This window comes from Curtobacterium sp. UNCCL17 (assembly GCF_000686685.1).
Classification (GTDB): Bacteria; Actinomycetota; Actinomycetes; order Actinomycetales; family Microbacteriaceae; genus Curtobacterium; species Curtobacterium flaccumfaciens.
In genome coordinates, this window is record NZ_KK366002.1 from 281,457 (window position 1) to 338,095 (window position 56,639).

At 70.9% G+C, this 56,639-nt stretch carries 53 protein-coding genes (1 of these 53 only partly in view); 20 read left to right on the forward strand and 33 right to left on the reverse strand.

What is annotated here, in order from left to right; translation table 11 throughout:
* From BR70_RS0115165 to BR70_RS0115225, 13 genes are all read right to left on the reverse strand, one after another.
* Positions 1-117, reverse strand: the 5' portion of a protein-coding gene (locus BR70_RS0115165) for a DUF6121 family protein (protein ID WP_027466737.1). 396 nt of this gene lie to the left of the window's left edge; the window shows 117 of its 513 coding nt (coding positions 1-117); its start codon is at positions 115-117; the stop codon falls past the left edge of the window.
* 27 nt (positions 118-144) lie between these two features.
* Entirely contained in the window at positions 145-729 is a 585-nt protein-coding gene (locus tag BR70_RS22540; protein WP_442854650.1) for a CBU_0592 family membrane protein, read from the reverse strand.
* Positions 730-890: 161 nt separating this feature from the next.
* The gene (locus BR70_RS0115175) at positions 891-1,568 is read right to left on the reverse strand and encodes a type IV pilus inner membrane component PilO (RefSeq protein WP_027466738.1); all 678 of its coding nucleotides are present in this window, start codon (positions 1,566-1,568) and stop codon (positions 891-893) included.
* Entirely contained in the window at positions 1,565-2,290 is a 726-nt protein-coding gene (locus BR70_RS23655; protein WP_027466739.1) for a hypothetical protein, read from the reverse strand. Before BR70_RS23655 ends, BR70_RS0115175 begins: the two co-directional genes overlap by 4 nt.
* Complete coding sequence (pilM, locus tag BR70_RS0115185) at positions 2,287-3,339, reverse strand: type IV pilus assembly protein PilM (RefSeq protein WP_027466740.1); 1,053 nt, start codon at positions 3,337-3,339, stop codon at positions 2,287-2,289. Before pilM ends, BR70_RS23655 begins: the two co-directional genes overlap by 4 nt.
* Before the next feature lie 35 nt (positions 3,340-3,374).
* Positions 3,375-4,217, reverse strand: coding sequence for a prepilin peptidase (locus BR70_RS0115190; RefSeq protein WP_027466741.1), 843 nt, complete (start codon positions 4,215-4,217; stop codon positions 3,375-3,377).
* The gene (locus BR70_RS0115195) at positions 4,214-6,109 is read right to left on the reverse strand and encodes a hypothetical protein (protein ID WP_027466742.1); all 1,896 of its coding nucleotides are present in this window, start codon (positions 6,107-6,109) and stop codon (positions 4,214-4,216) included. The genes BR70_RS0115190 and BR70_RS0115195 overlap by 4 nt, the downstream gene beginning before the upstream one ends.
* Positions 6,106-6,810: a PilW family protein gene (locus BR70_RS0115200; protein WP_027466743.1), complete on the reverse strand. Its 705-nt coding sequence runs from the start codon at positions 6,808-6,810 to the stop codon at positions 6,106-6,108. Before BR70_RS0115200 ends, BR70_RS0115195 begins: the two co-directional genes overlap by 4 nt.
* Entirely contained in the window at positions 6,810-8,261 is a 1,452-nt protein-coding gene (locus BR70_RS0115205; RefSeq protein ID WP_197019657.1) for a prepilin-type N-terminal cleavage/methylation domain-containing protein, read from the reverse strand. The genes BR70_RS0115200 and BR70_RS0115205 overlap by 1 nt, the downstream gene beginning before the upstream one ends.
* Positions 8,262-8,337: 76 nt before the next feature.
* On the reverse strand, positions 8,338-8,760 hold the full coding sequence (locus BR70_RS23905) for a type II secretion system protein (protein WP_051596998.1): 423 nt from the start codon (positions 8,758-8,760) through the stop codon (positions 8,338-8,340).
* Positions 8,761-8,943: 183 nt separating this feature from the next.
* Complete coding sequence (locus BR70_RS0115215; RefSeq protein WP_027466745.1) at positions 8,944-10,167, reverse strand: type II secretion system F family protein; 1,224 nt, start codon at positions 10,165-10,167, stop codon at positions 8,944-8,946.
* Complete coding sequence (locus BR70_RS22920; protein WP_269319959.1) at positions 10,167-11,765, reverse strand: type IV pilus twitching motility protein PilT; 1,599 nt, start codon at positions 11,763-11,765, stop codon at positions 10,167-10,169. The genes BR70_RS0115215 and BR70_RS22920 overlap by 1 nt, the downstream gene beginning before the upstream one ends.
* A 20-nt stretch (positions 11,766-11,785) precedes the next feature.
* On the reverse strand, positions 11,786-13,453 hold the full coding sequence (locus BR70_RS0115225; protein WP_027466747.1) for a GspE/PulE family protein: 1,668 nt from the start codon (positions 13,451-13,453) through the stop codon (positions 11,786-11,788).
* Positions 13,454-13,854: 401 nt separating this feature from the next.
* On the opposite strand from BR70_RS0115225, the gene BR70_RS21260 reads away from it, so the two are divergent.
* Positions 13,855-14,250 (forward strand): VOC family protein, encoded by a 396-nt coding sequence (locus BR70_RS21260; protein ID WP_051596999.1) that lies wholly within the window; start codon positions 13,855-13,857, stop codon positions 14,248-14,250.
* 129 nt (positions 14,251-14,379) lie between these two features.
* On the opposite strand, the gene rpoC is transcribed toward BR70_RS21260, so the two are convergent.
* From rpoC to BR70_RS23380, 6 genes are all read right to left on the reverse strand, one after another.
* A complete protein-coding gene (gene rpoC, locus BR70_RS0115235; RefSeq protein WP_027466748.1) occupies positions 14,380-18,261 on the reverse strand; it encodes a DNA-directed RNA polymerase subunit beta' in 3,882 nt (1,293 codons plus the stop codon).
* A 44-nt stretch (positions 18,262-18,305) separates the two neighbouring features.
* Positions 18,306-21,794 carry a DNA-directed RNA polymerase subunit beta gene (gene rpoB, locus BR70_RS0115240; RefSeq protein ID WP_027466749.1) on the reverse strand — a complete coding sequence of 1,163 codons (3,489 nt, stop codon included), beginning with the start codon at positions 21,792-21,794 and terminating at the stop codon, positions 18,306-18,308.
* A gap of 401 nt (positions 21,795-22,195) precedes the next feature.
* Positions 22,196-22,840, reverse strand: coding sequence for a hypothetical protein (locus BR70_RS0115245; protein WP_027466750.1), 645 nt, complete (start codon positions 22,838-22,840; stop codon positions 22,196-22,198).
* A gap of 332 nt (positions 22,841-23,172) precedes the next feature.
* Complete coding sequence (locus BR70_RS0115250; RefSeq protein ID WP_027466751.1) at positions 23,173-23,856, reverse strand: response regulator transcription factor; 684 nt, start codon at positions 23,854-23,856, stop codon at positions 23,173-23,175.
* A complete protein-coding gene (locus BR70_RS21265) occupies positions 23,853-25,067 on the reverse strand; it encodes a sensor histidine kinase (RefSeq protein WP_051597000.1) in 1,215 nt (404 codons plus the stop codon). Before BR70_RS21265 ends, BR70_RS0115250 begins: the two co-directional genes overlap by 4 nt.
* Complete coding sequence (locus BR70_RS23380) at positions 25,064-25,585, reverse strand: hypothetical protein (RefSeq protein WP_051597001.1); 522 nt, start codon at positions 25,583-25,585, stop codon at positions 25,064-25,066. Before BR70_RS23380 ends, BR70_RS21265 begins: the two co-directional genes overlap by 4 nt.
* Positions 25,586-25,716: 131 nt before the next feature.
* Between BR70_RS23380 and BR70_RS0115265 the strand changes: the two genes are divergently transcribed.
* From BR70_RS0115265 to BR70_RS0115290, 6 genes are all read left to right on the forward strand, one after another.
* The gene (locus BR70_RS0115265; RefSeq protein ID WP_027466752.1) at positions 25,717-26,559 is read left to right on the forward strand and encodes a spermidine synthase; all 843 of its coding nucleotides are present in this window, start codon (positions 25,717-25,719) and stop codon (positions 26,557-26,559) included.
* A gap of 108 nt (positions 26,560-26,667) precedes the next feature.
* On the forward strand, positions 26,668-27,402 hold the full coding sequence (locus BR70_RS22545) for a DUF4064 domain-containing protein (RefSeq protein ID WP_155896900.1): 735 nt from the start codon (positions 26,668-26,670) through the stop codon (positions 27,400-27,402).
* A gap of 143 nt (positions 27,403-27,545) precedes the next feature.
* Positions 27,546-28,376, forward strand: a complete 831-nt coding sequence (locus tag BR70_RS22550) for a hypothetical protein (RefSeq protein WP_051597003.1) — start codon at positions 27,546-27,548, stop codon at positions 28,374-28,376.
* On the forward strand, positions 28,373-28,864 hold the full coding sequence (locus BR70_RS21290; RefSeq protein ID WP_051597004.1) for a SprT-like domain-containing protein: 492 nt from the start codon (positions 28,373-28,375) through the stop codon (positions 28,862-28,864). The genes BR70_RS22550 and BR70_RS21290 overlap by 4 nt, the downstream gene beginning before the upstream one ends.
* Positions 28,865-28,911: 47 nt before the next feature.
* Entirely contained in the window at positions 28,912-29,607 is a 696-nt protein-coding gene (locus tag BR70_RS0115285; RefSeq protein ID WP_027466753.1) for a CGNR zinc finger domain-containing protein, read from the forward strand.
* A 386-nt stretch (positions 29,608-29,993) separates the two neighbouring features.
* Positions 29,994-31,253, forward strand: a complete 1,260-nt coding sequence (locus tag BR70_RS0115290; protein WP_027466754.1) for an Nramp family divalent metal transporter — start codon at positions 29,994-29,996, stop codon at positions 31,251-31,253.
* A 30-nt stretch (positions 31,254-31,283) separates the two neighbouring features.
* On the opposite strand, the gene BR70_RS0115295 is transcribed toward BR70_RS0115290, so the two are convergent.
* The gene (locus BR70_RS0115295; RefSeq protein ID WP_027466755.1) at positions 31,284-31,586 is read right to left on the reverse strand and encodes a DUF427 domain-containing protein; all 303 of its coding nucleotides are present in this window, start codon (positions 31,584-31,586) and stop codon (positions 31,284-31,286) included.
* 42 nt (positions 31,587-31,628) lie between these two features.
* The gene (locus BR70_RS0115300; RefSeq protein ID WP_035809260.1) at positions 31,629-32,234 is read right to left on the reverse strand and encodes a 2-phosphosulfolactate phosphatase; all 606 of its coding nucleotides are present in this window, start codon (positions 32,232-32,234) and stop codon (positions 31,629-31,631) included.
* A 91-nt stretch (positions 32,235-32,325) separates the two neighbouring features.
* Here BR70_RS0115300 and BR70_RS0115305 point away from each other — a divergent pair, with 91 nt between their 5' ends.
* The 4 genes from BR70_RS0115305 to BR70_RS23875 all read left to right on the forward strand — a co-directional run bounded on the left by BR70_RS0115305 (position 32,326) and on the right by BR70_RS23875 (position 34,623).
* Positions 32,326-32,964, forward strand: a complete 639-nt coding sequence (locus BR70_RS0115305) for a GNAT family N-acetyltransferase (protein ID WP_027466757.1) — start codon at positions 32,326-32,328, stop codon at positions 32,962-32,964.
* A 101-nt stretch (positions 32,965-33,065) separates the two neighbouring features.
* Positions 33,066-33,548, forward strand: a complete 483-nt coding sequence (locus tag BR70_RS22555; RefSeq protein ID WP_051597005.1) for a hypothetical protein — start codon at positions 33,066-33,068, stop codon at positions 33,546-33,548.
* A gap of 132 nt (positions 33,549-33,680) precedes the next feature.
* Positions 33,681-34,253: a DUF1684 domain-containing protein gene (locus BR70_RS0115315; protein WP_051597091.1), complete on the forward strand. Its 573-nt coding sequence runs from the start codon at positions 33,681-33,683 to the stop codon at positions 34,251-34,253.
* Between the two features lie 10 nt (positions 34,254-34,263).
* Positions 34,264-34,623, forward strand: coding sequence for a GntR family transcriptional regulator (locus tag BR70_RS23875; RefSeq protein ID WP_035809483.1), 360 nt, complete (start codon positions 34,264-34,266; stop codon positions 34,621-34,623).
* A 99-nt stretch (positions 34,624-34,722) separates the two neighbouring features.
* Here the strand turns inward: BR70_RS23875 and BR70_RS0115325 are convergent, their stop codons facing one another.
* Entirely contained in the window at positions 34,723-35,556 is an 834-nt protein-coding gene (locus BR70_RS0115325) for an endo alpha-1,4 polygalactosaminidase (protein ID WP_027466760.1), read from the reverse strand.
* A gap of 288 nt (positions 35,557-35,844) precedes the next feature.
* Here BR70_RS0115325 and BR70_RS0115330 point away from each other — a divergent pair, with 288 nt between their 5' ends.
* Together BR70_RS0115330 and BR70_RS0115335 are read left to right on the forward strand one after the other, a co-directional pair.
* A complete protein-coding gene (locus tag BR70_RS0115330; protein WP_027466761.1) occupies positions 35,845-37,455 on the forward strand; it encodes a DEAD/DEAH box helicase in 1,611 nt (536 codons plus the stop codon).
* A 251-nt stretch (positions 37,456-37,706) separates the two neighbouring features.
* The gene (locus BR70_RS0115335) at positions 37,707-37,910 is read left to right on the forward strand and encodes a CsbD family protein (RefSeq protein WP_027466762.1); all 204 of its coding nucleotides are present in this window, start codon (positions 37,707-37,709) and stop codon (positions 37,908-37,910) included.
* A gap of 103 nt (positions 37,911-38,013) precedes the next feature.
* Here the strand turns inward: BR70_RS0115335 and BR70_RS0115340 are convergent, their stop codons facing one another.
* Entirely contained in the window at positions 38,014-38,556 is a 543-nt protein-coding gene (locus BR70_RS0115340; RefSeq protein ID WP_027466763.1) for an NUDIX hydrolase family protein, read from the reverse strand.
* Positions 38,557-38,629: 73 nt separating this feature from the next.
* Here BR70_RS0115340 and BR70_RS0115345 point away from each other — a divergent pair, with 73 nt between their 5' ends.
* A complete protein-coding gene (locus BR70_RS0115345) occupies positions 38,630-39,250 on the forward strand; it encodes an alpha/beta hydrolase (protein ID WP_051597006.1) in 621 nt (206 codons plus the stop codon).
* A gap of 71 nt (positions 39,251-39,321) precedes the next feature.
* Here BR70_RS0115345 and BR70_RS0115350 read toward each other — a convergent pair whose 3' ends face one another.
* A complete protein-coding gene (locus BR70_RS0115350; RefSeq protein WP_027466765.1) occupies positions 39,322-39,996 on the reverse strand; it encodes a PadR family transcriptional regulator in 675 nt (224 codons plus the stop codon).
* A gap of 160 nt (positions 39,997-40,156) precedes the next feature.
* Here BR70_RS0115350 and BR70_RS0115355 point away from each other — a divergent pair, with 160 nt between their 5' ends.
* The gene (locus BR70_RS0115355) at positions 40,157-44,914 is read left to right on the forward strand and encodes an Lhr family ATP-dependent helicase (RefSeq protein WP_027466766.1); all 4,758 of its coding nucleotides are present in this window, start codon (positions 40,157-40,159) and stop codon (positions 44,912-44,914) included.
* Positions 44,915-45,006: 92 nt separating this feature from the next.
* A complete protein-coding gene (locus BR70_RS0115360) occupies positions 45,007-45,786 on the forward strand; it encodes an Fpg/Nei family DNA glycosylase (protein WP_027466767.1) in 780 nt (259 codons plus the stop codon).
* Here BR70_RS0115360 and BR70_RS0115365 read toward each other — a convergent pair.
* A complete protein-coding gene (locus tag BR70_RS0115365; protein ID WP_027466768.1) occupies positions 45,777-46,691 on the reverse strand; it encodes a LysR family transcriptional regulator ArgP in 915 nt (304 codons plus the stop codon). The genes BR70_RS0115360 and BR70_RS0115365 overlap by 10 nt on opposite strands.
* A 69-nt stretch (positions 46,692-46,760) precedes the next feature.
* Here BR70_RS0115365 and BR70_RS0115370 point away from each other — a divergent pair, with 69 nt between their 5' ends.
* Complete coding sequence (locus tag BR70_RS0115370; protein ID WP_027466769.1) at positions 46,761-47,486, forward strand: LysE/ArgO family amino acid transporter; 726 nt, start codon at positions 46,761-46,763, stop codon at positions 47,484-47,486.
* Positions 47,487-47,636: 150 nt separating this feature from the next.
* Here BR70_RS0115370 and BR70_RS0115375 read toward each other — a convergent pair whose 3' ends face one another.
* The 3 genes from BR70_RS0115375 to BR70_RS21300 all read right to left on the reverse strand — a co-directional run bounded on the left by BR70_RS0115375 (position 47,637) and on the right by BR70_RS21300 (position 51,045).
* Complete coding sequence (locus tag BR70_RS0115375) at positions 47,637-49,112, reverse strand: APC family permease (protein WP_027466770.1); 1,476 nt, start codon at positions 49,110-49,112, stop codon at positions 47,637-47,639.
* Between the two features lie 220 nt (positions 49,113-49,332).
* On the reverse strand, positions 49,333-50,205 hold the full coding sequence (locus BR70_RS0115380; protein WP_081827414.1) for an HAD family hydrolase: 873 nt from the start codon (positions 50,203-50,205) through the stop codon (positions 49,333-49,335).
* An 18-nt stretch (positions 50,206-50,223) separates the two neighbouring features.
* Positions 50,224-51,045, reverse strand: coding sequence for an alpha/beta fold hydrolase (locus BR70_RS21300; RefSeq protein ID WP_051597007.1), 822 nt, complete (start codon positions 51,043-51,045; stop codon positions 50,224-50,226).
* Between the two features lie 211 nt (positions 51,046-51,256).
* On the opposite strand from BR70_RS21300, the gene BR70_RS0115390 reads away from it, so the two are divergent.
* Positions 51,257-51,823, forward strand: a complete 567-nt coding sequence (locus BR70_RS0115390; protein ID WP_027466772.1) for a hypothetical protein — start codon at positions 51,257-51,259, stop codon at positions 51,821-51,823.
* Positions 51,824-51,832: 9 nt separating this feature from the next.
* Positions 51,833-52,426 (forward strand): TetR/AcrR family transcriptional regulator, encoded by a 594-nt coding sequence (locus BR70_RS0115395; RefSeq protein WP_027466773.1) that lies wholly within the window; start codon positions 51,833-51,835, stop codon positions 52,424-52,426.
* A gap of 32 nt (positions 52,427-52,458) precedes the next feature.
* Here BR70_RS0115395 and BR70_RS0115400 read toward each other — a convergent pair whose 3' ends face one another.
* Genes BR70_RS0115400 through BR70_RS0115415 form a run of 4 tightly spaced genes read right to left on the reverse strand, consistent with a single transcriptional unit; the run spans position 52,459 to position 55,106 of the window.
* Positions 52,459-52,719 carry a type II toxin-antitoxin system RelE family toxin gene (locus BR70_RS0115400; protein ID WP_027466774.1) on the reverse strand — a complete coding sequence of 87 codons (261 nt, stop codon included), beginning with the start codon at positions 52,717-52,719 and terminating at the stop codon, positions 52,459-52,461.
* Positions 52,716-52,976, reverse strand: coding sequence for a type II toxin-antitoxin system Phd/YefM family antitoxin (locus BR70_RS0115405; RefSeq protein WP_027466775.1), 261 nt, complete (start codon positions 52,974-52,976; stop codon positions 52,716-52,718). Before BR70_RS0115405 ends, BR70_RS0115400 begins: the two co-directional genes overlap by 4 nt.
* Before the next feature lie 28 nt (positions 52,977-53,004).
* Positions 53,005-53,517, reverse strand: coding sequence for a methylated-DNA--[protein]-cysteine S-methyltransferase (locus BR70_RS0115410; RefSeq protein WP_017885832.1), 513 nt, complete (start codon positions 53,515-53,517; stop codon positions 53,005-53,007).
* Positions 53,514-55,106 carry an AlkA N-terminal domain-containing protein gene (locus BR70_RS0115415; protein WP_027466776.1) on the reverse strand — a complete coding sequence of 531 codons (1,593 nt, stop codon included), beginning with the start codon at positions 55,104-55,106 and terminating at the stop codon, positions 53,514-53,516. The genes BR70_RS0115410 and BR70_RS0115415 overlap by 4 nt, the downstream gene beginning before the upstream one ends.
* A 155-nt stretch (positions 55,107-55,261) precedes the next feature.
* Here BR70_RS0115415 and BR70_RS0115420 point away from each other — a divergent pair, with 155 nt between their 5' ends.
* Positions 55,262-55,780: a hypothetical protein gene (locus BR70_RS0115420; RefSeq protein WP_051597092.1), complete on the forward strand. Its 519-nt coding sequence runs from the start codon at positions 55,262-55,264 to the stop codon at positions 55,778-55,780.
* A gap of 39 nt (positions 55,781-55,819) precedes the next feature.
* On the opposite strand, the gene BR70_RS0115425 is transcribed toward BR70_RS0115420, so the two are convergent.
* On the reverse strand, positions 55,820-56,362 hold the full coding sequence (locus tag BR70_RS0115425) for a type 1 glutamine amidotransferase domain-containing protein (RefSeq protein WP_027466778.1): 543 nt from the start codon (positions 56,360-56,362) through the stop codon (positions 55,820-55,822).
* Between the last annotated feature and the right edge of the window lie 277 nt (positions 56,363-56,639).

The following is a 56,639-nucleotide window of genomic DNA, read 5'->3' on the forward strand; positions in this document are numbered from 1 at the left end:
GGCGTCGGGCTGCGAGATGACCTCGACGTCGGCGAGCAGGGCTTCGAAGCCCGTGACGGCGATCACGAGCGCGATGAAGAGGACGGACGTCATCGTCGCGATCAACCACCGGGACATGCGCCGATCGTATCGCCGTCCGGCTGGTCAGCGAGCGGGTTCGGCGTGGCCCGTGTCGACTGCGTGCTCGCGACGGTCCGCCCGGTCGGACTGCTCCTGCGCGGCGGCGACCAGGGCGAGCGCGATCGTCGCCGTGATGATCGGGACGGTCTCCGTCATGGGGGCGGGCGCCGTGTCCGGCTTCCTCTCGTCCGTCGCGTCCGTCGGGTCGTCGGACTGGAGGCCCGTGGCGGCGTCCGCCTCGACGGTGTCCTCCGGCTCGTGGTCACGCAGCGCCGGGCCGATGACCGGCAGGACCCCGGTGGTCGCGGCCGGTTCGGCGTGCAGGACCGGCGGCTCGGTGGACACGGATCCGTCGCGCTTCGCCGCGCGACGCGCTCGGCCCATCTTCACCAGGACGACGACGGCGACGATCGCCCAGATCCCGTTGACGATCGTCGAGGGCACGGCGTGGTGCGCGGCGACGTTGATCGCCACCGCGAGGCCACCGACCAGGTTGAACAGCTGGTAGAGCGGGCCGTTCGGGATCTTGCCAGTGGAGAACAAGATGTAACCGGCTAGAACGGTTACGGCACCGAACCAACCGAGGAATTCCACGATTCCGACCAACACGCGCGACTCCGGGCACGACGAGGAACGGCCGGTTCGAGCCGACCGTTCGAGAGGGGATGAACAGCCGCGATCACGGCGTCTGGTGCATCGTAATCACAACGACGGGTGTCGCGGAAGTGGGGTCGGCGTGGCGTGGTCGACCGCGGTCCGTGGGGGCGGGTTCAACCCTTCGCGGCGGTGTCCGACTCGGCGAGGACGTAGACCGATCCGGAGAGCGACCACGCCTGCGCGTCCATCGGGCTCGCTCCCGAGTCGGAACTCGTCGAGGCGATGCCGGTGACCAGGAACAGCCGCTGCCCGGACTGCACCGCCTTCGTGAAGGCGAGCGCCTGGTCGTACGAGCCCTGCACCGCCACGGTCACCGGGATGACGACGAAGTTCGATCCGTTGATCGCAGCGTCTGTCCGGGCAGTCGGCGCCGTCGGGGTCGGCTCGGCGCTCGGCGTGGCACTCGCCGAAGCCGCCGGCTCCTCGGAGGCCTGGTCGGCTACCGGCTCGTAGGCCTTCGCGTCTCCGACGGTGATCGAGGTCACCGTGACGCCAGCGGCGGTCGCAGCGCCGTTCAGCTCCCGGAGGAGGGCATCCGTCGACGGCGTCGACGGTACCGAGGCGCGGAGCGCGTCCAGCTTCGTCTTCGTCTCGGCGAGTGCGTCGCTCGCCTTCTGGAGCCGAGCGAGCTCGGCCTGGTTCCGGGCGTTCGTGGCGTCGATGTCCGTCTGCTGCGAGGAGTTGTCCGCAGCCTGGGCGAGCTGCGGCTGCACCCCGAGGAACCACGCCCCGGCGAGCACGGCTCCGATCGCGACGAGCGCGACGACGAGCGAGAGGCGGTTGCGGTTCACTTCGACTGCTCCTGGGTGTACTTGCCGTCGAACGCCCGTTCCCCGAGGTGGACCTGGACCGTCGCGGTGTACCCGCCGGAGTCCTCCTGCAGCGCGACGGACGTGATGGTCGAGTCCGCGTAGCCCTCGAGCTGCGACAGGCGAGCGGTCCAGTCGGGTACCGAGGGGATGGTCGGACTCGACACGGTCAGCTGCATCGATGCGACACGGGCCTTCTCGAGCGGGACCGCCGACTGTGCGAACGCCGTGGTGACGTCAGCGGAGTCGATGGTCATCGAGGTGATGGCGACGCCGGCCGGCAGCACGTTCTCGAGCTGCGACAGCGTGCCGTTCCAATCGATCTCCGTCGACCCTCCGACGGTTCGTGCCGCTTCCAGGAGCTGGCTGTCCTGTTCGACCTGCCGGACGTCGGAGAAGCGTTGCTGCTGCTGCAGCAACGACGCGGTCTCGGCCTGCGCCGCGGTCAGTGACGATGCGGTGTCCAGCTGGTGGACCGCCGCTGCGCCGACGCCGAGTGCCGCGACGGCCGCCGTGATGAGGACACCGAGCCACGCACGACGTGCGACGGCCCGCTCGCGACGGTCGACGTGGACCTCGGAGGGCAGGAGGTCGACGCGGGGTTCACGACCGGCGATCGAGACCTGCGCGCCGCGAGTCCGTCGGGGACGCTCCGGTCGTGCCGCACCGACCGCGTCGACGGGTCGCGCTTCTGTGACGGTCATGCTGCTCTGCTCCCTACTGCCAACCCGAAGGCGACCGTGATCGCATCGACGTGATCGGCGACGTCGCCGACCGGGATCGATCGTGCGAGTCCGACACCGTCGAACGCGGCGCCCATCGTGACGGGCAGGTGCGTCTGGTCCGCCAGCGCTTCCCGCATGCCGTGCAGTCGGGTCCCGCCACCGGTCAGCACCACCCGGGTCACGGGTTCCGACGGCCGGGTGTTGACGAAGTAGTTGATCGTGTTCCGCAAGCTCGACGTGAGTTCGTGGACCGAGGCCGTGATCACCGCGACGGCACGGGCATCGTCCGGAGTCCGCGCCGATCCGCCGAGCCCGAGGTGGCGCTTCACGGCCTCGGCCTCGTCGAAGGTGATGTCGAGGGTCCCGACCAGCGCGCGGGAGATGTCGTTGCCCCCCATCGGGATGATCCGGACGAACTGCGGGATCCCGTCGGTCGCGATGACCACGCTCGTGGTGTCCGCGCCGAGCTGCACCACCGCCGCGGTCCCCGGGACACCCTGGCGCCCGAGCAGGACACGGGTGAGGGCGAACGGGATCATGTCGACCCCGATCGGGTTGAGTCCGGCGAGCTGCACCGCCTTGACGTTCGCCAGCACGGCGTCCTTGATGGCTGCGATCAGGAGGCCGTGGACGACGGGGCCGTTCTCGCTCTCCCCCTCGGACACCGGGTAGAAGTCGAGGATCGCGTCGCCGACCGGCACCGGGAGCATCTCCTGCACCTGGAACGGGAGGCTCTCGCGGATCTGTGCCATCGGGGCGAGGGGCACCGTGAGGTCGCGGGAGAGCACACGTTGGTTCCCCATCCCCAGGACGACGTTCTTCGAGCGGAACCGCCCCGTCGACCACAGCTCGCGGAGGGTGGCCGCGACGGTGTTCGGTTCGAGGACCTCGCCTCGGCTCACCGCGTCCTGCGGAGTGGGGACCTCCGCGAAGCGCACCACCGTCGGTTGTGCCTTGTCGGCGTCGACGACCTCGACCGCGCGGATCGACGACCCCGCGATGTCGAGGCCCACGATGCTCTTGCCCATGATGCTGCTTTCGTTGGAGGTGGAGTGGTGGTCGCTCAAGCGACCCCGAGGACCTGGAGGTAACCGGTCCAGAGGAGGTCCCCGAAGACGATCCCGAGCCATGCCCCCACCAGCATCGACGGCCCGAACGGCAGCCCGCCGCGCCAACGTGCACGGCCGGCGAGGAGGAGCGCGATCGCGACGGTACCGCCCACCAGGAACGCACCGAAAGCACCCACTGCGAGGGGTCCCCATCCGAGGTACGCGAGGACGAGCCCGAGGACCACGGCCAGTTTGACGTCGCCGAGACCCATGCCGCCGGGGACCGCCAGCGCGAGACCGAGGTAGAGGGCACCGGAGCCGAGGGCCCCGATCGCCGCACGACCGAGAGCGGACCAGTCGCCGTCGGCAGCACTCGCGACGACGAGGAGCACCGCGAGGACGATGCCGGACGGGTAGACGATCGCGTTCGGGAGCGTGTGGGTGGCGATGTCGATCAGGGTGAGTGCGACGCTGATCGCCATCAGGTACAACAACGCGACGAGGACCACGACCTGCGCCACGGTGTCCTCGGTCGCCCCCGCAGGAGAGCGGCCCACGACCACGAAGGCAGTGAGCCCGAACAGGACCGCCGTGATGAGCTCGACGGTGGGGTACCGCGCGGAGATCGGCGTGGAACAGTCACGGCACCGCCCGCGCAGGACGAGCCAGGAGAGCACCGGGACGTTGTCGCGGCGTCGGATCGTGTGCCCGCACGTCGGACATGCGCTCGGTGGCGAGACCACGGACTGGCCCGCTGGCACGCGGTGCACCACGACGTTGAGGAACGAGCCGATGAGCAGTCCGAACACGGCGGCGAGTCCGGGGAGGACGGGGCCGAGCGCCTGGAGACCGGTCATCGGCACCCACCACCGGTCGTGGTCGCGCACGAGCCGCCGGCGGTGTACGCGGCCTGGACCTCGACCTGCGTCGTGACCCCGTACGAGGTCGACACCGGCTGCAGGAACTTCGGGGGCGCCGTCGTCAGCAGGCGCTGGTCGTAGACGTAGTTCTTCGAGAACCCGGTGTTGCCGGTCGTCGCGACCGCCCCTCGCCAGTTCTGCGCGATCGAACCGATGACCTTGAGGGTGCCGAGCTTCGAGCCGATGTCGTAGTTCTGGTTCCAGAACGTCCCCGCGTTGCTCGCGATCGCCGCCGACACGGTGATCGATTCGCCCGGAGACCGGCTCAGCAGGCCCACACCCGAACTGTTGCAGCGCGAGGTGTCCGTCACGTACCCGACACCCCACTGGTAGGTCGTCGGGTACGAGGTGCAACGGGCGGGGTTGGAGATCTCGACGGCGTTCTGGCCGACGAGCCCGAGCACGTCGTTCGTGGCGCTGAGGTAGGTGATGTCGTCGGTGACCCACACGGTCCCGGATGCCGCGATCGTCATCGCCCCGCTGAACGCCCCGCTGACGAAGACGTCGCCCGCCGTGCAGCTGTACGTGTCGGACGCCGAACCCGTCTGGTACGAGGAACCCGACGATCCCCCGTTGATCCACTCACCTGCGGCCGGGAACCCCTGTCCGTTGTTGAACGGCTGGTTGCTCGTGTTCGTCGCCGAACCATTCGACCGCACGGTGACCGTGGTGGTGCAGTACGTGTTCGTGTACTTCGACGGGAAGGCCGCACCCCACGCGTTCACGTTGTTCGACGCGGACGGGATGTCCTGCACGTACATCAGGTTCGAGGGGAGGGTCGGGATGGTGGCACCGGCGGAACCCTGCAGATCCGAGACCGCCCCGCAGAGCGCTGCGGCCTTCGCTGCGTCGTCCGCGGCGAGGACCGCCCCGCTCGAGCTGTTGACCTTGATCTGCGTGGCCCGGGACCACGGCGACCACACGGTCATCTTGCCGTTCCCGAGGAACTTCACGCGGGTCGGTCCGGTGTACATGCAGCCGGGCCGCGGAACCGTCGTGGGGAGGTCGGTCCGCGTCTCCTGCGACATGTTCGTGTTCAGCGCGGGCAGACCGAGGTACGGAACCGCGGTTGCAGCACCGCCGTTGAACGTCCCCGCGCAGGTGCCGCTCGACGGGCGCACGGTCGTGTCGTGCTGTTCGACCGACCCGTTGAACACCGTCGAGCACGCCGAGGTGAAGACGTCGTTGGTCCGGATCGGCCCGTTCAGGGTGTCAGTGCCGGCGAACTGCACCGCCGTGCACTTCCCGGCGACCGATTGCCACTGGTAGGCGGTCGTGCAACCGGTCCCGGTGAGCGCGGGGTTCGAGGACTCGTAGTTGGTGAAGTAGAGGTAGTTGATGAAGCCGTCGCCCTTGAGGTTGGCCACGAGCGACCGGACGCTTGCCCCGGCCTTGCCGGTGACACGGACCCGCAGGACGCCCTTGCCGGAGTAGTCGGAGTTGTCGACCTCGTAGCGGAACCACTGGTCGCTCGAGCCGACGACCGGGGCCCAGTCCGAACCGGAGTTGGTGAAGGCGATGTTCTTGTCGGCGTTGACGAAGGTCGACCCACTCGACTTGCTGAACTGGGCGTTCGCGTTGCCGTAGAGCGCGTAGCCGTTGTCGTTCGAGAGCTTCGACTGGTAGTCGGCGAGCCCCGCGTACGCGGCCGCCATCGCGTTCTGGAAGTTGCGGTCCGACGCGGCCTTGACCGCGCCCGAGGTGGAGACGGCGATCATCGTCGCGACGAGCAGCATCATGACGGTGCCGAAGATGAGCACGTTGCCGAGGACCATGCCGCGCTCGTCGCGCTGGGCCCGCGCGAGGACCGCGCTGATGCGACGGATCATGATGAACCCGCTCCGATGCTGGTGCCGTAGACGACGTTGAAGAGGTACAGGGTGTTCTGCACGTGGGTGTTGCCGCTCGCACCGGCAGTGGTGGAACCGAGTTCCAGGTTCACGCGGACGGCTCGCACGTTGCCCAACTGCGCGGTCGCCAGTGTTCCGTCCGGCTGGGTCGCGAGTGTCTTGCCGTCCGCTCCGAGGTACGAGAACAGCGCGACACCGTCGCTCGTCGGCGAGGCGATCGGACCACCCACCACCAGGCTCCGCGCCGGGGTCTGGGTCGTCGCCGGGAAGGAGTAGAAGCCGTTCGTCGCGGTGCCGTCCCACTGGTCCACGACGAGGCGCTTCGCGTCGTTCAGCGAGTAGCGGATCTGCACGGGCTTGTCGGTGCTGTTGCCGTCGAGGTTGATGTACGCGAAGAACACCACCTGCGTCGGGGCCGCCCGGGTGACCGCAGCGGCGTAGGTGCCGTCAGACTTCGGCAACAGACTCGCGGCGTGCACGTAGCGCGTGATCGAGTTCATCGCGATCGACGCCGTCCGAGCGTTCTGGTCGGAGGACGTGTTCGTCACCCCGGCGCGCAGGGTGGCCGTGAAGAACCCGCCCACGGCGACGAGGATGATCATCGACACGCTGACCGCGACGAGCAGCTCGGACAGCGAGATCCCCGCCTGCTCGCGGTGGAGGCGTCGGAGGGCCCGCATCACGACGTCTGCCCGCGAGGGTCGAGGGTCAGGGTGTTGTCGTAGTTGATGAGCACCAACGCCGTCTTCTGGTTCACCATGCCGTTGGTCACCGGTTTCACGTTCGAGGCCTTCGACGCGATCTCGTTCTTCGTCGTCGACCCGAACGTCGTCCCGGAGTAGAGCGTCCACGTGCCGAAGGGCAGGGCGATGGTCGCGGTGTCGCCGGCGGAGACCGGGAACCTCATCGTCATGCCGGCGGCGCAGCCGGGGTCGCCGGCGGCCGGGTTCGCCGACGAGACGGCAGTGACGTAGCGGTCCTTCACACCGGTGACGGTCGCGACGCCCATCATCACGGAGGCCGACGATGGCTTGCCGGGAGCAGTGGCGACCGACGGCGGGCTCACACCGATCGCGTTGGCCGCGTTCGGTGTCGACCAGGACGAGGGGTTCGGACTGAGGCAGCTCGTCGCACTCCCGGTGCTGTTGGAGTACGGGCCGGCGTAGACGGTGTAGCCCGAGGCGAACGGGAACACCGGCAACGACGGCTGTGAACTCGAGGTGATGTTGAGCGAGGTGCTGGCCAGGTCCCACGGCTTGACGACGTCCAGCCCGCCGGCCGTGCTCGACAGCGTCGTGGGCATGTTGGTCGGGATCATCGCCTTGGAGCCGGCTGCGTACTGCAGGGTCAGCTGACTCGACTGGTCGTACACGAACGGGACGGGCGAGCTCGCGCCGGCGGTCACCGAGATCGGCGACTGCACGGACGGCTGCTGCTGGTTCGTGTCGATGCCGCCGGTGACGCTCGCAGAGACCGCGTAGTCGCCCTGCGACACGTTCACCGCGTACGAGCAGCCCTGTGCGTCGGTCGGGAGGACCGGCGCCGTCAGCGCTGCACCGCCACCGCCGCTGACGGGGGTGATCGTGATCCCGACACCCTCGTAGGGCGCGCCCGAAGCGGTGGTGACCGAGATGATCACGGTGCCGTACCCGGGGTCGGTGACCGCGTCGCTCGGCGCGATCGCTGACGAGACGGACGTGGTGCTGGAACCGCCGCGCGGGTTCGGCCAGGTCACGGTCTCGACGACGCTCTTGTAGGCGAGCTTGCCGTTCGAGGTCCCGCACGCGCCGGTCGCGCCGTCGCTCTGCACCCAGCTGACCTTCCGGTCGATCGCGTACTCGACGCCCCCGATGGTCTTCGTGTTGTCCGGACCGGACTTGCTGAGGACCCGGAAGATGCCGCCGGTGGAGGCGGCCGCGGTCTGGCGGAGGGTGTCGATGTCCTGCGAGGCGAGGGCGACCGCGGTCTCGCGACCGCGATTGGTCTGCGTGAGCTGGAGGCTGTTCGCGATGCCGTAGGCGATCCCGATCGACATGACCGCGAACACCATCATGGCGACCATGACCTCGATGATGGAGAAGCCGGCTTCGGCGTCGTGCCGGTACAGCCGGTCGTGCAGTCGCTGGAACATGGTCACCTCCTCGTGCAGCATCGGAGCAGAAGGGCGGCCCGTCGTCCGACGGGCCGCCCTCAGGAACAGATCAGGATCAGCAGGTGCCCTTGGCGGCAGCCAGCGCGTCGGTGATCTTGAAGTCGGTCTTCGTGGCGCCGGTGCCCTGGATGCAGAAAGCCGTCGTGGAGGTCGCCTTGTAGGTCAGTGCGTTGTCCTGGCTGCTGGTGTAGCCGTACTGTCCGAGCGTCGCTTGCGTGAAGTCAGTGGCGGCGGGCAGCTTGCCGTTGTTGTCCGTCTGGTAGGCGATGACCGCGGTCTTCGCGTTCGCGAGGTCCGACTTGACCGAGGCGTCCTTCGCGTTGTTCTGCACGTTCAGGTACACCGGGATGGCGATGGCGGCGAGGATGCCGATGATGATGACGACGACGAGGAGCTCGATGAGCGTGAAGCCCTTCTCCTTGTCCTCGAGGAGACCCTTGCGGCGAGCGTCGAGCTTGCCCATGAGAGCGAAGTACATGGTGGTTCCGTTCTTGGGGGAATGCGATGGGAGAATGTGCCGGGGAGTGCTCCGCCGCCGCTGACAAGAGTATTCAGCGGCGATTCGGGGTGGAATCCCGAGAACGGGGGGTCCGGGCCCTCCGAATTGCCCCCAGTAACGGGGGTCTCCCCTCGCGCTCCACCCCCACACGAGGGGCGATCCTTACTTCACCAACGACGTGATCTGGAAGATCGGCAGGTAGAGCGCGATGATCATGCCACCGACGACGACGCCGAGGAATGCGATGAGGAGCGGCTCGATCAGGGCAGTCAGCGACTCGGTCGTCGACTCGACTTCGGAGTCGTAGAAGACCGCGATCTTCTCGAGCATGATCTCCAGCGAACCGGCGTCCTCGCCGACTGCGACCATTTGCGAGACCATTGCCGGGAAAATGCTTTCCCGCGCCAACGGCGCCGCAATTGATTCGCCTTTTCGGACGTCTTCCGCAACGCGCTCGAGTGCTTTCTGGACCACGAAGTTGTTCGACACCTGACCGACGATCGACAATGCCTGCAGAATCGGCACGCCAGCGCCGATCATGTTCGAGAAGTTCCGCGCGAACCGCGCGATGACGATCTTGCGGGTCAGTCCACCGAACACCGGCAGGCGGAGCATGATCGGGTCGCGGAAGCTCCGGAACCGATCCGTGTTCTTGTTCGCCCGGAACCACAGCCAGCCGACGATCACGGCGACAGCCAGGACCGGTGCGAGCCAGCGCATCGCGTGCGACAGGGTCACCAGGACCTGCGTCGGCAACGGCAGCTGCCCGCCGAGCGACGAGAACATGTCCTGGAAGATCGGGACGATGAAGATGAGCATGATCACGACGGCGGCAAGTGACATGCACAGCACGACCACCGGGTAGGTCATCGCCGACTTGATCGTCGAGCGGAGCTTGTGCTCCTTCTCGAAGTTCGTCGCGATGGAGTCCATCGCCTGGTCGAGGAAACCGCCGGTCTCCGCCGCACGGATCATGTTGATCATGATCGGCGGGAAGTCGACCGGGTACTTCGCGACGGCGTCGGAGAACGAGACGCCGCGCTCGACGTCGTCGCGGACCTTGCCGAGGATGTCCTTGAGCTTCTTGTTCTCGGTCTGGTCGGACAGGATCGTGAGGGTCCGCAGCAGCGAGAGCCCTGAGGTGAGCATCGTCGAGGCCTGCCGCGACATGATCGCGAGGTCCTTGAGCCCGACGCCCTTCTCGAACCCGGGGATCTTGATCTCGGTCTGCAGCCCGGTGCCGGCCTTCGCCTCGGTGATGGCGATCGGTGAGACGCCCATCCCCCGGAGGCGCTGGACGACGGCCCCTTCGGACGCGGCGTCGAGGCGGCCCTTCACGAGCTTGCCGGCGCCGTCGCGCCCGCGGTAGTCGAACGCGAGTGACATCAGTAGCCTCCGGAGAACTTGTCGCCGAAGTCGATGCCGCTGGCGGCGATCGCGGCGGCCGAGGAGTCGGACGGGGACTCGACGCGCTGGACGAGCCGGTCGAAGCCCTCTTCGTCGTGGACCTTCTCCATCGCGGCCTTGCGCGAGATGGTGCCGACGTTGACCAGTTCGGCGAGGTCCTGGTCCATGGTGTGCATACCGAGGTCACGGCCGGCCTGCATGGCGGAGGTGATCTGGTACGTCTTGCCCTCGCGGATGAGGTTGCCGATGGCCGGGGTGATCGTCATGATCTCGGTGGCGACGACCCGACCGACACCGTTGGCCTTCGGGACGAGGGTCTGGCAGACGACGCCCTGCAGGGTGGCCGCGAGCTGGGTGCGGATCTGTCCCTGCTGGTGCGGCGGGAAGACGTCGATGACGCGGTCGATCGTGCCGGGTGCGCTCTGCGTGTGCAGGGTGGCGAACACCAGGTGGCCGGTCTCGGCGGCGGTGAGCGCGACGGAGATGGTCTCGAGGTCGCGGAGCTCACCGATCAGGATGACGTCGGGGTCCTGCCGCAGCACGTGCTTGAGCGCCGAGGCGAAGGAGTGGGTGTCGGCGCCGACCTCGCGCTGGTTGATGATCGACCGCTTGTGGTCGTGCATGAACTCGATCGGGTCCTCGACCGTCACGATGTGGTCGGCACGGCTCTCGTTGACCAGGTCGATGAGCGCGGCGAGGGTGGTCGACTTGCCCGAGCCGGTCGGGCCGGTGACGAGGACCAGGCCACGGGGCAGGCCTGCGAAGTCGCCGACGTGCGCGGGGATGCCGAGCTGCTTGAGCGTCTTGATCCTGGTGGGGATGATGCGGAACGCCGCACCCCAGTTGCCGCGCTGCTGGTAGTAGTTCACGCGGAAGCGGTACTCCGGCGACAGCGAGTACGCGAAGTCGAGCTCCTGGTCGTGGTCGAACTGCCCGGCCTGTTCGACGGACAGCAGCGTCTTGAGTGCCGCGATGACCTTGCCACGGGACCACGCGCCTCCGGGCACGGCCGGCCGGAGCGAGCCGTCGACGCGGACGGTGGGTGGGGCGTCGGCCGTGACGTGCAGGTCGGAGGCCCCCTGGTAGACGACCTGCGCCAGTGCGGTGATGAGGTCGGGGTCGGCGACCTCGCGCGCGTGCCGGGCGAAGTCGATGTCACCAGCCGATGCCGCGGTGGGGGCGGGAACCGGAGCGGGTGCCGCCGGTGCGGCGTGGTGGGCGCCGCTGTAGGCGATGGCCGGCAGCTGCTGGGTCGCCGGCTCGGCGTACCCGTAGGTGGCGGTCGAGGACGGCACCGCGGCGGGCGGCGTCGCCGGAACGGAGGCGGACTGTGCCACGGGCGCAGCGACCGGACCACCCACGGGCCCGGCGACCGGGCTACCCACGGGCATGCCGGTGGGCGCGGGCCACACCGCCGAGTCGTCCGTCAGGTCGTAGACCTGCTCGGGCGGGGCGGCAGCAGCCGCGGCCAGACGCGCGGCACGGCGGGAGCCGACCTCGGCGCCGGGGGGGCCGGGGGGCCATCCGGCGACGGGCTCGTCGCCGGGCATGGTGATGTCGTACACGGAGTCGGTCATCTGCTCGTCCTGTTCCCCGGTCACGCGACGACGCGCAGGATCTCGTCGACGCTCGTCATGCCGAGCTTGACCTTCTCGAAGCCGTCCTGGCGGAGCGTGAGCATGCCCTGCTGCTGGGCGACGCGGCTGATCTCCGCGCTCGAGGCGCGACCGACGGCGAGCCGCTCGATCTCCTCGGTGACGGTCATGACCTCGTGCAGGGCGATGCGGCCGCGGTAGCCGGTGTTCGAGCACACCGCGCAGCCGACCGGGGCGAAGAACGCGGGCATCTCGTCGCCGGGGGCCAGGAACCCGAGTGCCCGGAGCTGCTCGATCTCGTACACGGCGGGCGCCTTGCACCGGTCGCACAGCCGGCGGGCGAGTCGCTGGGCGACGACGGAGTCGAGGGCGGACCCGACCAGGAACGGCTCGATGTCCATCTCGGTCAGGCGGGTCACGGCCGACGGAGCGTCGTTGGTGTGCAGGGTCGAGAGCACGAGGTGCCCGGTGAGGGACGCCTCGATCGCGATCTGCGCGGTCTCGTGGTCGCGGATCTCACCGAGCAGCACGACGTCGGGGTCGGATCGGAGGATCGAGCGGAGCGCGGACGCGAACGTCAGGCCGGCCTTCGGGTTGACCTGCACCTGGTTGATGCCGGCCATCCGGTACTCGACCGGGTCCTCCACCGTGATGACGTTGATCTCGGGCTTCGCCACGGCGTTGAGGGTCGTGTACAGCGTCGTCGACTTGCCCGAACCGGTGGGACCGGTGACCAGGATCATGCCGTACGGCTTCGAGTAGGACCGCTGGTACGCCTGGAAGTTCTGCTCGAGGAGGTTGAGGTCCTTGAGGGTCAGCGAGGTGTTCGTGTTGTCGAGGATCCGCATGACGACCTTCTCGCCCCACACGGTGGGCAGCGTCGCGACGCGGAGGTCGATCTGCCGGCCGCCGTGGCGCACGGACATGCGGCCGTCCTGCGGCTTGCGGCGCTCTGCGATGTCGATGTCGCTCATGATCTTCAGGCGGCTGATCACGCCGTTCTGGATGTTCTTCGGCGCCGGCGCCATCTCGTGCAGCACGCCGTCGATGCGGTACCGGATCCGGACCTCGTGCTCGCCGGGCTCGATGTGGATGTCGGACGCGTGGTCCTGGATGGCCTGCGACACGAGCAGGTTCACGAAGCGGACGATCGGCACGTCGTCGAGGGCGCCGTCGGCGATGTCGACCTGCGCCTTCGAGGTCGTCGACGCTTCTTCTTCGAGCGACGACGTCAGGTCGTTCAGCTCGTCGTCGGCGCGCAGGTACCGGTCGAGGGCAGCGACGAGGTCGCGCTCCTCGACCTGCAGCGGCTTGATCGCTCGGCCGGACGCCGTCCGGGCGTCGTCGATGGCGAGCACGTTCGTCGGGTTCACCATCGCGAGGATGAGCAGGTCGCCCTCGAACCCGACACCGAGCACGCCGTGGCGACGGCACAGTGCCGCCGGCAGGATCGACACCGCGGTGCCGTCGACGGGGTAGTCGCTCAGCGGCACGGTGCGGGAGTTGTTCGAGGCGGCGCGGGCGGTGATGAACTGGGCCTCGCTCACGACGCCCTGGTCGACCAGGCCGCGGATGGCGCGCTCGTCGAGGTCCTCGTCACCCGTCATCGCATCGAGGTGCTCGATCGGCAGGGCGCCGTTCAGGATGAGGATCTCGGACAGGGTCGCCATGAGTCCCGTGCCTCCTTGGACTCGCGCACGGCGAGACGTCGTCGGGTGATGCGCCACCAGGGATGTGGCGCCCGACCACGCTACTTCTGGGGCCCTCGCCGACCGCAGTCCCAGAAAGAGGGGGCGGAGGGGGTCCGGCTGCACCCAGAACTGGGGTCCACGACCGGTTCGGCCCCGGTCCGGGGGACGCCTCGGCCGGTTCGCGGTGGTCGTCGGAGGGTGCATGTCCGCCAGCCTCCCGGACCCCGCACCGTTCCCGGAGTCCTGGCGAGCAGTCCGTGGAGAACGTCGGCGTCACACGGGGGTGTGGAGGAACAAGGCCACTGACCGTCGCGGGCCGGACAGCGCGGCACCGCGGAATCCCTCTCGACGCGCGCCCCCACCCGGGCACATGATGAGTCATGGACATCACGAGCGTGACCGTGGGGTTGCCCGTCAGCGACATCGAGGCGTCCTGCCTCTGGTACGGCGCGGTCTTCGAGCGCACCGAGCCGGACCTCGAGCCCGAGGACGGCGTCGCCGAGTACGAGGTCGGCGGCATCTGGATCCAGCTCTACGTCGACGAACAGGCCGAGGATAACCCGGTCAGCGTCCGCTTCGGCGTCGACGACGTCGCCGCGCAGCACGCACGCATCGGCGCGCTGGGCATCGACATCGGCCCCGTCGAGTGCGTCGACGGGGCGGTCGACTGGTTCGACGTCCGCGACCCCGACGGCAACGTGCTGAGCCTGTTCTCGCTGGTCGACGAGACCGGTCGCGGTTCCGGCCGCGACAACGGCGCGGGCCGCGCGCTCTAGCCGCGACCCCACGGCGGACGGGAGGCCCGTGGCGGCCCCGCACCGCGCCTCCAGGCCGTCACGTGGTGACGACACGACGAAGGCCCCGCCTCCTTGCGGAGACGGGGCCTTCGTGGGATCACATCAGGCTCAGTTGTACGTGCCCGGCGTGAAGTCGTCCGACGAGAAGCTGTCGAAGTCGACGAAGCTCAGGTCGGCGTCCGAGAACGACGAGTCGTCAGCGAAGATGCGGTTGGGGTACCGCTCCGCCTTCGCCTCTTCGGTCGCGTTCACGTCCACGTCACGGTACCGGCTGAGGCCCGTCCCGGCGGGGATGAGCTTACCGATGATGACGTTCTCCTTGAGGCCGACGAGGTGGTCCTGCTTGCCCTCCATGGCCGCCTGCGTGAGCACGCGGGTGGTCTCCTGGAAGGAAGCGGCGGACAGCCACGACTCGGTCGCGAGGGACGCCTTCGTGATGCCCATGACCTCCTGGCGAGCCGAGGCGGTCTTGCGACCCTCCTGCAGCGCCGCACGGTTCAGCGCGTTGTAGCGCGACCGGTCGACGAGCTCACCCGGCAGCAGGTCGGTGTCGCCGTGGTCGACGACGGTGACCTTGCGGAGCATCTGGCGGACGATGACCTCGATGTGCTTGTCGTGGATCGGCACACCCTGCGAGCCGTAGACGTCCTGCACACCGTTGACCAGGTGCTTCTGGACCTCTCGGACACCCTTGACCCGGAGGACTTCCTTCGGGTCGACGGTGCCGGCGATGAACTGCTCGCCGAGCTCGACGTGCTGGTTGTCCTCGATGAGGAGCGTCGCACGCTTGAGCACCGGGTAGATGAACGGCTCGTCGCCGTTGTCCGGCGTGAGGATGATCCGACGACCCTTGTCCGTGTCCTCGACCACGACGCGGCCGGGGGCCTCGGCGATCGGGGACGCGCCCTTGGGGGTACGCGCCTCGAAGAGCTCCGTGACACGCGGCAGACCCTGGGTGATGTCGTCGGCCGAGGCCGAACCACCCGTGTGGAAGGTACGCATCGTCAGCTGGGTACCGGGCTCACCGATGGACTGGGCGGCGATGATGCCGACCGCCTCGCCGATGTCGACCAGGTTGCCGGTGGCGAGCGAACGGCCGTAGCACTTCGCGCAGACACCGACGGCGGACTCGCAGGTCAGGACCGAGCGCACCTTGATGCTCTCGACACCGGCTGCCAGCAGCTTCTCGAGGAGCACGTCACCGACGTCCTCACCGGCCTCTGCCACGACCGTGCCCTGTGCATCCACGGCCTCGGTGGCCAGGGTGCGGGAGTACACGGTGTTCTCGACGCGCGGGTCGCGGACGAGCTTGCCGTCGGCGTCCACGGTCGCGATCGGCAGCTCGAGGCCACGCGTCGTGCCGCAGTCGTCCTCGCGGATGATGACGTCCTGCGAGACGTCCACGAGACGACGGGTGAGGTACCCGGAGTCCGCGGTACGGAGCGCGGTGTCGGCAAGACCCTTACGAGCACCGTGGGTGGCGATGAAGTACTCCGCCACGGTCAGGCCCTCGCGGTACGAGTTGATGATCGGGCGGGCGATGATCTCGCCCTTCGGGTTGTTCACCAGACCACGCATACCGGCGATGTTGCGGACCTGGAGCCAGTTACCACGAGCACCGGACGACACCATGCGGTTGATGGTGTTGTCGACCGGGAAGTTGTCGCGCATCTCCTGCGCGATCTCGTTCGTGGCCTCGGTCCAGATCTTGATCAGGTCGGCGCGACGCTCGGAGTCGGTGATCAGACCCTTGTCGAACTCGCCCTGCACCTTGGCGGCCTGGATCTCGTAGCCCGCGATGATCTCCTTCTTGCGAGGAGGCGTCACGACGTCCGACAGGGCGACGGTCACACCGGAGCGGGTGCCCCAGTAGAAGCCGGCGTCCTTGATCCGGTCCAGCGCAGCGGCCGTCTCGGTCTTGGAGTAGCGCTCGGCGAGGTCGTTGACGATCGCGGAGAGCACGCCCTTGTCCGTGACCTTCTGGACGAACGGGTAGTTCGCCGGCAGGGTCTCGTTGAAGAGCGCACGGCCCAGGGTCGTCTCGAGCAGCACGGTGTCGCCCTGCTCGTAGCCCTCGGGAGCTTCACCCTCGGCGAAGTGGACACCCGTCATGCGGATCTTCACCATCGCGTTGAGGTGCAGCGTGTGCTGGTCGTTCGCCAGGATCGCCTCGGCCACCGACGAGAACGCACGGCCCTCGCCCACGGCGCCCTCGCGGACGGTCGTGAGGTGGTGCAGACCGATGATCATGTCCTGTGCGGGCAGGGTCACCGGGCGACCGTCGGACGGCTTCAGGATGTTGTTCGAGGCGAGCATCAGGATGCGGGCCTCGGCCTGGGCCTCGACCGACAGCGGCAGGTGCACGGCCATCTGGTCACCGTCGAAGTCCGCGTTGAACGCAGCACACACGAGCGGGTGGAGCTGGATGGCCTTGCCCTCGACGAGCTGCGGCTCGAACGCCTGGATGCCCAGACGGTGCAGCGTCGGCGCACGGTTCAGCAGGACGGGGCGCTCGCGGATGATCTCCTCGAGCACGTCCCACACCTGCGGACGCGAACGCTCGACCATGCGCTTGGCCGACTTGATGTTCTGCGCGTGCGACAGGTCGATGAGGCGCTTGATCACGAACGGCTTGAAGAGCTCGAGCGCCATCTGCTTGGGCAGACCGCACTGGTGCAGCTTCAGCTGCGGGCCGACGATGATGACCGAACGGCCCGAGTAGTCGACGCGCTTGCCGAGCAGGTTCTGGCGGAAACGACCCTGCTTGCCCTTGAGCATGTCGCTCAGGGACTTCAGGGCGCGGTTGCCGGTACCCGTGACCGGACGTCCACGACGACCGTTGTCGAACAGCGCGTCGACCGCTTCCTGCAGCATGCGCTTCTCGTTGTTCACGATGATCTCGGGGGCACCGAGGTCGAGCAGGCGGCGGAGACGGTTGTTGCGGTTGATCACACGACGGTAGAGGTCGTTGAGGTCCGACGTGGCGAAACGGCCACCGTCGAGCTGCACCATCGGGCGCAGCTCCGGCGGGATGACCGGCACGACGCCGAGCACCATCGCGGCCGGCGAGTTGCCGGTGGCGAGGAAGGAGCTGACGACGCGCAGACGCTTGATCGCGCGGATCTTCTTCTGGCCCTTGCCCTCGGCGATCTGCAGACGCAGTGCCTCGGCCTCGGCGGCCAGGTCGAACGCCTCGAGCCGGAGCTTGATCGCCTCGGCGCCCATGTAGGCGTCGAAGTAGATCCCGAACCGGTCCTGGAGCTCGTGGAAGACGGCGTCCTCGGGCTTGAGGTCGCCCACCTTGAGGTTGCGGAAGTCCTCCCACACACGCTCGAGACGGGTGATGTCCTCGTCGAACGACTTGCGGACCTGGGACATCTCCTTCTCGGCGGTGTCCTTGGTGCGGCGCTTGACGTCGGCCTTCGCACCCTCTTCCTCAAGGGCTGCGAGGTCGTCCTCGAGCTTCTTGAGGCGGTCGGCGATGATCGAGTCGCGCTGGCCCTCGAGGGTCTTGATCTCGAGACGCATCTCGTTCTCGAGACCCGGCATGTCCGCGTGACGGCCCTCTTCATCGATGTCGATGATCATGTACGCCGCGAAGTAGATGACCTTCTCGAGGTCCTTCGGCGCCATGTCGAGGAGATACCCGAGGCGCGACGGGACGCCCTTGAAGTACCAGATGTGCGTGACGGGGGCAGCGAGCTCGATGTGGCCCATGCGCTCACGACGGACCGAGGACTTGGTGACCTCGACGCCGCAGCGCTCGCAGACGATGCCCTTGAACCGGACACGCTTGTACTTGCCGCAGGCGCACTCCCAGTCGCGGGAAGGACCGAAGATCTGCTCGCCGAACAGACCGTCCTTCTCGGGCTTCAGGGTGCGGTAGTTGATGGTCTCCGGCTTCTTGACCTCGCCGTACGACCACTGACGGATGTCCTCGGCGGTCGCGAGGCCGATCCGAATGGCGTCAAAGGAAGTTGCTTCGAGCAATGTTCTTCTCTCTTGCTGATTCAGGCTTCGATGTACGGGCGGGATCAGATGTCGTCGACAGAGGACGACTCGAACCGCGAGGAGATGTTGATGCCCAGCTCCTCCGCAGCGCGGAAGACCTCGTCATCGTTGTCGCGCAGGCTGACCGCCTGGCCGTCGGCCGAGAGGACCTCGACGTTCAGGCAGAGCGACTGCATCTCCTTCATGAGGACCTTGAAGGACTCGGGGATGCCGGGTTCCTGGATGTTCTCGCCCTTGACGATCGCCTCGTAGACCTTCACGCGGCCGAGGATGTCGTCGGACTTGATCGTCAGGAGCTCCTGGAGGGCGTAGGCGGCGCCGTACGCTTCGAGCGCCCACACCTCCATCTCACCGAATCGCTGTCCACCGAACTGCGCCTTACCACCCAGCGGCTGCTGCGTGATCATCGAGTACGGACCGGTCGAACGCGCGTGGATCTTGTCGTCGACCAGGTGGTGCAGCTTGAGGATGTACATGTAGCCGACCGAGACGGGCTCCGGGAACGGCTCGCCGGAGCGGCCGTCGAAGAGCTGCGCCTTGCCGGACGAGCCGATCAGACGCTCGCCGTCGCGGTTCGGGAGGGTCGAGTCGAGGAGGCCCTCGATCTCGCGCTCGTACGCACCGTCGAACACCGGGGTGGCGACCTTGGTGCCGGGCTCGGCGCTGTGCGCTGCCTCCGGCAGGTTCTCGGCCCAGTCCTGGATGCCCTCGACGTTCCAGCCCTGCTTGGCGAGCCACCCGAGGTGGATCTCGAGCACCTGGCCGAAGTTCATGCGGCCGGGGACGCCGAGCGGGTTGAGGACGATGTCGACGGGGGTGCCGTCGGCGAGGAACGGCATGTCCTCGACCGGGAGGATGGTCGAGATGACGCCCTTGTTGCCGTGACGACCGGCGAGCTTGTCACCCGCGGTGATCTTGCGCTTCTGGGCGATGTAGACGACCACGCGCTGGTTGACGCCCGAGCCGAGCTCGTCGTCGCCGTCCTGCGAGTCGAACACCTTGACGCCGATGATCGTGCCCTCTTCACCGTGGGGCACCTTGAGCGAGGTGTCGCGGACTTCGCGCGACTTCTCGTTGAAGATGGCACGGAGCAGACGCTCCTCGGCGCTCAGCTCGGTCTCGCCCTTCGGCGTGACCTTGCCGACGAGGATGTCGCCGGGGCGGACCTCGGCACCGATGCGGATGATGCCGCGCTCGTCGAGGTCGGCCAGCAGGTCCGGGCTGACGTTGGGGAGGTCACGGGTGATCTCCTCCTTGCCGAGCTTGGTGTCGCGGGCGTCGACCTCGTACTCCTCGATGTGGATCGAGGAGAGCGTGTCGTCCTTGATGAGGTTCTGCGACAGGATCATCGCGTCCTCGTAGTTGTAGCCCTCCCACGGCATGAACGCGACGAGGAGGTTCTTGCCGAGCGCGAGCTCGCCGTTCTCCGTCGCGGGACCGTCGGCGATGACCTCGCCCTGCTCCACGCGCTCGCCTGCGGAGACGATGACGCGGTGGTTGTAGCTCGTGCCCTGGTTGGAGCGGTCGAACTTGCGCAGGTAGTAGGTCTGCGTGCCGCCCTCGTCGAGCTGCAGGGTGACGGCGTCGGCCGAGACCTCGGAGACGACACCGGCCTTGTCGGCGGTGACGACGTCGCCGGCGTCGATGGCCGTGTAGCCCTCCATGCCGGTGCCGACGAGCGGCGACTCGGAACGGAGCAGCGGGACGGCCTGACGCTGCATGTTCGCACCCATGAGGGCGCGGTTCGCGTCGTCGTGCTCGAGGAACGGGATGAGCGACGTCGCGACCGACACCATCTGGCGCGGGGAGACGTCCATGTAGTCGACCTCGTCCTTGGCGACGAGTTCGACCTCGCCACCCTTCTTGCGGACGAGCACCTTGTCGTCGGCGAAGTGGAAGTCGTTCGTCAGCGGGGCGTTGGCCTGCGCGACGACGAAGTCGTCCTCTTCCGAAGCGGTGAGGTAGTCGATGGTCTTCGTGACCTCGCCGTCGACGACGCGACGGTACGGGGTCTCGATGAAGCCGAAGGAGTTGATCCGACCGAACGACGCGAGCGAACCGATCAGGCCGATGTTCGGGCCTTCCGGGGTCTCGATCGGGCACATGCGGCCGTAGTGCGACGGGTGGACGTCACGGACCTCGACGCCGGCACGCTCACGGGACAGACCACCCGGGCCGAGGGCCGAGAGACGACGCTTGTGCGTCAGGCCCGCGAGCGGGTTGTTCTGGTCCATGAACTGCGACAGCTGGGACGTTCCGAAGAACTCCTTGATCGCGGCGACGACCGGACGCACGTTGATGAGCGTCTGGGGCGTGATCGCCTCGATGTCCTGCGTGGTCATGCGCTCGCGGACGACGCGCTCCATGCGGGACAGACCCGTGCGGACCTGGTTCTGGATGAGCTCGCCGACGGCGCGGATGCGACGGTTGCCGAAGTGGTCGATGTCGTCCACGTCGAGGCGCAGCTGCACCGGCTCGCCGTCACGGACGCCGTCGATCGTGGTGCGCTCAGCGTGCAGCGACACCAGGTACTTGATCGTCGCGACGATGTCCTTGACGGTGAGCACCGAGTCGGACAGCGGGGCGTCCATGCCGAGCTTGCGGTTGACCTTGTAGCGGCCGACCTTCGCCAGGTCGTAACGCTTCGGGTTGAAGTAGAAGTTGTCGAGGAGCGCACGCGCGGCCTCGGCAGCGACCTGCTCGCCCGGACGGAGCTTGCGGTAGATGTCCTTGAGCGCCTCTTCCTTCGTGAGGACGGCGTCCTTCTCGAGGGTCGACTCGATCGACGCGAAGCCCTGGAACTCGTCCATGATCTCTTCGCTCGTCAGGCCGAGGGCCTTGAGGAAGACGGTCACGGACTGCTTGCGCTTGCGGTCGATGCGCACGCCCACCTGGTCGCGCTTGTCGATCTCGAACTCGAGCCAGGCACCACGCGACGGGATGATCCGCGCCGAGTAGATGTCCTTGTCGGAGGTCTTCTCCTGCTGGCGCTCGAAGTACACGCCGGGCGAACGGACGAGCTGCGACACGACGACGCGCTCGGTGCCGTTGATGATGAACGTGCCGCGTTCGGTCATGAGCGGGAAGTCGCCCATGAAGACCGTCTGCGTCTTGATCTCACCCGTCATGTGGTTCATGAACTCGGCGTTGACGTACAGCGGAGCGGCGTAGGTCTTGCCGCGCTCCTTGCAGTCGTCGATCGAGTACTTCGGGTCTTCGAGCTCCGGCGCGGTGAACGAGAGCTGCATGGTCTCGCCGAGGTCCTCGATCGGGGAGATCTCCTCGAAGATCTCCTCGAGCCCCGAGTGCAGCGCGAGGTCGGTACGACCCTGCTCCTGCCCTTCGGCGAGGCGGGCCTTCCAGACGTCGTTGCCGACGAGCCAGTCGAAGCTCTCCGTCTGGAGTGCGAGCAGATCAGGAACCGTGAGGGTGTCCGTGATCTTGGCGAACGAGAGTCGCGAGTGGTTGCGACCGTTCTTGGGGTTGGTGGATGCGTTGGGCGCAGCAGCCAAGGGTGTGACCTCCGGTAGGCCCCGTCGGGCCGACACTGACGAGCAGTGTGTAGGTGAGTGGATTGATCGCTCGGCGAACCCTGAGATGCAAGCCCTGCGACCACGCCGACGCGTGCCTGACGCGGAACGTCGGTGCACGTGTGGGATGATCTCCGTGAGCGGTACCCGCCGCCATATACGGGTCCGGCTGCACCAGGGCGAGATGAGTTTCTGTCTCAGAACTCTGCGTCGACCGCAATATGACGACACGGATGCCAGGGAGCGCGAACTGTCATCATAGTTCGCTCCGTGGCGCGCTGTCCAGTCCCGGCTTGACCGGATTCGGCAGTGGCGTGTATAAGCCGCCACACACCGCTTCCATTCCCGTGCTCAGCCGGGTCCGTGCTCAGCCGAGCCCCTGATCAACCGAGACGCTCGCGCTCGACGTGATCCGCGCCTCCCGGCCCGCCCGGCAGTCCTGCCAGCGCACGGAACGCGTCCTCCGGTCGACGCGTGCGGACGAACGTGACCCGGCCCCGGTCGTCCGTGAGCTCGATCCCGAGCCCCGGCGTGAGGATGAGCGCACGCACGCCGCGACGGACCCGCAGGCCGACACCGCCGTAGGTGGCCGCGTCCGCCTCGACCAGGCGGACGTCGGTGATCCGCCGGCGCGGGATGCGCCGCGGCGGGAGCGGACGGAAGTGCAGGGTCACGTGCCGCTCGGTGACGGTGAACCCGGCACGCGCGAGCAGGAGCAGCGCCCCGAGGGCGACGGCGAGCAGGGCCGGCACCAGCAGCGCGACCTCCGGCGCGTCCCCGGGCCAGCCGAGCACGGCGGCGGACAGGCCGGCGCCGCCGACGAGCAGCGCCGTGCCGACGACCCGCATCCAGGTGGGCGCCGTCTCGCGGTCGGCGTGGAACGGCAGGGAGGCACGCGAAGCGCGCGACGGCCGGGAAGCGCGGGTCGGTCGGGAGGCCCGGATCACCCGGGTGGGTCGGGTGCCGGCCCGGCGGGTGTCCGGGGTGGTGGAACGAGTGGTGGGCACGCTCATGGTGTCGGCGGTCATGACGGAGGTCTCCTGCGGCGGATCAGCAGTGGTGCACTCGTCATCGGGTGCGGTGCGTTCGACGGCCAGCGCGCGCGGGTGGCCGGAGGGGTGGCGCGCAGCAGCACGCCGACGACGCGCACGCTCGAGCGGTGGGGGCGCTCACGGGCACGTCGTGGTCACGGTGTCCGGGCGGACGCGTGGAGTGTGGGGCACACACGCATCGACGCTCTGGCGTCGTGACGACAGGCGTCAACGGTACGCAACGAGTCTTGGCGTCCGCTGGTCGTCCATGTGTACGCATTCACGTGTCCGCGGTGCGTCGCCTGGGGACGACGGGGTGCTGCTGACGGTCAGCGCAGGACGCGGGCGACGGCCTCGGCGCGGGTCCGGACCCCGAGCTTCGCGAACACCTGGTTCACGTACGACTTCACGGTGGGCACCGTCAGGAACAGCTCGGCGGCGATCTGCGGGTTCGTCCGGCCGTCCGCGATCCGCTCGAGGACGTCCAGTTCGCGCGGGGTGAGGTCCGGGAACCGGGCAGCGAGGGACCGGCCCGGTTCAGCTCCCGCCGGCGCAGCGGAACCAGCAGCGGCGCCGGCATCGGCACCAGCACCACCGGCGAGGCGCGCCACCAGCCGCGCCCCCACGGTCGCGTCGAAGGTCGACTGCCCGGCGGCCACCGCCCGCACCGCGGTCGCGATCTCGGCCCGTCCGGCGTCCTTCGTCAGGTAGCCGCGTGCTCCCGCCCGCAGCGCGGTGACGATGGAGTCGTCGTCGGCGTAGGTCGTCAGCACCAGGACCGCCACCCCGGGGTGCTCGGCGACGATCCGCGCGGTCGCGGTCGGCCCGTCGACCCCCGGCATCCGCAGGTCCATCAGGACGACGTCGGGCACGTGCCGGTCGACGGCGGCGATCGCCTCGGCACCGTCCGCCGCCTGCCCGACGACCTGCAGGTCGGGCACGAGCGACAGCACCGTCACCAGGCCGTCGCGGACGATGGCCTGGTCGTCGACCACGAGCACCCGGATCGTCACGAGCGGTCGTCCTCGGCGGCGCCCGCAGCGTCCGCGGTCTCCGCATCGACCGAACCGTCGACGGGCAGGTGCATGGCGACGACGAACTCGTCGTCGGAACGCTCGGCCTCCACCGTGGCCTCGCTGCCGAGTTCCGCGAACCGCTCGCGCATCCCGAGCAACCCCTGTCCACCGCTCGGCAGCGGGTTGGCCACGACGACGTCCACGGCGTCGCCGTCCCGGATCACCGACAGGGACACGGGGCGGCCGGGAGCGTGCCTGCGGGCGTTGCTGAGGGCCTCCCGGACGACCTGGAACACGGCGGCCCGGTGGGCGTCGTCGAGGACCGCGAGGGCCGCGTCGCCCTGCGCGACGACCTCGCCGCCGAACGAGCGGTGCGCGTCGAGCAGGGCCGTCAGGCCCGACGCCTGGTCGGCGGACGGACTGGAGGCACGGGTCGGCTCCGGCTGGTCGGGCTGCGGTTCGTCGCGGAGCGCGTGCACCGCACGCCGCGCCTCGGCCAGGCCGTCCGCGGCCAGCGCGCGGGCATCGCCGGCTCGGCGGGTGGCCTCTTCGACGCGGCCGGCCTCGAGCAGGGCCTCGACCGCGTCGAGCTGCAGCACCAGGCCGCCGAGCGAGTGGGCGAGGACGTCGTGGATGTCCCGGGACGCCCGCGACCGGTCGGCGAGGAGCCGTGCGCGCTGCTGCTGCCGCTCGGTCTCGCGGGCCTGCGCCGTCGTGATCCGGACCTGCCGACGGCTGAAGCCCACGAGCACGCCGAGCAGCAGCCCGCCGCTCACGCCGAGGACGAGCTGCACCGACGCCTGCTCGAGCGTCGCGGTGACGGCGACCACCACGACGGCGGCGAGCGCGGCGACCGCGGCCGTCCAGACCGGCAGGCGGAGGTCGGCGCCGAGGACGACGAGCCCGACGATCACCGGGACGACCAGGAGCGAGTCGGTCGGCACCACGACGCAGGATCCGGCGGCGGTCATCACGCCGGCTGCGGCGACGAGCACGCGGGGCGTGCGTGCTCCTTCGCGGACGGCCCAGGCCGCGAGCGCCACGGCCCCGAGGACCCAGACCCACGCCGGGTGGTGGAGCAGGAGGCCGTTCCGGACGAACCAGAAGGCGACCACGGCGATCCCGACGGCGTTGAGTCCCCAGGTGAGCACCGAGCGGGACCGGACCCCGGCGGGGTCGGTCGGGTCCGGGTCGGTGGGCAGGCTCACCGGACCATCATGCCGCGGCGGGACGCCTCCGACCGGTCGCCGCCGCGGGGGATGCGCTGGTCGACGACCAGGGCACGGGCGGCGCGGTTCAGGGCGAGCACGAGCAGGATCGTGCCGGTCGAGGTGAGCAGGTGCGCGCCGAGGTGGCCGCCGAGGACGTCGAGCCCGATGCGGGCGGCGATCAGGACGAGCCAGAGCGCGGCGCCGAGCCAGCCCGTGCGGGACTGCAGGGTGCGGCCCTTGGCGTCCGGCGTCGTGACGGTGCGGAACCGGGTCATGGCCCCCATCGCGAGGCCGACGCCGACGGTGAGCAGGGCTTCGAGGCCGAGGAACACGACGTCGGTGGTGGTGACGGTCGTCGTGGTCTGCGCGAGGACGACCACGCCGACGATCGCCATCACGAGCGGACCCCGCCAGATGCGCGCCGGGTCGAGGAACCGCCAGGTCGCCTGCCGGTACGCCAGGAGGCCGACGAGGGCGAGGCCGATGAGCACGTTCGCGAGGAGCTGGACCGACATGGTGTGCCTTTCGAGGTGGTCCGGCGGGGCGTTCCCGACCGGTGTGATCAGCCTCGTTCCGGGCGTCCCCCGGGCACACCAACCAGGGGTGGGGGCGCGGGTGGTGATCGCGGTGGTGTTCCATTGACGGCATGGCTGATGCGTTCGACGGGTTCCGGATCGGTGCGGGGTACTCGGTGGTGGAGCCGGACCGGCACCGACCGGGGTCCTTCACCCTGGTGGTGGACGGCACCCCGCAGTCGCACGTGGACCTCGAGGACCCGACCCACCTGGCGTTCGAGTACATCCGGCGGATCGGGCACGCGATCGACCTGCTGCCGGACGGCCCGATCACGGCACTGCACCTGGGCGCCGGCGCCCTCACCCTGCCCCGCTACGTCGCGGTGACCCGTCCGGGTTCGCGGCAGCAGGTGATCGAGCTCGAGCGTGACCTGGTCGAGCACGTGCGCGAGGCTCTGCCGTTCCCCCGTGGCGCGTCGATCCGGGTGCGGTACGGCGACGCCCGGGAGGTCCTCAGCAAGCTGCCCGCCGGGCTCCGCGGCACCGTGGACCTGGCGGTGGTGGACGTCTTCGGCGGTTCGCAGATCCCCGCACACGTGACGAGCGTCGAGTTCTACCGCGAGGTCGCCGCGTTCCTGTCGCCGACGGGCATCGTCGCGGTGAACGTGGCCGACGGCGCCGGGTTGGCCTTCGCCCGCGGGCAGGCGTCGACGCTGCAGTCGGTGCTGCCGTCGGTCGCGGCGGTGGCGGACACCGGGATGCTCAAGGGCCGGCGGTTCGGCAACATCGTGCTGCTCGGGTCGCCGACCGACCTGCCGGTGGCGGACATGCCGAGGCGGTACTCGTCCGACCCGATGCCGGCCAAGGTCGTGCACGGTGCGGAGCTCCGGTCGTTCATCGCCGGGGCGCCGATCGTCACGGACCAGACGGCGGTCGCGTCGCCGGAGCCGAACCGGAGCGTGTTCGGGGGCTGACGCCCGCCCACGGCGTCGCCGGGGACGGACTTCGGGCACTCGACGGATCCGGCTGTCAGGATGGTCTGAACGACCGCGCAGCTGCGCGACCGAGCGATGGGAACCCTGATGACGAACGACGACCGGAACGACCAGGACCGGACGGGCGACGGCCAGGCGCCGCGCTGGGGCGACGCCCCGCAGCAGCAGCCCGACGCCGATGCCCCGCGGTACGGCGAGCGGGTGGACCAGGCACCGACCTCAACCCCGCAGTACGGCGAGCAGTACGGGCAGGGCCAGCAGCAGTACGGCCAGCAGCAGTACGGCCAGCCGTCGAGCACGCCGAGCTGGAACGACCAGCAGCGTCACGACCAGGGCCAGCACCACGACCAGCAGCCGTACGCCGCCGCGCCCACGCACTCCGGTGCCCCGGCCTGGCAGAGCCACGACGAGCCGAAGCCCAAGAAGAAGAAGACCGTCGGCATCATCGCCTTCGTACTCGGCCTGCTCGCGCTCGTGCTCGGCGTCGTCGGCGGCTACATCATGGGTTCGGCCATCAGCAACAGCGGTGTGATCGACCAGATCACGCAGAACGGCTCGACGAACCTCACGCCCGAGCAGATGCAGAGCGAGGTCATGAGCGACCCGGACGTCCGCTCGCAGCTCGTGGGCGGCATCGCCGTGATCGGCATCGCCGCGTTCCTCGGACTCTGGGCACTCGTGCAGGGGATCATCGCGGCCGTCGCCAAGCGCGGTCGTGTCTGGGGCATCCTGGCGATCGTCCTGGCGGTCGTCGCGACCATCGCGACGTTCGTCACCTACGCCGGCGTGGCCGCCGCCGGCGCGATGGGCGCCAACTCCTGATCGACCCCTCGACCGAACGGCCCGTCGCGCTCCGGCACGGCGGGCCGTTCGTCGTCCCGGGGGTACGCGCGGACGGCTGCACCCGCGCAACCTGAGCGCGTCGCACCGACCGCTCCCGGGAGACCGCGGCTACCCTCGAACCGATGTCCCTCCCGCCCGACGACCGCCAGCAGCCCGACCTGTCCGACCGTTCCCGTGAACCGCGCCACGCGGCTCCCGTGACGGCCGGAGTCAGCCCGGGCAGCACCTTCGCGCCCATCAGCCTGCGACCCGCGGTCGACGTCGACGCCGTGCACCAGCGGCTCCGTGACCTCGGTCAGAGCCGCAGCACCGACGCCCTCGCCGAACGGGCCGAGCTCCTCCGCCTGCTCGGCCGTCTGGACGAGTCGCTCGTCATCGCCGAAGAGGTGTTCCGCCTCGCGATGTTCACCGGGGAGCGCCAGGACAAGGTCGCCGCGCGGATCCGTCGTGCGCACGTCCTGCACGACCTCGGCCGGCACGACCGCGCCGCAGCCGAGGCCGCCATGGCCCGCGACACCGCCGCCACCGAGGAGTGGCCCGAGCTCGAGGGCGCCGCGGCCGAGATCGAGGGCTGGTCGCTGTTCGAGAACGACCGCTTCGACGAGGCCCGCGCCGCACTGTCGCGGGCGTACCAGGCCTTCCGGCAGGCGGGCGCACCGTCCGAGCGCACCGACGCGCTGCGCACCGCGGTCGAGGCCGCCATGCGGGCCTCGATCACGAACCCGGCAGAACCGTCCGACCGGCCCCGGACGGCCCGCGAGGTCGCCGCCCGCCGCGCCGAGGACGACGAACCCACGACCCGCGTCGCCGAGCCCGTGAAGCAGGTCCCGCCGATCCGCCGCCGCGTGCTCGGTGCGCCAGACGCCGCCCGGACCGAGGCCGACGACATCTGGGGCCGGATCGCGGCCCGGGCAGCGAAGAAGGGCCAGGCCGACCCGCGCGCCGAGCAGTGACCGCGCTCGAGACCGTCCGGCTCCGCGCCGAAGCGCTCATCGCCGAACACCTCGGCACCGGGACGTGGGCGTTCGGGTTCGACCACGCCAAGACCCGCGCGGGCCAGTGCGACTTCGCGCGGAAGCGGATCACGGTGAGCCGCCACCTGGCCACCCGGTTCTCCGACGACGACGTCGAACAGGTCCTGCTGCACGAGGTCGCGCACGCCCTCGCCGGCGCCCGGGCGGCACACGGACCGAAGTGGAAGCGCACAGCCGCGTCGATCGGGTACACCGGTTCCCGGCTGCACGACGGGCCGATCGCCAGCGAGCTCGCCCCCTGGATCGGCACCTGCCCCGCGGGACACGAGCACTTCCGGTACCGCACGCCCACCCGTCCCCTGGCCTGCGCCCGCTGTTCCCGGCGGTTCGACGCCCGGAACGTCATCACGTGGCGGCGTCGGACCGCGGACGACGACGCGGCCACGATGGCGTCGACTACCGCATGAGGTGCCCGACGCACGGAGGCGCGCCGGTAACCCGTTAGCCTGGGCGGATGCACACGGGGCAGCACATCCGCACGGACGCCGGTTCCTCCTGGTTCTTCGACGCCGGACGGATCGCGCTCGACTTCGCGCACACGGGTGGCTTCGCCGACGACCCCACCGGACGCCGACCGCGGTCGCAGCTCGGGGAGCTGCTCGCGAGCCCGGCCGACCTGGACGAGTGGCTCAGCGAGCACACCGAGCCGATCGACGTCGGTGCCAGTGCCCGCGAGCTGCAGGACGCCCGTGCCCTGCGTGCCGCGATCGCCCGGCTCGCCGTGGCTGCCGCCCCCGCGCCGGCGAGCACCGCCGCGGAGCGCACCGCCGTGGCGGCGGGCCTGCGTGCCGGAGCCGGCCGCACGCGCCCCGCGCCCGACGACATCGACACCGTCAACCTGTTCGCCGCCCTGCCGGACGTGCCCCCGAGCCTCCCGGGTGGCCGACGCCGCGCCGGAGCGAACCGGGTCCGCCTGGCGCAGGCCCTCTCGAGCGTCGCGCGCGACGCCGTCGCGCTCTTCACCGAGGTCGGCTTCGACGACGTCGAGGCCGACGGCCGGCCGACGCGCCTGAGCCGGTGCTCGGCCGAGGACTGCGGCCTGGTGTTCTACGACTCGTCGCGCGGTGGGACCCGTCGCTGGTGCTCGATGCAGCGGTGCGGCAACCGGGCGAAGGTCCGGGCGCACCGCGCTCGCCGCGCCGCGGAGTGAGCCCGAGCTGACACCTTCCCCTCGTCGTCCGGGAGGGGGCGAGTCGCGACACCCCGCTCGCCTCTGCCGAGCGGTCATCAACCGTCGCCCGACGGCGTCGCAACCGTCAGGTTGCGACCACCCGACGCGAAGCAAGCGACGAGTCGCGACCAGCCACCGGCCGGGAGGCGCGTGGCGGCGCCGCCACGGGCCTCATGTCCGCCTTCTGCGAGCGGTCACGACACCCCGCGCACCTCGGCCGAGCGGTCACCGACCGTCTGCTGGCGGCGTCCCAGCCGACGGGTCCTGACCACCCGACACACGCACGCTCGAGCGGCGACCGGCCAGCCCCACGACACGACGAAGAAAAAGATTCGGTCAATCGAATTCTCTGGCAGGATCGGTGCATGACCGACACTGCCAGCCCCCGGCTCGACGAGCACCCAACCGGTGCCCCGCGTCGTCGCGCAGCCGGGCTCACCCTGCTCGGACCGGCCTTCGTGGCGGCCATCGCGTACGTCGACCCGGGCAACGTCGCCGCCAACCTGACGGCCGGCGCCGAGTACGGGTACCTGCTGCTCTGGGTGCTCGTCGCCGCGAACGCCAGCGCCGTGGTGGTGCAGTACCTGTCCGCCAAGCTCGGGGTGGTGACGGGCAAGTCGCTGCCCGAACACCTCGGCCTGCGGATGCGACGAACCCCGCGCCTGCTGTTCTGGGGCCAGGCCGAGATCGTCGCCGCCGCGACCGACATCGCCGAGGTCATCGGTGGCGCCCTGGCGCTCTACCTGCTCTTCGACCTGCCGCTCGTGGTCGGCGGGATCATCACCGGGCTCGTCTCGATGCTCCTGCTGACCCTGCACAGCCGCCGGGGCACGCGCCTGTTCGAGACCGTGGTGACGGCGATGCTCGCGATCCTGACGGTGGGCTTCTGCGCCGGGCTGCTGTTCGCCAGGGTCACACCGGCCGACCTGGTCGCCGGGCTCGTGCCGCGGTTCGAGGGCGCGGGGTCGGTGCTGCTCGCGGCCTCGATGCTCGGTGCGACCGTGATGCCGCACGCGGTGTACCTGCACTCGGCGCTCGCCCGGGACCGCCACGGGGACGTCCCCGCCGGGCCGGAGCGTCGCCGGGTGCTCGTCGCGACCCGGTGGGACGTCGGGCTCGCGCTGATCGTCGCGGGTGGGGTGAACATCGCGATGCTCGTCCTCGCCGCGGCCACCCTGCCCGGAGTCGCGGGCACCGACTCCATCCCCGGTGCGCAGCGCGCCATCGCCGAGAACGTCGGCCCGGTCGTCGGGGTGCTCTTCGCCGTGGGCCTGCTCGCGTCCGGCCTGGCCTCGACCTCGGTGGGCTGCATGGCCGGGGCGGAGATCATGAAGGGCCTGCTGCACGTGCGGATCCCGCTCGTGGCCCGGCGCGCGATCACGCTGGTGCCCGCCATCGTGCTGCTCGCACTGAACGCCGACGCGACGATGCTGCTCGTCGTCAGCCAGGTGGTGCTGAGCTTCGGGATCGCCTTCGCGATCGTGCCCCTGGTGGTCTACACGTCGCGACGGAGCGTGATGGGGACCGACGTGAACGCCGCGACCACCCGGGTGGTGGCGTGGGTGATCGCGGCGGTCATCGTGGCGCTGAACGTCGCACTGATCGTGCTCACCCTGACCGGCTGAGGCACGACCGGTCAGGGTGACGGGCGGTCGTCACTCGACGACCTGGACGTCCTTCCAGAACGCGACGTAGCCCGAGTAGTCCTTGCCGACGCGGTCGAACGACGACGGGATCGGCGTCGGGTACGACCACGCGCGGTCCTGCAGCGCCTGTCCGTCGACGTTCACCGTGAAGTACTGGGTGTCGCCCTTCCACGGGCAGTGGTACTGGGTGGGGCTCTCGGTGAAGAGCTCGGTCTTCACGCTCGACGGCGGGAAGTACCAGTTGCCCTCGATCTTGATGAGGTCCTCTTCGGGGGCCTCCGCGATCACCGTGTCGCCGACGACTGCCTTCATGGCGTTGCTCCTTCGCTCGCTGGTTCCGTGACGGGGCGAACGCTACGCGCGCTCCCCCGATTCCCGCAGGACGGTCAGGTCGGGGCCCGCGGCGAGCGCCGCGTGCACGTCGTCACGGCGCAGGACGGCGGCTCCCTCGGACGCGCTGACCAGGTGCCGCACTGCGCGGCGCAGCCCCGTGTACGCCGCGCAGGCCGCGGCGGCCTCGGGTGAGGTGTGGTCGATGCCGACCTCGGTGAGCGCGTCGACGACGGCTCCGGCGGCGAGCAGGTCCTCGACGGCGAAGTCGGGTGCGTCGGCGACGTCGACGGACTCCCCCGCCGCCTCGGCCGCGTCGTCGAGGGCAGCGGTGTGGTGCAGCCCGGCGGCCACGATCGCGACGACGCACCGGTCACCGCGTGCGGCCTGGAGGCCCGTCACCCGTTCCGCGACCGCCGCCGCGTTGCCGAGGTGGCCGAGCACGACCTCCGGACCCTGCGGCAACTGGGCGGTCACGTTCCGCAGCGCGCGCCGCTGTGCGGCGGCGTCGGGAGTCGGCGGCAGGGCGTCGACCCAGACGAGCAGGTGGGTGCCGTGGGCGATGCGAGCCGCACCTCCGGGACCCCACGCGAACCGGACCTGGTACTTCTCCTGGGTGCGTTCTGCCACGTCCGTCACGATAGCCGCCCGGGCGATGCTGTCCCTCTCCACAGGGTCGCCGTCCGACCGGGTTCCGCCAGGGTCGTCGACCCTAGGATGCATGGTCATGGAGATCGCCCCCGTACCCACCCTGACCGGCGACCGTGTGACGCTCGAGCCCCTCGGGCAGGAGCACGCGGAAGACCTGCGGGCGGCGGTCGCGGACGGCGATCTGTGGCGCACCTGGTACACCTCGGTGCCCGCCCCGGCACAGGTCGAGGCCGAGATCGACCGGCGGCTCGCCGAGCACGAGGCCGGCCGCATGGTGCCCTTCGCCGTGCGGGACCGCCCGACCGGCCGGGTGGTGGGTGCGACGACCTTCATGAACATCGACTCGGGCAACCGCCGTGTCGAGATCGGCAGCACGTTCCTGGCCAGGTCCGCGCAGCGATCGGGGATCAACACCGAGTCGAAGCTGCTCATGCTGTCCCACGCGTTCGAGGCGTGGCAGTGCATCGCGGTCGAGTTCCGCACCCACTGGCACAACCTGCAGTCCCGAGCGGCCATCGCGGGCCTCGGCGCCAAGCAGGACGGTGTGCTCCGGAACCACGCGATCGGCCGTGACGGCACCCTGCGCGACACCGTGGTGTTCTCCGTCATCGCGTCGGAGTGGCCGGCGGTCCGCCTCTCGCTGGCCGAGCGGCTCCGGCGGCACGACCGCGCCGAGGGGTCCCGCCGTCGGTCGGCCCGGCACGCCTGAGGCGTCGCGCCAGCGTCGTCGCGCCAGCGTCGTCGCGCCGGCATCGTCTCGCCCGCCGAGCCACGGCGCGCCGTCCAGCCCGCGGGCGTAGCGTCACCGCCATGCACGTCGGCCTCCGGATCGTCCTCGATGCGCCGGTCGACGCCGTGCGCGATGCCCTGCTGTCCCCGGCCGTGATGGTGGCGGTGACGAAACCGTTCCTGGCGTACCGATCGCGCGACCCCCGGGGCTTCCCGGAGCGCTGGGAGCCCGGGCACCCGCACCCGATCACCGCGGACGCCTTCGGCCTGGTGCCGAGCGGCGACACGCACGTCGACCTCGACCTGTACGAGGTCCGGGGAGTCCCCGTGCAGCGCGACAACGGTGGTGGCACGTCCGGGTTGTTCGGGCGGATGACGATGTCGCACCGGATGGCCGTCGTCCCCGCACCGGGTGGCCGGACACTGCTGCTCGACCGCCTGACCTACCGGATGCGACCGGCCGTCCTCGGGCTCGCCCTGTGGCCCGGCATGTGGGTCATCTGGCAGTGGCGGGCGTTCCGGATGCGCGCCCTCGCACCCACCTGGCGGACCGACGGCGAGTGACGTGACGCGGGTCGGGCCTCCCGTCCACCGCGGAGCGGGCGTAGCCTCGACCACGTGAGCCAGACGCGCCCCCAGGAGCCGACGACCGACGACCGCGTGCGCAGCACGCTGGCGACGACGGATTGGCGGCGGATGACGTTCGACCTGTACCGCCGCGTCCGCGCCACCCCGGACCCCCAGACGGCGCACGCGCTCTGGCGTGAGACCCGGGACGCGATGTTCGCGGAGCACCCGGCGTCGCCGCTGCTCGACGAGGACGCCCGCGACTTCGAGTCCCTGCCGGTGCCGGACTACGACCCCGCGTGGCGGTTCCAGGTGCGCATCGAGGCCACGGAGCCCGCCGAGTTCGACTTCGAGACCGGCACCGACGGTGTCGTCCACTTCGACCGGCTCGGACTCGTGCGGGTCCCCGGGGTGGGCACGCTCGACGTCTGGAAGCACGGCGGCTACGCGGGCGGGGTGTTCGTCCCGGTCAAGGACGCCAGCGCCGGCAAGGCCCGCGGCACGTACGGTGGCGGACGCTACCTGCTCGACACCATCAAGGGCTCGGACCTGGGCGGCGACGACCTCGGGTCGCTCGTGCTCGACTTCAACTTCGCCTACAACCCGTCGTGCGCGTACGACCCGGCGTGGGCGTGCCCGCTCGCGCCTCCGGGCAACACCGTGCCGGTCCCGATCCCCGTCGGCGAGCAGTACGACTTCTAGGGTGGAACGCATGACAGGACTCGTCGCCCTCGACGTCGGTGGCCGCGTGCCGCCGTTCGAGCAGGTCCGATCGCAGATCGCCGCGCAGATCACCGCCGGGTACCTGGTGGACGGCGAACGGCTGCCGAGCGTCCGTGGGCTGGCGGACGAGCTCGGGCTCGCCGCCGGCACCGTCGCGAAGGCCTACCAGCTGCTCGAGGAGGCCGGGCTCGTGCACACCGCACGGGGCGCCGGCACCCGGGTGGTGCGACCGGCGGCGGTGCCGGACGCGGTGGCCGAGGCCGCTCGTGCCCTGGCCGCTGCGGCCCGCTCGGCAGGGCTGTCGGCGGACCAGGCGGCGACCGCGTTGCGGGAGGCCTGGCCGGCGTAGCGCTGGCGGGCGTGCGGGCGCGGGTGGCTGGCTGGCGCGGGTGACTGGCTGGCGCTTCCGGGCGTACCTGGTCGTTCCGGGAAGGACCGTTCCGAGCGCTCAGCAGTGCTCGTACACGTACGCGTCGTCCTCCGGGGTCACCAGGTCGCGGTCGCGCAGGATCGTCATGGCCGGACGGTTCCCCAGCCCGCAGACCGACGCCCACGAGCCCTCGAAGGTGTCCGAGTACTCGACGTCGATGACGCGTCCGCCGTAGGCCTTCGTGTACGCGGCGCACTCCCGGTACTGCACGCACTCCTCGGCGACCACGAAGTCGAACCCGGTCTGCTTCCTGCCGGACGCCCCGAGCTGCGGGGTGTTCTTCTGCCCGACGGCCAGCCCGTGCCGGTGTCCCTCGGCGACGAGCGACTTCGCGAGCGCCAGGTTGCCGGCACGGGCCAGCCGCTTGCCGCTCCGGGTCCACGAGTCGAGGTTGTCGAACTCCACCGCGTCGAACCCGCGGTCACCGCAGCGGGCGACGGTCTTCGCGAGCACCTTCGTGATCAGGGCACGCTTCGCCGCGGTCCGGGTGTCGAGGAGCATCTCGTCCGGCCACCCCGGGTCCGACACCGGCTTACCCGCACGGTCGCGGAGGATCGCCGACGGGTACGACTTCTTCCACGTGCTGGCGGCCTCGGGCTGCGTCTGGAACCCGTTGACGTAGCAGATGTTGTACTTGCCCTTCGCCGGGCGGTCGGTGCTGTCGCGCTCGACGATCGTCACGCCGGAGGGCGGGGTGTACCCGCCGCCGAGCTGGTAGTCCACGCGACCCGAGGTCGGCAGGTTGCGGTAGCTCCCGGCCGCGCTGGTCGTGGCGGCCTCGGCGCAGCCGGCGGTGCCGAGGACGGCCACCAGGGCCATCGCGGTGGTCAACAGGACGGATCGCGTGCGCACCCCGGAATCCTCGCACGCCACGGGCGAACGACCCCGCCCTCGCCGTTCCGGGGATGTGCACGCTATGCTGGTCGTACTCGAGGCGCCGATCGCCTCGTGCGTCGTACGGACGCCCCGAACTCCCGACCAGTTGTCTCCAGACTCCGGTCGATGATCGAGCACCTCACGAAGGTGCCCAGGCTTCTCTGCTGCGGCGACTGCGCCAGCCACATCCGTTGGCGCGCATCCCGCCCGCGCGCTGCCTCAGAGCGCGCCCACAGCCGGACTGCTCCGGCTCGAAAGGTCACCATGACCACCGAAGACATCCGTTTCTCCGACCTCGGCGTCCCCGCGCCGATGGTCTCCGTCCTCGCCGACCAGGGCAAGGACATGGCGTTCCCCATCCAGGCGGACACCCTCCCGGACTCCCTGCAGGGCAAGGACGTCCTCGGCCGCGGCCGCACCGGCTCCGGCAAGACCATCGCCTTCGCGATCCCGCTCGTCGCCCGCCTCGCCGCCAGCGGCCGCAAGCGCCGCGCCGGCCGCCCCCGCGCCCTGGTGCTCGCGCCGACCCGTGAGCTCGCGACGCAGATCGACGTCGCCCTCGCCCCGCTCGCCAAGGCCATGGGCCTCAACACCACGACCATCTTCGGTGGCGTCGGTCAGGGTCGTCAGGTCGACGCCCTGCGCGGCGGCGTCGACGTCGTGGTCGCCTGCCCGGGTCGCCTCGCCGACCTCATGCAGCAGGGCCACGTGAACCTGGGCGACATCGAGGTCACCGTCCTCGACGAGGCCGACCACATGGCCGACATGGGCTTCCTGCCCGGCGTGACCAAGATCATGCAGGCGACGCCCGAGAACGGGCAGCGACTGCTGTTCTCCGCCACGCTCGACAACGGCGTGGACAAGCTCGTCAAGAAGTTCCTGCACAACCCGGTGATGCACTCCGTCGACGAGGCGAACAGCCCCGTCGAGGCGATGACCCACCACCTGTTCGAGGTCGCCGACGCCGACGCGAAGAAGCACCTCGTGAGCGCCCTCGCCTCGGGCAACGGTCGCCGCATCCTCTTCATGCGCACGAAGCACCACGCCAAGCGCCTGGCCAAGCAGCTCAGCAGCCAGGGGATCCCGGCCGTCGACCTGCAGGGCAACCTGTCGCAGGGTGCCCGTGAGCGCAACCTCGCGAAGTTCTCCTCCGGCGAGGCCCTCGTGCTCGTCGCCACCGACGTCGCCGCCCGCGGTGTGCACGTCGACAACGTCGAGCTCGTCGTGCACGTCGACCCGCCCACCGAGCACAAGGCGTACCTGCACCGCTCGGGCCGCACGGCGCGTGCCGGTTCGTCCGGTGACGTCGTCACGGTGACGATGCCCGCCGAGCGTCGCGACGTCGCGCAGATGATGCGTGCTGCCGCGATCAAGGTCACCCCGCAGCACGTCACGGCGACCTCCCCGGCCGTCACCGCGCTCGTCGGCGAGGTCGCTCCGATCCGCCACGTCGCCGAGGAGCAGCCCACCCAGCAGCGTCAGCCCAAGCAGCGTTCGGCCGAGTCCGCCGGTGACGGCGGCGGTCGTCGCCGTGGTCGCGGCGGTCGGTCTGGAGGCGCGGCGCAGCCCGCGCGCTCCGGCTCGGCTGGCGAGTCCGCCGGTTCGGCCGGGGGCCGTCAGGGCCGTCCGGCCCGTGGCGCACGGACCGAGGGTGCCGGGCGCTCCGGCGCCGCGGCCGCCGGTTCGACCGGTGGTCGCCGCAGCGGCGGCAACCGTCGCTCGGGCAGCAGCGACGTCGTGCGCGGCGGCTCGTCGGCCGTCTGGTCGTCCGAGGGCGGCTACGCCGCGGGTCGGTCCGGCAACGAGTCGGGCGGCAACCGTCGTGGTGGCTCGCGCCGCGCCTCCCGTCCGGCCGGCGCTGCCGACCGCCACTGACCCACGCGGCCTGACCCGCTCGGCCTGAGCCCGTCGGCCTGAGCACGTCAACGCCTGCAAAACACCGGTGTTCACGTTTTGAACCCCCGCATCCCGCGGTGTGTTCCGTGAACACCGGTGTTCTGCGTCCGGGCTCGGGCGAACCTTGGCGCGGGCTGGGGGTGGGGTACTCCGCCGGGCGTACGGTCTCACTCACCGGATGCCGCGCAAGCGGCTGACGGGGAACACGTCCGCTTCTGGAAGGAGTGCCTATGGCTGGCATCGATGACATCAAGAACGCCGCTGAGAAGGCGGCAGGCAAGGTCAAGGAAGCCGCCGGCAACGCGACCGGTAACGACCGGCTGAAGGCCGAAGGCCAGACCGACCAGGGCAAGGCCTCGGCGAAGCAGGGCGTCACCGACGTCAAGGACGCCGCGCACGGCGTCGCCGACAGCTTCAAGGACGACAAGCACTAAGCCGGCTCGCGACCGCGCTGCGAAGCCCCCGGATCCGATCGGATCCGGGGGCTTCGTCGTGCGCTGGCTTCGTCGTGCGCCGGGCGTGGACGCGCCGATCGGGCTAGTGCAGGGCGCCGACCGATGCCAGGCCGGCCCGCAGCAGTGCGCCGCGGCCGCCTTCCATCTCGTCGGCGACGGCGTCGGACGCGGCTTCCATCGGGCTCATCCACGTGAGCTCGAGGGCGTCCTGCCGGGGCTCGCACGTTCCCGTGACGGGGACGACGTACGCCAGCGAGATCGCGTGCTGCCGCTCGTCGGTGTACACCGAGGCACCGGGCAGCGGGAAGTACTCGGCCACGGTGAACGGCGTCGGGCTCGAGGGCAGCTGCGGGAACGCCATCGGCCCGAGGTCCTTCTCGAGGTGGCGGAACAGCGCGGTGCGGATCGACTCGCCGAACATCACGCGGCCGGACACCAGGGTGCGGGCGATGAGGCCGCTCGGGGAGACACGCAGGAGCACGCCGACCTCGGTCACGACGCCGAGACCGTCGGTGCGGACGGGGACCGCCTCGACGTAGCAGATCGGCAGACGACGGCGGACGTTCGCGAGCTCCTCGTCGGACAGCCAGCCGGAGTCGGGATCGGGGGTGCGCAGCGAGGACATGCACCGTGTCTACCAGGCACGGCGGCGAGTTCGGCGGAAGGCGCGGGAGTTGGGGATGGTTAGCGTTGTCCACATGATCGATGCGGACCTGGTGCAGTGGACACGGAGTGCCTCGGACCGGCGGGGCACACCCCTGCTCGTGGCGATGCACGGGGTGGGCTCGAACGAGCACGACCTGCTCGGGCTCGCCCCCGCGCTGCCGCCCGCGTGGACCGTCGCGTCGCTCCGCGCGCCGATGCCGTGGGGGCCCGGCTTCAGCTGGTACCCGCTCGGCACGCCCGGCTCCCCAGCGCCCGAGGCGGTGGACGCCGCGACCGCCGAGGTGCTCGACTGGATCGACTCCGTCGCCGCCGACCACCCGCGGATCGGGCTGCTCGGGTTCTCGCAGGGCGGCTCGATGGCGCTCCAGCTCCTGCGCGCCCGGCCCGCGGCGTTCGCGTTCGCGGTGTCGCTGTCGGGGTTCGTCGTGCCCGGCATCACGGACTCCCGCGACGAGGCCGTGTCGGCCGTGCGACCACGGGTGTTCCTCGGGCACGGTGACCTCGACCCGGTGATCCCTCCCGAGGCCACCGCCCGGACGCAGGCGTGGGCCGCAGCGCACACCGACGTGACCGACCGTTCCTACGCGGGCTTGCCGCACGCCGTGTCGACGGCGGAGCTGGCGGACGTGGCGGCCTTCGTCGACGCGGTGTAGGCGCACGACGACGGACAGGAGGCCCGGTGCCAGCTGGCACCGGGCCTCCTGTCCGTCATGGGTGACGTCCGTCAGTCGGCGAGGATCTGGAGCAGGTCCTTGCGGAGCTGGTCCACCTTGGCCGTGGCGGCCTTGGCCTGTTCCTCGGTCGCGGTGCTGCGGTACATCTGCAGGACGCCCATGGTCTTCCGCAGCGCCTCGAAGAACTCGCGCTGGGCGTCCGGGATGCCCGGAGCCCCGTCGAGTGCCGCAGCGATCTCGTCGGCCTTGGCCTCGGTCTCGGCCTTGCCGGCGTCGGTGAGCTCGAAGAGCGTCTTGCGGCCGTCGCCCGACGAGACCACGAGGTCTTCGTCGACGAGCTGCTGGAGCGTCGGGTAGACCGAGCCGGGGCTCGGCTTCCAGGCGCCGCCGGTGCGCTCGGCGATGGTCTTGATCACGGCGTACCCGTTCTGCGGGCCCTCGGCCAGCAGACCGAGGATCGCGAGACGGACGTCACCGCGGCGACGGCGTTCGCGACCGAAGCCGGGACCGCCGAAACCGGGGCCGAAGCCCATGCCCGGGCCGAAGCCGGGGCCGAACCCGCGGCCACCGAAGCCGCGGCCGCCGTGGTCGTGGTCACCGCGGTCACGGCCGGGGAAGCCGGCACCGTGGTGCTGCCGCGCTCCGCCGAAGCGGGGGCCGCGCGGGCCGAACCCGCGCTGGTCGCGGGGGGACGTGTTGCTGTCGTCGTCATACGAGGGGCGCATGAGGAGTCCTTTCATCGTGCTGAGTCGGCTCGCGACCGGTCTGACCTGATCGTCTTCGTCGTATCGCGATGTGTTTACGATAGATCGCTAACTATCGCTCTGTCAAGGGGTACGTGCGCTCGGCCTGCTGTCGGTGGTGGCGGGCAGGATGGGACGGACCATGACGGACGTCTTCGAGCGCTTCTCCCCCGCGACCACCGAGTGGTTCCGCGGCGCCTTCGACGCACCGACGCCGGCGCAGGCCGGGGCGTGGGACGCCATCTCGACCGGGCAGCACGCACTCGTGATCGCCCCGACCGGCTCCGGCAAGACCCTGGCGTCGTTCCTGTGGTCGATCGACCGGCTCATCAGCGCGACGGACCGTCCGCCGGCGAAGCAGCGCACGCGGGTGCTCTACGTCTCGCCGCTCAAGGCCCTCGGCGTCGACGTCGAGCGCAACCTGCGGAGCCCGCTCGTCGGCATCACCCAGACCGCTCGGCGCCTGGGCACCGAACCGCCGGACGTCACGGTCGGGGTGCGCAGCGGTGACACCCCGTCGTCCGACCGCCAGAAGCTCCTGCGCCAGCCGCCGGACATCCTCATCACCACGCCCGAGTCGCTCTACCTGATGCTCACCTCGCAGGCGCGCGAGACCCTGGTGAACGTCGACACGGTCATCGTGGACGAGGTCCACGCGGTCGCCTCGACCAAGCGCGGTGCACACCTGGCCGTGTCGCTCGAGCGCCTCGACGACCTGCTCGACAAGCCCGTGCAGCGCATCGGGTTGTCCGCGACCGTCCGCCCGCCGGAAGAGGTCGCGCGGTTCCTCGGCGGCCGTGCACCGGTGACGATCATCGCGCCGCCCGCGCAGAAGACCTTCGACCTGCGGGTCGTCGTGCCCGTCGACGACATGACCGAGCTCGGGGCGCCGCCGGTCGGCGCGGACGCGTCCGAGTCGCCGACGAACGGGTCGATCTGGCCGCACGTCGAAGAACGTGTCGTCGACCTGATCGAGGAACACCGCTCGACCATCGTGTTCGCGAACTCGCGGCGGCTGGCCGAACGGCTCACGGCGCGGCTCAACGAGATCCACGAGGAACGCGTGCTCGCCGCCGCCGGCGACGGCGTGCTGGTGCCGGTGGGGGCGTCCCCGGACGACGACGGGCTCCCCGTGGCGCGGGGCCGACCGCAGTCACCGGCCCGCACCTCGGCGCACGCCGTCGCACCCCAGGGGGCCAAGCGACCGCCGGCGCAGCTGATCGGCGGGTCCGGGCAGACGGGCGGCGGGGGCTCGGACGCCTCGGTCCCGGTGCTCGCCCGCGCACACCACGGCTCGGTGTCGAAGGACCAGCGCGCGATCATCGAGGACGACCTGAAGTCCGGTCGGCTGCGGTGCGTCGTCGCGACGAGTTCACTCGAGCTCGGCATCGACATGGGCGAGGTCGACCTGGTCGTCCAGGTCGAGGCGCCGCCGTCGGTCGCGAGCGGCCTGCAGCGCGTCGGTCGTGCCGGCCACCAGGTGGGTGAGATCTCCCGCGGCGTGCTGTTCCCGAAGCACCGGGCCGACCTGGTCAACAGCGCGGTCACCGTCGAGCGGATGGTCACGGGTCAGATCGAGTCGATCTCGGTACCCGCGAACCCGCTCGACGTCCTGGCGCAGCACACCGTGGCCGCGGGGGCGATCGACACCCTCGACGTCGAGCACTGGTTCGAGCTCGTGCGGCGGAGCGCCCCGTTCAGCGGCCTGCCCCGATCGGCGTTCGAAGCGACGCTCGACCTGGTCACGGGCCGGTACCCGAGCGACGAGTTCGCCGAACTCCGGCCACGGCTGGTCTGGGACCGCGTGCACGGCACCCTGACCGGGCGCCCCGGTGCACAGCGACTCGCGGTGACGAGCGGCGGGACGATCCCCGACCGCGGCATGTTCGGCGTCTTCATGGTCGGCGAGAAGGCATCCCGCGTCGGCGAGCTCGACGAGGAGATGGTCTACGAGTCGCGCGTGGGCGACGTCTTCGCCCTCGGTGCGACGAGCTGGCGGATCGAGGAGATCACCCACGACCGCGTCGTCGTGAGCCCGGCGTTCGGGCAGCCCGGACGCGTGCCGTTCTGGAAGGGCGACGGCATCGGCCGGCCCGCCGAGCTCGGCCGGGCGACCGGTGCGTTCGTGCGCGAGGTCGAGGGTGCCTCGGACGACGACGCCCGCGCCCGCGTCGCCGCCGGTGGACTGGACGAGCGCGCGATCACCAACCTGCTGACCTTCCTGCGCGACCAGCGCGCGGCCACCGGTCACGTGCCGAACGACACCACGCTCGTCATCGAGCGGTTCCGCGACGAGCTCGGGGACTGGCGGCTCATCCTGCACTCGCCCTACGGCATGCAGGTGCACGCGCCGTGGGCCCTGGCCGTCGCCGCACGGCTGCGCGAACGGCACGGCATCGACGGTGACGCGATGGCGGCCGACGACGGCATCGTTGTCCGCATCCCGGAGACCGACGCCGAGCCACCGGGTGCCGACCTGTTCGTGTTCGAGCGCGACGACCTCGAGGCCCTGGTCACCGACGAGGTCGGCGGCTCGGCGCTGTTCGCCGCCCGGTTCCGCGAGTGCGCGGCGCGCGCCCTGCTGCTGCCCCGACGGAACCCCGGGCAGCGGTCGCCGCTCTGGCAGCAGCGGCAGCGGGCCTCGCAGCTGCTCGAGGTCGCGCAGAAGTACCCGACGTTCCCGATCGTGCTCGAGACCGTGCGCGAGGTGCTGCAGGACGTCTACGACGTGCCCGCGCTGCTCGGGATCGCCGACGACATCGCCGGACGCCGGATCCGCCTGGTCGAGACGGAGACCGAGCAGCCGTCGCCGTTCGCCCGGTCGATCCTGTTCGGGTACGTCGCGGCCTTCATGTACGAGGGCGACACCCCGCTCGCCGAACGCCGGGCAGCGGCCCTGTCGCTCGACTCGACGTTGCTCGGCGAACTGCTCGGACGCGCGGAGCTGCGCGAGCTGCTCGACCCGGCGGTCATCACCTCGGTGGAGCGCGACCTGCAGCGGCTGTCGCCGGACCGCCGTGCCCGTGACGCCGAAGGACTCGTGGACGTGCTGCGGCTCGTCGGCGCGCTCGACCTCGACGAAGCGGTCGACCGGAGCTGGCTCGCCGACACTGCCGACCGTCCAGCGGCCACCGCCGAACTGCGGAGCACACTCCAGGTCCTGGAGCGGGACCGCCGGGTGCTCTCGTTCTCGCACGCCGGTGCGACGCGCTGGGCCGTGATCGAGGACGCCGCTCGCCTGCGCGACGCCCTCGGGGTCCCGCTGCCGATCGGTGTGCCCACGGCGTTCATCGAGCCCGTGGCCGACCCCCTCGGCGACCTGATCGGCCGCTACGCGCGGTCGCACGGGCCGTTCTCCGCGCAGGAGGCCGCCGGTCGCCTCGGGCTGGGCATCGCCGTCGTGCAGGACACCCTGCGCCGACTCGTCGCCGACCGCCGGGTGGTGGAGGGCGAGTTCCGCCCCGACCGTCAGGGTGCCGAGTGGTGCGACGCCGAGGTCCTGCGACGGATCCGCACGAAGTCCCTCGCAGCCCTGCGGCACGAGGTCGAACCGGTCTCGCCGGACACCCTCGCCCGGTTCCTGCCCGCGTGGCAGCACGTGCAGGCCTCCGGGACCCGCGGTGGACTCCGTGGCGTCGACGGCGTCCTGCAGGTGATCGACCAGCTCGCCGGGGTCGCCCTGCCCGCCAGCGCCTGGGAGACCCTGGTGCTGCCGTCGCGCGTCACGGACTACTCGACGAGCATGCTCGACGAACTCACCGCCACCGGCGAGGTCCTGTGGTCCGGCGGGGGCACCTTGCCCGGCAACGACGGCTGGGTGCGCCTGCACCTGGCCGACACCGCGGCGACGACGCTCGCCGAGCCCTCCGGGGACGAGACGACCGAGCTGCAGCGGGACGTGCTCGGCGCCCTGGCCGGCGGTGGCGCGTACTTCTTCCGGCAGCTGGGCCAGGCCGTGGGCAGCAGCGACGACCAGGCGCTCACCACCGCGCTGTGGGACCTGGTCTGGGCCGGGCAGATCACGAACGACACGTTCGCCCCGCTGCGCTCGATGCTCGGTGGCAAGGCGAAGAGCTCGAGTGCTCCGCGTGCTCGGGCCTACCGCGGCCGTCGGCGTCCGACGATGCCGACGCAGTCCGGGCCGCCGTCCGTCGGGGGCCGGTGGTCACTCCTGCCGCTGGCCGAGTCCGACTCGACGGTGCGGGCCGCGGCGACCGCCGAACAGCTGCTCGAACGCTACGGCGTCGTCACCCGCGGCGCCGTGCAGGTCGAGGGCGTCCGGGGTGGTTTCGCCGGGGTGTACCGGGTGCTCTCGCGCTTCGAGGAGTCCGGCCGGGCTCGTCGCGGGTACTTCGTCGAGGGGCTCGGTGCCGCCCAGTTCGCCACCGGCCCGACCGTCGACCGGCTGCGCACCTACGCCCGCGAACTCGGCGACGACGAGCGCGACGATCCGGACCGGAAGCGCGATGCGCTCACGCTCGCCGCGACCGACCCGGCGAACCCGTTCGGGGCCTCGTTGCCGTGGCCGACGGGTGACGCGGACCACGGTGTCGCAGCCGACGACGTCGAACCCGCCCCGTCGGGGACTGCGGTCGGCAGCGGTGCCAAGACCACGCGGGGCCACCGCCCGGGCCGGAAGGCGGGCGCACTGGTGACGACCGTCGACGGCAAGCTCACCGTGTACGTGGAGCGCGGCGGCAAGTCGGTGCTCACCTTCACCGACGACGCCGCCGACCTCGCTGCCGCCGCCTCCTCCATCGCCGGCATCGTCCGGACCGGGCTGCGGAAGCTCTCGGTCGAGCGGGTCGACGGGGACTTCGTGCTCGAGACGGCGCTCGGTGGCGCGCTCCGGGCCGCGGGGTTCACGGCGACCCCGCAGGGGCTGCGGCTCCGTGTGTGAGGCGAGCCGCGCCTCCCGGCAGTGCAGCGACCACGTGCCGGACGCGACCCGTGCCGCCCGGACGGGCTGCGCGCACCCGTCGGAGGTGACCCGTGCCTGAAGGCGACACCGTCTACCGGGCTGCCCGCCGCCTGCACACCGCATTGGCGGGCAAGGTCCTGACGAAGAGCGACTTCCGGGTCCCCGCCTTCGCGACGCTCGACCTGGTCGGCCGCACCGTCGACGAGGTCGTCCCCCGCGGCAAGCACCTGCTGCACCGCATCGGCGACCTGACCGTGCACTCGCACCTGAAGATGGAGGGCCGGTGGGACGTCTACGCGCCCGGTGACCGCTGGCGACGCCCGGCCCACCAGGCCCGGGCGATCCTGGACGCCGAGGGGGTCTCCACCGTCGGTTTCACCCTCGGGGTGCTCGAGGTCGTGCCGCGCGACCAGGAGTCCGAGGTCGTCGGACACCTGGGGCCCGATCTGCTCGGCCCGGACTGGGACGCCGACCTGGCGCTCGCCAACCTGACCGAGGACCCCGAGCGCCCGGTCGGGTTGACACTGCTCGACCAGCGGGTGCTCGCCGGGCTCGGCAACGTGTACCGGAACGAACTCTGCTTCCTGCGCGGTGTGCTGCCCACGCGTCCGGTCGGGCAGGTACCGGACCCGGCGCGGACGATCACGCTCGCGAGCCGACTGATCCTGGCGAACCGTGACCGCAGTGCCCGCGTCACCACCGGCGTCGACCGCCCGGGGCGACGCTTCTGGGTCTACGGTCGCGCCGGCAAGCCGTGTCTGCGGTGCGGGACCCCGATCCGGCACGGCGAACTCGGCGACTCGGAACTCACCCTGCGCGACACCTACTGGTGTCCGCGCTGTCAGACCTGACGCGCGGGGTGCAGGCGCGACGAGGCGGTCGCACGGACGGCGTCGGTGACCCGTTCGAGGAGCGGTGACGCCAGGTTCCAGCGCTGCCACCACAGCGCCACGTCGGCGTGCCGTCCCGGAGCCAGCTCGACCAGGACACCGCGGTCGATCGCCGCGAGGCACTGCGCTTCGGGCAACAGCCCCCACCCGAACCCGAGCGTGACCGCACGGGCGAAGTCGGCAGAGGTCGGGACGAAGTGGCGCGGGCCTCCGGGAGCGTGGCCGAGGACCTGCCGCAGGTACCCCTGCTGCAGGTCGTCGTCGCGGTCGTAGTCGACGAGCGGGACCTCGTCGAGCCGCCGGAGCATCCGCCGCTCGGTGCCGGTGTCGCCGAGGTAGCGGGCGACGAACGCCGGGGACGCCACCGCCCGGTACCGGTCGATGCCGAGCGGCACCGACGAGCAGCCCTGCACCGGATCCGCCTCGGCCGTCACGGCACCCATCACCGTGCCGGCGCGGAGCAGTTCGGCGGTGCGGTCCTGGTCCTCGCGGTGCAGGTCGAAGACCACCTCGGTGTCGGCCCGGACGAGGGCGAGGGCGTCGAGGAACCAGGTGCCGAGCGAGTCGGCGTTCACGGCCAGCGGGATCGACGGCACCACCGACGATCCACCGCCGAGCGCTCGGGAGGTCTCCTCGTCGAGCAGCCGGACCTGCCGTGCGTGCCGGAGCACCACTGCACCGTCCGCGGTCGGGCGCACCGGGGTGGTGCGCTGGAGCAGGACCCGACCGACCTGCTGCTCCATGGACTTGATCCGCTGCGAGACCGCCGACGGGGTGATCGCCAGCGCGCGGGCCGCCGCATCGAGCGTGCCGTGGTCGACGGCGGCGAGCAGCGTCTCGAGGTGCTCGCGCTGGAACCGGGTCATGCAGTTGAGCTTACGGCGCTGCAGGAACCTGAGCTGTACTACACCCGGGTCGGGCCTTAGCGTCGGACCGTGACCACGCTCCTGCCCCTGCTCTCCGGCCTCGGCACCGGCCTCGCACTGATCGTCGCGATCGGTGTGCAGAACACCTACCTGTTGCGCCTCGCCGTGAGCGCCGGGCTCCGGGTGGTGGCCGCTGCCGTCGTGGTGTGCGCCGCTTCGGATGCGCTGCTCATCGTCGCCGGGGTGCTCGGGGTCGGCGCCGTGGTCGAACGGTTCCCCGTGGCGCTCCTGGTGGTCCGGTTCGTCGGTGCCGCGTTCCTGCTCACGTACGGGGTGCTCGCGGCGCGGCGTGCACTGCGGCCCTCGGGGGACGCGATGCGGGTGGCCGACGAGGCCGCCGACGACGGAGTGGTGGGCGCTGGCGCGAGCGCGGGGGTCGGCGCGACCACCGGCGCGACGGTGGCGGCGGGGCGGACGCGCACCGCGCCTCCCGGCCAGGTGGTGACCATGCGGACGGCGGTGCTGACCATGCTCGTCTTCACGTGGGCGAACCCGCACGTCTACCTGGACACGCTGGTGTTCCTCGGGTCGGTGGCGAACCAGCAGGGTGCGGACGACCGGTGGCTCTGGACGATCGGTGCCGTCACGGCGAGCTGCCTGTGGTTCGGTGCGCTCGGGTTCGGCGGACGCCTGCTGCGGCCGCTGTTCGAGAAGCCGCTGACCTGGCGGGTGTTCGACGGCCTGGTCGCCGTCGTGATGCTCGCGTTCGGCGCGCTCCTGCTCGTCGGCGCGTAGCGGCGCGGCGCGGCGCGCGGCGGCGCGCGGCGGCGCGCGGCGGCGCGCGGCGGCGGCGGCGGCGGCGGGTTGCAAAACACCGGTGTCCACACGTCGAACCGCGTTGTGCGGGTGTGCAACGTGCGAACACCGGTGTCTTGCGGAACCGCCCTACTGCATGCGCTGGCCGACGCGGCTGTGGCGACGGCTGTAGCCGAAGTAGATGACGAAGCCGATGACCAGCCAGACGACGAACCGGAGCCAGGTCTCGACCTCGAGGTTCAGCATCAGCCAGAAGCACAGCACCGCCGAGATGATCGGCAGCACCGGCGACCACGGCACCCGGAAGGCCCGCGGGGCGTCGGGCCGCGACCGACGCAGCACGACGATGCCGATCGACACCAGGACGAACGCCGACAGCGTGCCGATGTTGATCATGCCCTCGAGCTTGTCGACCGCGGTGAACCCGGCCAGCAGCGCCACGACGACACCGGCGACGACCTGCACGCGCACCGGGGTCTGCGTCTTCGGGTTGGTCTTCGAGAACCAGCGGGGCAGCAGCCCGTCACGGCTCATCGAGAAGACGATTCGGGACAGGCCGAGCAGCAGCACCATGACGACGGTGGTCAGACCGATCAGCGAGCCGATGGCGATGATGCCGGCGGCCCACGGCAGTCCGACGATGTTGAACGCCGAGGCCAGCGACGGCGTCTTCTCCTCCGCCAGGCGCTGGTACGACACCATGCCGGTGATGACGATGCTGACGCCGACGTAGAGCAGGGTCACGATGCCGAGGCCGATGAAGATGCCGCGCGGCAGCGTCTTCTGGGGGTTCTCGGTCTCCTCCGCGCTCGTGGCGACGACGTCGAAGCCGATGAAGGCGAAGAACACCAGGGACGCCGCGGCGAGCAGGCCGAAGACGCCGTACTGGGCGGGCTCGGCACCGGTGAACCAGGACACGAGCGACTGGGTCCAGACGCTGCCCTCGGCGCCCTTGGCGGGCTCGGCCGGCGGGATGAACGGGGTGAAGTTCGCGGCCTTGACGAAGAACGCACCGGCGACGATGACGAACACGACGATGGCGACCTTGATGACGGTGATGACCGCCGACACCCGCGAGGACAGGCGGGTGCCGAAGGCGAGGAGCACCGTGAAGATCCCGACGATGAGCACCGGACCCCAGGTGAACGCGATCGGACCGAGCTGGATCGTGCTCGGCAGGCCGACACCGAACACCTTGAACGCTTCGCTGAGGTAGATACCCCAGTACTTCGCGATCACGGCGCTGGCGGTGAGGGTCTCGAGGATGAGGTCCCAGCCCACGATCCAGGCGAGCAGCTCCCCCATCGTGGCGTAGGTGAACGTGTACGCGGAGCCGGCGACGGGGATCGTCGACGCGAACTCGGCGTAGCACATGATCGCCAGGCCGCAGGTGACGGCGGCGAGCAGGAAGGAGATGATGACGCCGGGCCCGGCGAAGTTCGCGGCGGCGTTCGCGCCGACCGAGAAGATGCCGGCGCCGACGGCGACCGCGATCCCCATCGCGGCGATGTCGAACGTCTTCAGGGAGCGTTTCAGGGACCTGCCCTGCTCCTCGGAGTCGGCCAGGGAGGCCTCGATCGACTTGATGCGGAGCTTCGTTGCCATGGGGTGGATCCCGTCATCGGCTGGCGGCGGACCTCGGAAGGGTACTGGTGTACCACTGTGTCACGCAAAGCGTCCGCCCGGACGGTGGCCCGGTCCGGCGACGGCCAGGAGGCCCGGCACCGGTCCGGCACGCACCGCTCGGTCGGCCGACGGTGCGTCCAGGGCCGCGGTCGCGGGGTGCGGTCGCGGAGTGCGGTCGCGGGGTGCGGTTGTGCTCGCGTCAGCGGCCGGCGCGCCAGTCCGCCAGGAACCGGGCGCCGGCCTCGTCGTGGATCACGCCGTCGGGGGCGGTGAGCACCGGGTACGGCGTGGCCGGCACCCCGTCGGCGGGACGGACGTCGACGTGCGCGACCTCGTGGCCGTGGGCGTGCAGCCAGTCCGCCATGGCGTAGTCGCTGCGGGAGTCCCCCACGGTGCGCCAGGTGACCGGGAGCTCGCCGTCCTGCCCGAGGAGCTCGAGCGAGCGCTCGGCTCCCAGGTCCTTGCCACTGCGGTCGGACTCGACGTCGGTCGAGATGATCGTGGGGTCGATGCGCCACTGCACGGCACCGTCGGCGTCGGGTCGGACGTCGTCGAGTCGGCGGACACCGAGCCTGCGACGCTCGAGCGCGGCCATGGCCTTCGCGTCGAACTCCGGCTGGCGGGCCAGGTAGGTGGCGTTCGGCACCTCGACGCGCTGCTCGATCGACACCATGGCGCGCTTCGTCTCGTCGAAGAACACCAGGTCGGCGTACTCGTCGCGGACCAGCTCGCGCATCTCGTCGGCGTAGTCCCGCGGCAGCGCGAGGTCCTCGGCGACCGTCAGTTCGCCCATGCCGCCGTCGTACTGCGGACCGATCGAGCACCACACGGCGCCCTTCTCGCAGACCGCGTGGACCCGCCCGCCCTCGGCGAGGCCACCGGCGAGCAGCGGGCCGACGACCTCGGAGCGGATGAACGCGTCGCTGCGTCCGGTGTTGAAGACGATCGGGATGCCCTCGGCGGCGAGCGCGACGAGGTCCGCGACGATGCTCGGGATCGCGATGGTGCGGGAGACCGGGCTGGCGATGGGCCCGTCGACGTCGAGCAGGAGACCGAGGCGGGGTGCGTTCACCCGCCCATCCTCTCGCAGTCAGCTGCTGGGCGAGACGATCCGGCTCCGGACGCGGTCGATCAGGGCTCCGAGGGCTGCCGGGGCGGGGACGTGTCCCTGCCCGGGCACCTCGGTGTACTCCGAACCGGGCACCGCGTCGACGAGGGCGCGGGCAGCACGACGCATCCACTCGAGTCCGTCGCCACCGGCGCCGACGAGCACCGGCACCCCCACTGCGGCAGCGACGCGCTCGGGCACGGCGAGGCCGTTCAGCACACGGACCTCGCGGCTGAGCACGTGGGCGTCGACGACCAGGGAGCGCCAGAGCGACCCCTTGAGCCGCAGTGCCGTGACCTGGCCCATCGGGACCCCGAGCACCTGGGTCAGGAACCCGCGGACGGCCTGGGCCCGGCGGCCGGCACCGACGTGTTCGTCGAGCAGGTCGGCGAACACGACGTCGTCGGCGTGGGGGTCGACCGATGCGCGGTACGGCGGTTCCCACAGGACTGCACCGTCGACGGGCAGTCCGGTGGCGAGCCCGTGCAGGACGACGCCGGCGCCGACGCAGATGCCGACGGCGGTGGTCGGTGCGCCGATGCTCTCGACGACGGCGCGCAGGTCGTCGACCTCGCGCTCGATCGCCCACGTCGCGGAGTCACCGCTGGCACCACGGCCACGGCGGTCGTAGGTCACCACGCGGTGGGTCGAGCCGAGCTCGGCGACCACGCGGTCGAGGTACGGGGTCCCCCGGTGGTCGAAGGCACCGCCCACGACGACGACCGCCGGCCCGTCCCCCGCCTCGGAGACGGCGATGGTGGTGCCGTCGGAGGAGACGACCGTTCGGTCGACTGGAGGGAGCATGGGGTCCTTTGCGAGCTGTCGACGGCGATGCGTCGGGCCTCGGAGGGGACCGTGCGGATTACCGGTCCTCCGAGTGTCGCAGGCGTGGAAGCCCGTGTCTCCCCCCGCTTCCAGGGGCAGAACCCCGTCGCTCGACACCGGGGTGGTCGCCGTGCCATGCTGTTTGAGTACACCTGTACTCACACGATCACCGCCACTGCAACGGGGAACCATGACACTCATCGCCATCGTCGCCTGCGAGATCGCCTTCTGGGTCGCGATCCTCGGCGGCCTGACCACCCGGTACCTGCTGCGACGGCCGCGGACGGGTGCGGCGATGCTCGTCGCGGCACCCGTGATCGACGTCGTGCTGCTCGCGGTCGTCACGGTCGACCTGCTCGGCGGTGGGACCGCGTCGTGGCACCATGGGCTCGCGGCGATCTACATCGGCTTCTCGGTCGCGTACGGGCACCGGATGATCGCGTGGGCGGACGTCCGGTTCACGCACCGGTTCGCCGGCGGTCCGGCACCGGAACGCCTGAGTGGACGGCGGTACACGGCCCGGTGCTGGGGCGACGTGCTGCGGACCGGGCTCGCCGTGCTGATCGCCGGTGGGATCATCGGCGGACTCGTCCTCGTCGTCGGCGACCCGGAGCGCACGGACGAACTGCAGGGCACGGTCGCACTGCTCGGGGTGGTCCTGGGCGTCGAACTGCTGTGGGCGATCAGTTACACGATCTGGCCACGCCGAGTCACCACCGCAGCCGCGGACCCGGCCGGCGCGTCGAGCCGGCCGTAGGCTGACCCGGTGCCCCGCCGTGTCGACCTCGAGGAACGGGGATCCCTGGTGGCCGCGGCCTGCCTGCGGATCCTGGAGCGGGACGGCCTGAGCGCACTGTCCGTGCGGAACGTCGCGGACGAGGCCGGCATCGCCCCGGCGTCACTCCGCCGCGTGTTCCCGACGCAGGACGCCCTGCGCGAGCACTGCCTGACGATCATCGAGGAACGGGTCACCGCTCGGCTCGCCGCCCTGCGTTCGACGGGTCGTGCGCTCGCACTGGACGTCCTCGCCCAGGTGCTGCCGCTCGACGCTGAGCGCACGACCGAGATCCTGGCGCAGGTGCAGCTCGGCGTGCTCGCGCGCACCGACGAACACCTGGCTGCGAGCGCCCGACGCCTGAACGACGGGGTCAGCCGGGTGTGCACCCGGGCGCTGGAGATCCTGCGCGAGGACGGCAGCCTCGGCGCCGATCGCGACCTGACCGATGAAGCGGACCGGCTGCACGCGCTGATCGACGGGCTGGCGATCGAGCACACGTGGGACCCGACGGCACGTGCGCCCGAGCGGGTCCTGGCGCTGGTCGAACTGCACGTGGACAGCCTGCGCGGCACGATCGGCTGACGACTGACGACTGACGACTGACGGCTGCCGGCTCAGCGGTCCCGGTAGACCTCGCGCCGGTGCCCAGCGTCGACGACCACCACGACGAGCTTGCCGTCGTCGATCCGGTAGATCAGTCGGTAGTCCCCCGAGCGGACTCGCCACCCGGGCCGGTTCACGAGCTTGCGTGCGGCGGGTGGCCGGGGGTGCTCGGCGAGGATCGCGAGGAGCCCCTCGATCCGCCGCCGTCCGTCGAGCGGGAGCGCGCGGATGACGCGTCGCGCGGCCGGGATGACCTCGACCGAGTACGTCACCCGAGGCCGAGTTCGCGCTTGAGGTCGTCCCACTTGACGTTCTCGCCACCGATGCGGGCACTCTCGGCGACGGCTTCGTCGTAGGCGACCAGGTCGTCCAGGTCCTCCGCCGCCTCGAGCAACCGGTCGAGGACGGCCGCGTCGACCACGGCAGCGACGCGCTTGTTCCGCCGGGTCAGGTAGACGGGTTCGTGACGGGCGTCGTCGATGATCGACGCCAGACGGCCACGGGCTTCGGAGATCGACACTTCGCTCACCTGTACATTCTAGAGCGTTTTGTACGAATCAGACGAGTGCCGTGGTGCCGACCGACTCCCGTTCGAGCAGGGACCGCTTGACGTCGAGCCCCCACGCGAAGCCCCCGAGCGTGCCGTCCGAGCGCAGCACCCGGTGGCACGGGACGAAGAGCGCCGGGGCGTTCCGGGCGCACACGCTCGCCGCTGCCCGCACCGCGTCGGGCCGACCCATCGCCGCCGCGAACCCGGTGTAGGTCAGGGTGCCGCCGGCGGGGATCCGGCGGAGCTGGCGCCACCCCTCGGTGAAGAGCTCGGTACCGAACTGCCGGACCGGTACCTGCATGGCGTGCTCGACCTCGCCCGAGTAGAAGGCGTCGACAGCGTCGGCTGAGGCGACCACGCCGTCGAGCACGCGGTCGGGGCGGTGGCGATCGGCCAGGCGGGCGAGGATCCGCTCGACGGAGTCGGTCCACCCGGAGGCGAGGACCCTGCCCTCGGCGTCTTCGAGCACGGTGAACGGCCCGTCGGGGGTGTCCAGGGTCTGGATGGTTGCGTCGGTCATCGGTCGTCCTTCCGGGGGTCCTCGGTGGCACGGGCTGCACGGGCGCCGGCGGTCGCGGTCATCGCGCGGTCGATGATCGGTCGCCAGCAGTGCATCGTGAGGTAGCTCCGCCAGGGGGCCACCTGCTCCGACCATAGGGAGAGCTCGCGCGCCGTTCCGGGCAGCCCGAGTTCCTGTGCACCGTTCCGCACGGCGAGGTCGCTGTGGAGGAAGATGTCGGGGTGGTGCCGGACCCGCAGCGCGACGTAGTCGGCGGTCCACGGCCCGATGCCCTTCACCGCGAGGAGTCCGTCGCGCAGGTCACCGAGGGACTGCCCGCCGTCCACCACCAGGGACCCGTCGGCGAGCGCGGCGGCCACCCGCAGGATCGTGTCGACGCGGGCGGCCGGGCCACGCAGGACCTCGTGCCCGCGTTCGGCGATCACCGCCGCCGACGGGAAGAGCAGCCCGCCGGCCTGGATGGCGTCCGGCACCGCCGCTCCGAGTGCGGCCACGAGCCGGGTCTGCGCGGTGCGCGCCGCGGCCACCGAGACCTGCTGCCCGATCAGGGTGCGGAACACGATCTCGTGCGCGTCCACCGCGCCGGGGAGCCGGAGACCGGGCACGCGAGCGACGGGTCCGGCGAGCTCGGGCACGGCCCCGAGGACGGCGTCGACGGCGACCGGGTCGGCGTCGAGGTCGAACAGTGCCCGGACACGCGCCACGAGGGCCGGCAGGTCGGAGAGGTCGGTGACCCGCACATGCAGGTCGATCCCGGTGCCCCGCCCGGCCACGTCGGGGACGGCGGCCGACGCGCTGAACCAGCCCGGGCCTCCAGGCAGGTCGACCAGCCGCCCGTACGACGTGACCCGACCGGCGCGGTCGGTGTCCACCTGCTCCGTGCCCGGCAGGGCGTGCAGCGCGTGCCAGTCGAGCAGGCCCTGCGCGTCGAAGGGTGCCCGGGCCGGCAGGTGGACGCGGAGTGCGCCGTCACCGCCGTCCGTGGCACCGTCGACTCCCCCGGACCGGCGTGCGCGGAGCTCGGTCGGGGTGACGGCGAAGACCTCGCGCACGGTGTCGTTGAACTGTCGGACGCTGGCGAACCCCGCGGCGAACGCGACGTCGGCGACGGGCAGGTCGGACGAGGTGAGCAGGGTCCGCGCGGTCTGCGCCCGGTGCGCCCGGCTGAGCGCCTTCGGCCCGGCGCCGAGCTCGGCCGTCATGATGCGGTTGAGCTGCCGCTCCGAGTACCCCACGCGCGCGGCGAGCCCGGGGACGCCGTCGCGCTCGACGACACCGTCGAGGACGAGCCGCATCGCCCGGCCGGCGACGTCCTCGCGCAGGTCCCACTCGGGGCTGCCGGGAGTCGCCTCGGGCAGGCAGCGCTTGCAGGCGCGGAAGCCGGCCAGGTGCGCTGCGGCGCTCGTGCGGTAGAAGGTGACGCCCGAGACCCTCGGCGTGCGGGCCGGGCAGCTGGGCCGGCAGTAGATGCCGGTGGAGTGCACGGCGGTGACGAACTGGCCGTCGAAGCGCGCGTCGCGGGAGGCGACGGCGCGGTGCCGTTCGGCGTGCAGCGCGTCGGGCTGCGCGTCGGTGTCCGGGCTGGTCATGGGCTCAGCCTGACATGCGCCGCCGACGTCGACTGGCGGGAATCGGACGGAGCAGCGCACGGCCGGGAGGCCCGGCTAGCGTTGGACGCGTGACTCCCGCAGACGACGTGGCCGGTCTCGACGACCTGCCGTTCCGGACCGAGGTCGAGGTCGCGATGCTGCTCGTCTCGCCGCGGCACCGGTACGAGGGGCGCCCGGCCGACGGCGCGCTGCCGGTGGCCGCGGACGATCCGGACGAGTCACGCGACCGGATCGAGCTGCGGGCCGGGCTGGGCATCGTCGGCGACCGGTACTTCGCGGCCCGGGCGCACGTGCACGCCTCGGTCACGGTGATCGGACTGGAGGGACTCGAAGCCGTCGGTCAGGCGATCGGCGTCACCGTCGACCCCGCTGCGACCCGCCGGAACGTGTTCCTGCGGGGCGCCGACGTCGAGGCACTTCGGGGCGAGCCGTTCTCGCTGGAGAGCGTGACGCCGGACGCGGGTAACGGACCGGTCCGGTTCCGTGGCTACCGTGCGGCGAACCCCTGCGCCTGGATGGACCACGAGGTGGCCCCCGGGGCGTTCCGGGCGATGCGGGGCCGGGGCGGCGTGCGGTGCGACCCGGAGTCCGACGGTGTGCTCACCCTCGGACCCGCGGTGCTCCGCACGGCCCGCCCCGTGGCGCTCGGCTGACGCGGTCGCCTAGCGGCGAGACGCTCGTCGGCGCAGTGCTCAGGCGGTGAGGGCGCTCTCGATCGCGTCGACGAACGCCGGCAGGTCGTCCGGGGTGCGGGAGGTGATGAAGCCGCCGTCGACCTGGACCTCCTGGTCGACCCACTCGGCTCCGGCGTTGCGCAGGTCGGTCTGCAGCGACGGGAACGACGTGACGGTCTTGCCCGACAGCACACCCGCCTCGACGAGGGTCCACGGGCCGTGGCAGATCGCCGCGACCGGCTTGCTCGCCTCGGCGAAGGCCTGCACGAGCGTCGCTGCACGGGACTCCTGGCGCAGCGTGTCGGCGTTGATGGTGCCGCCGGGGATCACGAGGGCGTCGAAGTCCTTCGCGTCGACACCGGCGATGGTGGTGTCCGGCTCGAGCGTCTGCCCCGGGTCCTTGTCGCCGACCAGCGTCTGGATCGTGCCGGTCTCCTTCGCCGCCACGGTCACCGAGGCACCACGCTCACGCAGCTGCTCGGTGGGGACGACGATCTCGTCCTGCTCCACGCCGTAGTTCGTCGTGATGACGAGGACCTTCTTGCCGTCGAGGGTTGCCATGATCGCTCCTTCCGCGGCCCGGTCGTTCCGGCCGCACACCCGAGGGTCGTCGGCGTCGGCTGGGCAGGCGTGCAGGGGCGGCTGGGGGGGGTCCGGTCGGGCGGTCGAGCGGTCGCAACTCCCCGCTCACGTCCGCCGGGCGGTCACAAAACGTCGGCTGGCGGCGGCGCAGCCGACGGTTCCTGACCACTCAGCGCAGGCAGGGCGGAGTGTCCTGACCAGCGGGCGAGGCGCCGTGGACGCGCCCACAGTCGGCCTGGAGGCACGGTGCCGGCCC

What these genes read in the sequence shown, in the direction of transcription:
- BR70_RS0115225 (WP_027466747.1), bottom strand. Translation starts at nt 13,453, where the DNA reads ATGGCGACCCTGTCCGAGATCCTCATCCTGAACGGCGCCCTGCCGATC.
- BR70_RS0115305 (WP_027466757.1), top strand. Translation starts at nt 32,326, where the DNA reads ATGGTCATGGAGATCGCCCCCGTACCCACCCTGACCGGCGACCGTGTG.
- BR70_RS22545 (WP_155896900.1), top strand. Translation starts at nt 26,668, where the DNA reads ATGACGAACGACGACCGGAACGACCAGGACCGGACGGGCGACGGCCAG.
- BR70_RS0115315 (WP_051597091.1), top strand. Translation starts at nt 33,681, where the DNA reads ATGACGTTCGACCTGTACCGCCGCGTCCGCGCCACCCCGGACCCCCAG.
- BR70_RS0115355 (WP_027466766.1), top strand. Translation starts at nt 40,157, where the DNA reads ATGACGGACGTCTTCGAGCGCTTCTCCCCCGCGACCACCGAGTGGTTC.
- BR70_RS0115365 (WP_027466768.1), bottom strand. Translation starts at nt 46,691, where the DNA reads ATGACCCGGTTCCAGCGCGAGCACCTCGAGACGCTGCTCGCCGCCGTC.
- BR70_RS0115350 (WP_027466765.1), bottom strand. Translation starts at nt 39,996, where the DNA reads ATGCGCCCCTCGTATGACGACGACAGCAACACGTCCCCCCGCGACCAG.
- BR70_RS0115375 (WP_027466770.1), bottom strand. Translation starts at nt 49,112, where the DNA reads ATGGCAACGAAGCTCCGCATCAAGTCGATCGAGGCCTCCCTGGCCGAC.
- BR70_RS0115200 (WP_027466743.1), bottom strand. Translation starts at nt 6,810, where the DNA reads ATGCGGGCCCTCCGACGCCTCCACCGCGAGCAGGCGGGGATCTCGCTG.
- BR70_RS0115345 (WP_051597006.1), top strand. Translation starts at nt 38,630, where the DNA reads ATGATCGATGCGGACCTGGTGCAGTGGACACGGAGTGCCTCGGACCGG.
- BR70_RS0115415 (WP_027466776.1), bottom strand. Translation starts at nt 55,106, where the DNA reads ATGACCAGCCCGGACACCGACGCGCAGCCCGACGCGCTGCACGCCGAA.
- BR70_RS0115330 (WP_027466761.1), top strand. Translation starts at nt 35,845, where the DNA reads ATGACCACCGAAGACATCCGTTTCTCCGACCTCGGCGTCCCCGCGCCG.
- BR70_RS22920 (WP_269319959.1), bottom strand. Translation starts at nt 11,765, where the DNA reads ATGACCGACTCCGTGTACGACATCACCATGCCCGGCGACGAGCCCGTC.
- BR70_RS0115245 (WP_027466750.1), bottom strand. Translation starts at nt 22,840, where the DNA reads ATGACCGCCGACACCATGAGCGTGCCCACCACTCGTTCCACCACCCCG.
- BR70_RS23655 (WP_027466739.1), bottom strand. Translation starts at nt 2,290, where the DNA reads ATGACCGTCACAGAAGCGCGACCCGTCGACGCGGTCGGTGCGGCACGA.
- BR70_RS21260 (WP_051596999.1), top strand. Translation starts at nt 13,855, where the DNA reads ATGGACATCACGAGCGTGACCGTGGGGTTGCCCGTCAGCGACATCGAG.
- BR70_RS23905 (WP_051596998.1), bottom strand. Translation starts at nt 8,760, where the DNA reads ATGTACTTCGCTCTCATGGGCAAGCTCGACGCTCGCCGCAAGGGTCTC.
- BR70_RS0115195 (WP_027466742.1), bottom strand. Translation starts at nt 6,109, where the DNA reads ATGATCCGTCGCATCAGCGCGGTCCTCGCGCGGGCCCAGCGCGACGAG.
- BR70_RS0115410 (WP_017885832.1), bottom strand. Translation starts at nt 53,517, where the DNA reads ATGACCGACGCAACCATCCAGACCCTGGACACCCCCGACGGGCCGTTC.
- BR70_RS21300 (WP_051597007.1), bottom strand. Translation starts at nt 51,045, where the DNA reads ATGCTCCCTCCAGTCGACCGAACGGTCGTCTCCTCCGACGGCACCACC.
- BR70_RS0115190 (WP_027466741.1), bottom strand. Translation starts at nt 4,217, where the DNA reads ATGACCGGTCTCCAGGCGCTCGGCCCCGTCCTCCCCGGACTCGCCGCC.
- BR70_RS0115390 (WP_027466772.1), top strand. Translation starts at nt 51,257, where the DNA reads ATGACACTCATCGCCATCGTCGCCTGCGAGATCGCCTTCTGGGTCGCG.
- pilM (WP_027466740.1), bottom strand. Translation starts at nt 3,339, where the DNA reads ATGGGCAAGAGCATCGTGGGCCTCGACATCGCGGGGTCGTCGATCCGC.
- BR70_RS23380 (WP_051597001.1), bottom strand. Translation starts at nt 25,585, where the DNA reads ATGTCGGTCCAGCTCCTCGCGAACGTGCTCATCGGCCTCGCCCTCGTC.
- BR70_RS23875 (WP_035809483.1), top strand. Translation starts at nt 34,264, where the DNA reads ATGACAGGACTCGTCGCCCTCGACGTCGGTGGCCGCGTGCCGCCGTTC.
- BR70_RS0115295 (WP_027466755.1), bottom strand. Translation starts at nt 31,586, where the DNA reads ATGAAGGCAGTCGTCGGCGACACGGTGATCGCGGAGGCCCCCGAAGAG.
- BR70_RS0115215 (WP_027466745.1), bottom strand. Translation starts at nt 10,167, where the DNA reads ATGTCACTCGCGTTCGACTACCGCGGGCGCGACGGCGCCGGCAAGCTC.
- BR70_RS0115335 (WP_027466762.1), top strand. Translation starts at nt 37,707, where the DNA reads ATGGCTGGCATCGATGACATCAAGAACGCCGCTGAGAAGGCGGCAGGC.
- BR70_RS0115205 (WP_197019657.1), bottom strand. Translation starts at nt 8,261, where the DNA reads ATGTTCCAGCGACTGCACGACCGGCTGTACCGGCACGACGCCGAAGCC.
- BR70_RS22555 (WP_051597005.1), top strand. Translation starts at nt 33,066, where the DNA reads ATGCACGTCGGCCTCCGGATCGTCCTCGATGCGCCGGTCGACGCCGTG.
- BR70_RS0115340 (WP_027466763.1), bottom strand. Translation starts at nt 38,556, where the DNA reads ATGTCCTCGCTGCGCACCCCCGATCCCGACTCCGGCTGGCTGTCCGAC.
- BR70_RS0115285 (WP_027466753.1), top strand. Translation starts at nt 28,912, where the DNA reads ATGCACACGGGGCAGCACATCCGCACGGACGCCGGTTCCTCCTGGTTC.
- BR70_RS0115425 (WP_027466778.1), bottom strand. Translation starts at nt 56,362, where the DNA reads ATGGCAACCCTCGACGGCAAGAAGGTCCTCGTCATCACGACGAACTAC.
- BR70_RS0115420 (WP_051597092.1), top strand. Translation starts at nt 55,262, where the DNA reads ATGCTGCTCGTCTCGCCGCGGCACCGGTACGAGGGGCGCCCGGCCGAC.
- BR70_RS22550 (WP_051597003.1), top strand. Translation starts at nt 27,546, where the DNA reads ATGTCCCTCCCGCCCGACGACCGCCAGCAGCCCGACCTGTCCGACCGT.
- BR70_RS0115290 (WP_027466754.1), top strand. Translation starts at nt 29,994, where the DNA reads ATGACCGACACTGCCAGCCCCCGGCTCGACGAGCACCCAACCGGTGCC.
- BR70_RS0115265 (WP_027466752.1), top strand. Translation starts at nt 25,717, where the DNA reads ATGGCTGATGCGTTCGACGGGTTCCGGATCGGTGCGGGGTACTCGGTG.